This is a genomic window from Geobacillus sp. PK12 (assembly GCF_004123125.1).
GTDB lineage: Bacteria > Bacillota > Bacilli > Bacillales > Anoxybacillaceae > Geobacillus > Geobacillus zalihae.
Genome location: NZ_SDKL01000018.1, coordinates 1 through 50071, shown reverse-complemented (window position 1 = coordinate 50071; position 50071 = coordinate 1). Strand labels below are relative to the sequence as shown.

Here is a 50071-nt window from a genome sequence, read left to right as displayed (position 1 = left end):
TTTCTATACCCTTTGGATTTTATTGGATAATCAACACGCCTGTACTTTTTGGTGCTACACCAACAATTCCTTTTCCATTGTCCGTCGCTGCGATTATTCCTGCGACATGTGTTCCATGCCCTAAATAATCTGTGAAAATTGTTTTGTCTCCGCCATCATCATTGGTGAAGTTCAATCCGCCGATAATATTTTCTTTTAAATCGGGATGGCTAATATCGCAACCTGAATCCAACACAGCAACAACAATACCTTGCCCTTTTCGGCTTTTTTCCCAAACTTTTTGAGCCCCGATTATTTCTATACCTCTTGGAATGGTTTGCAAGTCATTGAATACGGACTTTATATTAGTTGTCTCTAATAACAATTCCTTCATTTCTCTTACCCCCTTTTCTCATTATTTAAAGTGAAATATATAAGCTGAAAACAAATAGAACAAACGAAACGCTTAAAATACAAACTACCGCTTTATCCGTATAGCTCTTACATCTCGATCATCTTTTTGCTTGGTGTCGTCGGGGTGATGGCGTATTTCCCGGATACGCGCATCGCGTTAATCGTCGGCCCGGCTTGGTTGTTGCTGCTGACGGCCGTATACTTCGCGAGAGGCATGCACCGCCGCCACCGACACGAACAAGAGAAAAGACAAGCCGGATAATGGCGAAGCAAAACGGGGCTGACCCAAAAGAGCGGTAATGCTCCTATCTGGGGCGACATAGAAAAATAGACCAACACGAAAAACCCGGTAAAACCGAGGATTTCAGAGGTGGTCTCTTTCACATACTTCGGTTACATTTCATCAAAAAGGGACTTTTGAGTCAGCTCCGTTTCCTTTTCATTTGTTGGCAACTGCACAACCCGTCCCTCATCTTTCTTTGACGCCGATGTACGCCTGGCGCGGGTGGTTCGGCTGATCCGGATATTTCAATCGGATTTTCCCTTCGTCGACCAGCTTCCCTAAGTAGTTGGTGCGCAGCCCATCCGGCGTCCGTTCCAACAGCGTCGCCAACTCTTTCAGCCGCAACGGTCGCTCGCAGCACAGGCGGACGATCATCTCTTCCATAACCGCCGGAGCCAACCGCTTTTTTCGACGTGCTAGTTCTGCCATCTCCCACAGCCGCTCATCGATCGACTCGTTTCTCTCTTCTTCCTCCCTTTCATCAACAGATATAGCATTATTTACGGAGTTTGGTGTTTTATTAACGGAGTTTTCACCTTTATTAACGGAGCATGACGGGATATTTACGGAGTCAACCTCGTTTTTTACGGAGTTCGCCTCCCTATTCAAGGAGTTTGTCGAGTTGTTTACGGAGTTTTGTTCGATAATAACGGAGTTGAGCTCCTTATTTACGTAGTTGGCCTCGTTACTTCCGAAGTCCACGTCATGTTGATCCGCACCGTGTTCTATCCATGCTTGTTCTTGCTGTTGCAATGATTCATTGATTTCTGTTTCAATTGTCGCCCCCGCCTCAGCTGGAAACAACAATGGGCATAACGTCACGATCGTGCGGTCTGGATTCATTTGCTGCAAAATATCGACCGGCTGGACAAGCGCCCGTTCCTGCCAATCATGCATGCGCTTCAAACCGGATCCTGCGCGTTTGCATACATCGATCAACAAAAACATTTTAAAGATGTTCGGATTGCGCAGATTGCTCATTTGTCCAGCCATAGCGGCTTCAATTGGCAGGCGGAACCGGCCCGGGTTGGCAAATCGAAACGCCCCGTCCTCTTTTTCAACGGTAATGCCGCCTTCTTCCCCGTAATCGGCATGAACGATGGCATTAGCGAGCGCCTCGGCGAGCAGAGCACGCCCTTCCTCAAGCCAAACGTGGCGCTCCAACTCCGCCAACACGCGGAAATAAAAATCATAGGCGTTGCCGGACCACGTTCCATCCTGCGATGTGAACCGCTTCGCCCATCCTGCCGCCTTTGCACCGTCATATTCCCGGTATTCTAAAAAATATTGCGGCAGCACCTCGGTAATGATCCGCTCTTCGCTGAACATCACGAGTCCGGCGAGCGTCAGTCCTTCTTTGCTGCTGTCGCGCAGCTTGCCCCAAGCGCCGATTTTGTATAAAAACTCTTTCGTCTCAAGACTGTTCCATGGATGCCCCGGTTTGGCGCGGGCAAACTGCTCCCGGTAATGGCTGACGGTCTCAAAATTGAGCTCGCTCAAGCTGTAATGCTCTAAAATGAAGCTGTCTGCCAACCCATTGGCGCGTTCATGAAACGAATGTGTATATTTATTCACTCTTGATCTTCCTTTAACATTATTTTTGCAAAACAGTCTTGACCTCTTTTTTTCTATTGTACCATCTTTTATTCTCCTTGCGGACGATTGCCAAAAAAAGAAAAGGGTTGTGGATATGTGGAATAACGGTCCATGGCAAAGAGCAAACTATGGAAAACCACTATTGACAGGCAAGGAGGCATCCGTATGTCATCCCTCCCTTCGGTCATAGAGCCGTATTGGCGTGATTCCGTGCCGCTTCCGTCCTTCCCGAAGCTCGAAGAAGACGTTTCGGTCGACGTCGTGGTTGTAGGCGGCGGCATTTCCGGCATTACAACCGCTTATTTACTGGCGACGCAAGGTGTGCGCGTCGCCCTTCTCGAAGCGGACCGGCTGTTGAACGGAACGACCGGCCATACAACGGCGAAGCTGACTGCCCAGCACGATTTGGTGTACGATGAATTCCTAAACCACTTTGGGGCGGAAAAGGCGCGCCTATATTATGACGCTTGCATGGACGCACTTGGCTTCGTCCGCCGCACGATCGAGCAGCACGGGATCGACTGCGATTTTTGCGAACAAGACGCCTACATATATACGACGTCTTCTTCATCATTACAAAAATTAGTAAAAGAATGGCAAGCGTACGAGCGTCTAGGAATTGACGGCGCTTTTGTCGAATCGATTCCGCTCCCGCTGCCGGTCACAGCGGCCGTCGTGATGAGGAAGCAAGCGCAGTTTCATCCGCTCAAATATTTGGTCAGACTGGTCGAAGCCATCAAACAGGCCGGCAGCATCATTTACGAGCACACGCCGGTCGCCGACATTGAACAAGGAGAGCGGCTGTCCGTCGTGACGCGCAGCAAACGGCGGGTCACATGCGACCACGTCGCCGTCTGTTCCCACTTTCCGTTTTATGACGGCGGATTTTATGTTTCCCGCATGTATGCTGAGCGCTCGTATGTCATTGCCATCACAGCTGCAGAGCCATACCCGGGAGGCATGTACTTGAGCGCCGACAACCCGAAGCGATCGGTCCGTTCCGCAGCGGCAAATGGCGAGACGCTTATTCTCATCGGCGGGGAAAACCATAAGACCGGCCAAGGGGTGCCGACAATGCGCCATTATGAGGCGTTGTCCTCGTTCGCCTCGCAGTTGTTTACGGTAAAAGACATTCGTTACCGTTGGTCGGCCCAAGACTTGACGACGCTTGATAAAGTGCCATATATCGGCCCGATGACGGCAGGGACGCCAAACATTTATGTCGCGACAGGGTACCGGAAGTGGGGGATGACAAACGGCACAGCGGCGGGGATGATGTTGTCCGACCTCATTCTCGGCCGCGACAACCTGTATCGCGACTTGTACTCTCCGTCGCGCTTTTACGCCGACCCGAGCGTGCGGCAATTTTTCACGACAAACCTCGATGTCGCCAAACACTTGATCGTTGGAAAAATCGAACTAGCTGTTCGCCAGCCGCAAGATTTGGCGCGCGGAGAAGGGGCGGTCGTCTCGGTCAACGGGAAACGGGCGGGCGCCTATAAGGACGAAGCGGGAACGCTTCATGTCGTTGATACGACGTGCACCCATATGGGCTGCGAGCTGGAGTGGAACAGCGGCGACAAGACGTGGGACTGTCCATGCCATGGCTCGCGCTTCTCGATCGATGGCGATGTGATCGAAGGACCGGCGAAACAGCCGCTCGCGTGCATTGAACTTGATGACGCGAAGTGAGGCGCTGACGCAGGACGGCGGCGCGTGCAGAACATCGTCGCAATCGGCATGTCGACCTTGAGTTCCAATGGGGGTTGGGAGCGTATGTTCCTAACCCCCTTATCGTTTTCATTTGCCGATGGCGCATTTCGTGATAAGATGAAAATGAGAGTGGACTGCATGTTGTATGATGTTTTCGGGAGGGATGACGCATGGACCTTGAACCGATTTTTCTCACCCCTGTCTTCCAAGAACGGATTTGGGGCGGCACGAAGCTCGCCGAACGATTCGGCTACGACATTCCGTCTTCGCAAACCGGGGAATGCTGGGCGGTGTCCGCCCATCCGCACGGGCAGACGGTCGTCGCCCGCGGACCGTTTGCCGGGATGACGCTCGGACAATTATGGGAGGAACGCCGCGATTTGTTCGGCCACTTCCCGTCTGACCGCTTCCCGCTGTTGACGAAAATTTTGGACGCCAACGCCGACTTGTCCGTCCAAGTCCACCCGGACGATGAATACGCCAAAACGCATGAAGGCGGAGAGCTCGGCAAAACGGAATGTTGGTACATCATCGATTGCAAGCCGGGCGCCCAGTTGATTTACGGCCATTATGCAGAAACGAAAGGAGAGCTGCGCGCGATGATGGAAGCGGGGGAATGGGATCGTTTACTTCGGAAAGTGCCGATCCGCCCCGGCGACTTCTTCTATGTCCCGAGCGGCACGATCCACGCCCTTTGCGAAGGGACGCTCGTCCTTGAGACGCAGCAAAGCTCAGATACAACCTACCGCGTCTACGATTATGATCGCGTCGACAGCCAAGGGCGGAAGCGCGAGCTTCATCTCGAGAAAGCGATTGACGTCACGACCGTCCCGCATCGCGACATCGATGTCCACCCCCATGTCGCCGAATTTCCCGGCGCGACGGTGACGACCTTCGTGGAAGGAGACTACTTCGGCGTCCAAAAATGGGACGTCCATGACGCGTTCGCGTCAGAACAGACGAAACCGTTTCTCATCGTCAGCATCCTAAAAGGCGAAGGTGAGCTCGTCCGCGAAGGACAGACATACCCGCTTCGCCGGGGCGACCATTTCATTTTGCCGCATCAATTCGGCCGTTTCACCATTCGCGGCTCCCTCCAAGCGATCGCGTCGTGGCCACGGAAAGGCAAATAAACGCGGGTGTCCCAAAGGTTCGGGACACTCGTTCTCATTGCCATAAGCAGCAAAATGACCAAATTGTGTTCGATTTAAGGGGCGTCGCCTTTTTGGGTCAGCCCCTTCTTTTTGTCGAAAATATTAACGGGGGGATTGTTTTCCTAGTTGGCCAAGACGGTATACGTACGCAATATGCCGCGCCGTTTGCGTCACATACTGTTCCGCCTGCTCCAACGCTTTCTCGAGCGGAATGACGCCGGGAACAATTGTAAAGAGGGCGTCAATGCCATGGTCTAAGACGACCGCGCTGTCGTCGCCCAACGACCCGGCGATGCCGATGACGGGGACGCCGAACTGTTTCGCTGTCTTGGCAACGCCGATCGGCGTTTTGCCGAACACCGTCTGTCCGTCAATCCGCCCTTCGCCGGTGATGACCAAGTCAGCGTCTTTGACGCGCTCTGCGAGCTGAACCGTCTCGATCACAATCTCCACGCCGCGCTTTAGCTCGGCCGGGAGAAACGCGAGCAGTCCCGCCCCCAACCCGCCGGCCGCACCCGCTCCCGGGATGTCGCCGACTTGTTTGCCGAGATCACGTCGGATGACGTCGGCATAGTGCGCCAAGTTCTGGTCGAGAACCGCGACCATATCCGGTGTCGCCCCCTTTTGCGGGCCGAAAATGGCGGACGCTCCGTTCGGACCGGTAAGCGGGTTGTCGACGTCGCACGCCACGTCAATGCGGACTCCCCCAAGACGCGGGTCGAGACCGGAAAGGTCAATCGCATGCAAATCGGCCAGCGCGCCGCCGCCCGGACCGATGTCGCAGCCGTCTTCATCCAAAAGCCTTCCCCCGAGCGCCTGCACCATGCCGGCCCCACCGTCGTTCGTCGCGCTGCCGCCAATGCCGATGATGAGGTGGGTGGCACCGGCATCCAGCGCTGCAAGGATCAACTCCCCTGTCCCTCGCGTCGTCGTCACCAATGGATTGCGCCGGTCGCGCGGGACAAGGTGCAGCCCTGAGGCGGCGGCCATCTCAATCACCGCCGTCTTCCCATCGCCAAGCAAACCAAAAAACGCCCGCACCGGCTCGCCGAGCGGCCCGGTCACGTTCACTTCCACGATGCGGCCGCCGGTCGCATCAACGAGCGACCGCACCGTCCCTTCCCCGCCGTCGGCCATCGGCACCTTAACGTATTCCGCCTCCGGAAACACCGTGCGAAACCCACGCTCGACCGCCTCGGCGACTTCGAGCGCAGAAAGGCTTTCTTTAAATGAATCAGGAGCAATAACGATTTTCATTCTTTTTCCCTCCTCATGTGTCAAATTTTGTGGAAAAAAAGCGAAAAACAATGCCATTTTGTCTATTTTCACAATTATGTATATAGTACTATAATAGATATAACCATATGTTCGTTTGTTCCAATTGGGAACATGTTGATTCTATAAAAAAGACGGTTTCCAAATTCACCGTTCGCCATCGTCTGCTATAATCCGTATTTTTGCTGAAAGCCACTGGCATGTGAGCGGTCTTCCTCTTTTTGGAATCACTTCATCAACGACGAAGTTGTCAGAGGTCAGATTTATAGGAGAGAGAGCCGAGATGTTACTCCGAGCACGACCGATTATTTTTGCTGTTTTTTCCGCGTCCATTGCTGTTGTGTTTGTGTCAAAGCCGCCTTTCTTCGATCGCACCTATGTCATCGCTTTGCTGTTTTATTGGCTGTTTTCCAGCTTGTATTCACACTTGCGCGTCATAGACAAAACGAAAAACAATATTCCCGTTGATTACGGCATTAACTACAGTTTATCCTTCTGCTTATTTGCCGGCCCGTTCGGGCTGTTTATCTTTGAAGCGTTGTTTCGCTTGACTGAACATATAGCCAAAAAATATTTGAAAACAGCGGAACCCGATGAATGGCTGCACACATTGTACAACATTGGTTCGTTTGTGACGTTCAATTCGCTCGCGTTTGCCTTATACGATCTCCTTGGTCCGCTGTTTCAGTCTATTCCGTTCATTGGCTTCTGGCTGCTTTTATTCCTGCTCGTCATCGTCGTTTCCTTTTTGACTGACTGTTGCCTGATCATCATTTTTTATATAACCGGCGACATTCAGACACAGCGCGAGGCGTTGGATTTTATTAAGACGAGAAGCTGGATGGACATGGGAAAAACGGCGCTGACAAACGGTCTGTTATTTCTCTTTTTGCAAGAACAGCGGTGGGATATGCTTTTGAGCTTATTTTTGCTGAATTACTTCGTCAGCCGCTCGTTTTTTTCCAAATCGCAAAGCATCCAGCATAAACTAGAACGCGACCACTTCGAAAAAATGGCCTACACCGACTTTTTGACCGGCATCCATAACCGCGCCTACATGGATCAAACGATCGCCAAGCTAAACGGATCCGGTGAATGGATTGGCGTCGTCGTCGCCGATATCGACAATTTTAAAACGATCAACGACACGTATAACCATGCCGTCGGCGACGAGGTGATCCGCCATTTCGCCTCAACCTTGAAACAGTTTCTCAAAGAGGGCGATTTTTTGTTCCGCAGCGGCGGTGAAGAATTTACGATGTTTTTGCGTAATCGCACGTTTGAAGAGAGCGTCCGGCTTGTCGAGGAGATTCGAGAAGCAGTGCGCCGCAGCACCGTGTTGGTCGATTATATGGCGGCGAAACGTCCCATTGCCTATACGTCGTCGTTCGGTCTTTACTTTTGTCAAGCAGAAGGAACGATGTCAATTGAAAAAGCGTACATTTATGCCGACCATTTATTGCTCCGTTCGAAAGAAAGCGGCAAAAATAAAGTATCAGCCCAATGCGGGGGAGTTGCATAAATTAGGCGGCTCTCCCCTGACTTTTCCTTAGCGCAACCCTCTTTTCCTGCTATATTTCCCTAAACGTCATTTGGCATAACACCTTAATCAAGATTCGCGATCTGTCAAACCAATGCGGCCCCCTTGAGTTGATAACCTAAAAATTTCTAAATAGAAAATAATTTCCATAAAATAATGAGACCGCTTCATCATTACACAAACGGTGATTGATGAAGGATAGCCGTTGTGCTGCATTGGCGGCAACGGCTATTTGAATCAAATGTCTCATACTTTATCCCCCATATTCAACCGTAATGGATAAATCTGCGATAGAACGTCTTCATCCCATCATGAAACTAAGAAATGGAAAAACCCCATTTACTTATGATACGGTTCCCCGCGGTTAATGCGAAATGCGCGGTAAATTTGCTCGAGCAAAATGAGGCGCATCAGCTGGTGTGGAAACGTCATTTTCGAAAACGACAGCGTCTCATCGGCGCGCGCCATCACTTGTTTGCTTAAGCCAAGCGAGCCGCCGATGACGAACACCACTTTGCTTTTGCCGTAGGTGGCGAGCTCATCGAGACGGGCGGCGAATTGCTCGGACGATTTCATCTTCCCTTCAATCGCGAGCGCGATGACGTGGGCGTCATGCGGAATTTTCGCCAGCAGCCGTCCTCCCTCGCGCTCTTTGATTTGTTCCTCCTCAAGTTCGCTCGCCCGCTCCGGCGTTTTTTCATCAGCGACTTCGATGATGTCGATTTTGGCGTATGCGGACAGACGCTTTGTATATTCATTAATTCCAGCGATTAAATATTTTTCCTTCAATTTACCCACAGCGACAATGGAAATATGCACAAACAACCCCTGCCTTATAAACAGCTTATCAACAAGATTTATCCACATATACACAACACATATCCACATGTTGTGAAAAAACTGTTATCCTCCTACGACATATACAGCTTGTTTCGAGCAAAAACAGCACTGTTTTTCGCTGTTGTCCACAGGCAGGAGATCCGGCGCCTGTTCCGTTTCATCTACATATTGATCAATGGCGATGTCGACATGTTCTTCACATGTGAATATCATCATTCTCGCCCCTTTCCTTGTGGAAAAAAGAAGGAGCGTTTCCGCTCCCTCCATCCGCTTTCGTTTAATACGACTCGCGCGCCAGCTTCATCGTGACCGTGCGTTTTTTCCCATCACGATAAAACGTGACTTCCATCCGGTCACCGATCGATTTTTTCGTATACAAATATTTGCGCAAATCAAGCACGTTGCGGATTTTTTGGCCGTCAAGCGCCACGATGACATCAAACTGTTTTAAGCCCGCCTGTGCGGCCGGCGACATCGGCACGACTTGAATGACCGCCGCTCCTTCCGTTACGTTCGGCGGCAAATGGAGCGTCGCCTGCAAATGGTACGATGGGATGTCGCTCAGCGAGCGAAGTTCAACGCCCATATACGGACGGCGCACTTGTCCGTATTTTTCCAAGTCCGAAATGATCGGAATGGCCGTGTTGATCGGGATCGCGAACCCGATGCCTTCAACCGCCTCTTGGGCGATTTTCATCGAGTTGATGCCGATGACTTGCCCTTTGATATTGACGAGAGCGCCGCCGCTGTTGCCCGGGTTGATCGCCGCATCTGTCTGCAATACTTCTGCATTCCAGTCTGGAGCGCCGTCTTGGTCCAAATCGACTTCAACCGTCCGGTTCGTTCCGGAAATAATGCCTTGTGTCACCGAGCCGGCAAACTGCAAGCCGAGCGGGTTGCCGATGGCAATGACCGGCTCGCCTGGCTTCACTGTATCGGAGTTGCCGAACTGGGCGACTTTTTTCACATGCTTCGCGTCAATTTCCAAGACGGCTAAATCCATAAGCACATCGCTGCCCAGCAACTTCGCCGGCACTCTCGTCCCATCTTTGAGGCTCACTTCGAGCTGACTGGCGTTTTCAACAACATGATGGTTCGTGACGATAAACGCCCGGCCTCCCGCTTTCTTGTAAATGACGCCCGATCCGACGCCAGCCTCGCCTCCTTGCGACCAGAAGCTGGCTTCTTGAATGTTGACAACGCCGACAACCGCATCCGACACTTGGTCGATCGCCTTTGTCACCGCCGTCGTCACATCTACGGAAACACTCTGCCGAATCGGTGGAGTTCCATTTTCCTCTGTTTTTGGCTCTTCCTCTGCTCTTTGATTCGGCACAACATCATACGGGAGGATATCCCAACGGGAAAGCGCCGGAATGGACATGAGGACGAGCAGCCCTCCTAACACGGCGCCGACAAGCGCGGAAACAAACGATCCGCTGCGCCGCTTCCTCCTCGTTTGTTCGTACGGCTCATAATGGTCGTCGTAGTATCCCATGCTCACCCTCCTTTCCACATTCGTCTCCATCCCTCATTATAATCATGAACAGGAGAAAAAATCCAACAAATGTGTCTCCCTCAGTTTCGGCAAAACGGGCTTTATACATACGCTAGTGCCGTCGCCCGACGCGGATCGGTATCATACAAACGAAAGCGGGCGCCGACCGCTAAGCCTTTCTGTTCCAACACTTGCGTCACGGTCATGCGCGCCAGCTCTTTCATATTGTTATCTTGGCTCAAATGGGCCAAATAAATTTGCTTTGTCCGGTCGCCGATCACGTCAGCAAGCGCCAAACCCGCTTCCTCATTCGAAATATGGCCGACATCGCTTAAAATGCGGCGCTTGACGCTCCATGGATATCTCCCCATCCGCAGCATGCCGACGTCATGATTGCTTTCAAACACGAACACATCCGCGTTTTCAATCGTCTTTTTGATCCGCTCGCTCACATAGCCGGTATCGGTGAGCAACGCAAGCTTTTTCCCTTCATAGTGGAAAACGTAAAACATCGGCTCGGCGGCGTCGTGAGAGACGCCGAACGATTCGACGTCAACATCGCCGAACGTCCTTACCGCGCCGAGCGGAAAGACAAATTTTTGCTCGGGCGGAATGTCGCCGACCGCTTGTTCCATCGCCCGCCACGTTTTTTCATTGGCATACACCGGCAGCCGATACTTGCGGGCAAGCACCCCGAGCCCTTTAATATGGTCGCTATGTTCATGGGTGACAAGCAGCGCATCAAGCTGCTTTGGATGGCGGCCGATCTCAGCAAACAACTCCTCAAGCTGCTTGCCGCTCAAACCGGCGTCAACAAGCAGGCGCTGGCGGTCTGTCTCAATGTAAAAGGCGTTGCCGGTGCTGCCGCTGGCCAGCACACTAAATCGCATCGTCATGTTCTTTCACTCCAGCACATTTCCTTGATCATTGATCACTTGCCCTTCAAACGCATTGACGAAATAGTCTTCCTTCCGATTGACAACAATATGCCAAGTTGGAGTCAACACTTGGGATGCAGTAAATTGAACAAGCCCGTAATAGCCAAGCTCCACTTTCGTGACGCGGTCGCCCGGCTGCAAATGCCCTTTTCGGTACAACGTCTCAATGGCTTTAATCGCCGGGACGATATCTTGCTTTCGCTCGTACTTTTCCAAGTCGCTGAGCATCGTCTGTTCATACGACAGCGCTTCCCGTCTCCCGTTGACATGGATGACGAGCTTGCTGTTTTCATTGCCGTAAATCATCTTACCGTCATACACTTGGTAGCAGGTCAAGATTCCTTGTTTTTCATCAAACGACCAAAAGGCATATTGCCCGCCGCCGATGATGTAGCGCTGCAAAAACTCACGCAACTGGTATGGATCGTCAATCGGCAGCGCAACCGGATCGATGAACGTCCCTTTGACTTTCGTTTCTCCTTCGATTTTCACTTTTTGCCCGGGCAGCTTTTTTACATCCGCCATGGTGAATGAGCGGCTTTTGCCGCTGACATACGCCGCTTTCGTCACTTCTTTCGGCAGATCCACATACGTAATGCCGTTCGCCTCAAGCTGCTCTTCAATCGTCGTTTCCAAAATGACATCGAGCTGGCTGCTGTTTCGTTTTTCCATAAACTGATAGCCTAAAAAGCAGTCGAGGATGAGGAACACGATAATAAAAATCGTCTTCGTTTTACTCCAGTCCATTTGTTCCCCCTCCTCCCGCCTCATCGCTCGTGTCCACCTTTTTCCACGTTTGTCCGTACAAGTAGAACCATGCCGGTTCAAGGCGGATGACTTTTTCCCGCTCGGGATCTTTGATGAGCTCATAGCCGATGGCGATATCTTTGATGAGCGATTTGCGAACGCCTTTCGTCTGTTCGAACCAGTTGACGACCTCATGGCCGGACGGCAGCGTTTTTGGTGTGCGGTTGCGATCCGCGATTTCAAGGCGGAAGAGCGGACGCTGGTATTTCATCAAATCGGACGCTCCCCACGTCTCCACGATTTCTGACATGCCGTATTCATTAAAGACTGGATAGCCGTTGACGACAAGCCGGAACGTGACTTTTCGATCCTCCTCGCTCCAGCGGGCGAAATGATACAGATCCGTCCAACCGCCATGCTCATTGACGAAATCAATGCTTTTTTGGATGATATGGGTTTCTTGCTCTGTTTGTCCCATATTCGAGACGCGCGCCGCTGGATTCACATACAGCAGCATCCGTTGAAGAAAATCGACGTCCATCAGCCGCGAACCGTCTGTATATTCTTCGCCAAACGGAATCAAATCTTTTTTGACAAAGCTTGGATCGCTAAAGAGCGCTTCTTTAAACTTGTCTGCGTCCAGCTCGTCGGTATAATATTGCAGACTGCTGAGCACCACTTCTTTTTCCGGCAAATACAACTGCTTCGTTTCGCTGACCGGATAAGCGAAATAACGCGGAAAATGGCTCGTTTCTTTCGCCAGCCGGCCGATCGCCGATAAGGAGGCATCGCTGGCAATCGCTTTGTAAATTTTGCGCTTGTCGGTCGCGATGAAGTAGATGGGGAACTCGTCCTTCCCGCCGAGCGGGACGAGCAGGCGGTCAAACGCCAAGCCGTCGAGCCCCCTGTCATCGATCGTGAAAATCAATCGGTATATGTCGATCGGCACCTCATCGGGGTAAATGATCTCAAGCCGCTCTTTGCCATTTAAAAACGATAAAAACTTCCCTTGCGGAACAGAAGACGAAACATCTTCGAAATCGTCAAGCGTCCATCTTCTCATTTCTTTCAGCACTTCATTTTTCTCTTCGTCTTTCGTCACAGCATAGGGGACGCCGTTTTTATGAATGAGAATCTGCTTTGGCTGCACGACCATCGCTGTATCCACTTGCGTATTGCTCACGGAGACGTGTTGAATGTATTCGTCGTTTTGCAACACGTCGTATTTCGGATGATATGTCCATAAGGCAAACGTTAAGGTAATGCTGATGAGCACAAGCAACGTCAACACGATGGTTTTGATCGTTTCATACATCGCACCAGTCATCCTTTTGCTCGCGTTCTAGCGGCAGCGTAAAATAAATCGTCGTCCCTTTATGTTCTTTGCTTTCCGCCCAAATCGTTCCGCCATGGGCGAGCACGACTTCTTTGGCAATGGCCAGCCCAAGCCCCGTACCGCCCAATTTGCGCGACCTGGCCTTGTCGACCCGGTAAAACCGCTCAAAAATTTTCGCCAAATCGGCCTTCGGGATGCCGACCCCTTCGTCGCTGACGCTGACAATCATTTCATCAGAAAGTTTGCGGACGCGAAATGTAATCGTCCCGCCTTGCGGAGAGTATTTCAAAGCGTTCGAAATAATGTTATCTAACACTTGCGTAATTTTATCTTCATCAACTTCAATAAAAATCGCCTCGCGCGGAATTTTGCGAACGAACCGGATGTTGTCGCTTTTCGTCAACTCAAATCGGTCAATGACTTTATGGAAATAGGCTGAAAAATTGATCCACGTTTTCTTCAGCTTGTAGTCTTTGCTGTCGAGCTTGGACAGATGGAGCAAGTCGTTGACGAGCCGAATCATCCGTTCCGTTTCATTTTGCACGACTTGAATGAACCTCGGCGCGATGTCTTTATCTTGCCAAGCGCCGTCAGCGAGCGCTTCTAGGTAGCTTTTCATCGTGGTGAGCGGCGTGCGCAATTCATGCGACACATTGGCGACAAACTGCCGCCGCTCGCGGTCGATTTTTTCCTGTTCGGTAATGTCGTGCAAAACGACGATCAACCCGTTGACAAATCCGCCCTCTTTTTGAATCACCGACAACGACGCGCGCAAAATATATAGTTCCTCATCCGTGCTGAAATCTAAAATGAGCGAATCGCGCTCCTCAAGCAGCGTTTCAAACGTATACTGGTCGGCAATGCCAAGCACGTCGACGATCGAACTCGACAGCACTGTTTCACGTGAAACATTCAAAATGTTTAACGCTGCATCGTTAATGAGAATGACGCGCCCGCGACGGTCGGTCGCAATGACGCCATCCGTCATATGCGTCAAGACGGACTCGAGCTTGCGCCGTTCCCCTTCCGTCGTCGCCTGCGCTTCCTGCAGTTTTTTGGTCAGGTTATTGAACGTCATCGCCAATTGGCCGATTTCATCATAGCCGTACACTTTGACCTTGCGTGAGAAATCTCCCCTCGTCATCGCCAGCGCTTGCCGGCGCATATCGGAAATCGGCCGGGTGATCGTGCGCGACAAAAAAATGCCGAGCACGGCGGTAATGGCGAGAGCGATCCCCGTCCCGGTCGCCAAAATCATATTGATTTGCCGCATTTGCGAAAAGACGTTTTCCATCGAGGCGATGACGTAAATGACACCTTTGATTTCGCCGCTCGTTTTGATCGGAGTCGACGAAATGTACATGCGATGACCTGTTTTCGAATCGAGCAGCATCCGGTCGACGATTTCGCCGGTGACGAGGGAACGTTTTACATAAATCTCGGTCGTCCGCTTTCCGACGATGTTTTGCATATACGGATTGGATGTCGCAAGCACTTTCCCTTTCTCATCGATGACGCGCACTTCGGAAATGTCTTGGGAAACGAAATCATGAAGAAGCGAACGGATGTCTTCTTCCAATGTCGGGCTTTTTTCATCGCGCTCCCGATTCATCGCCTGCTCGACGTTATAGGCGAGCAAGGTCACCCGTTCGTTTAATGAGTTTTTAAAGTTCTGCACAAGCTCCGTTTCCAGCTTGCGAACGAAGTACACGCCGATGATTTGCATGGCAACGAGAATCAGTAATACATAAATGATGACAAACTTAAAATGAATCGAACGGAATGGACCTACTTTTTTCATGCTGGCTCATGACTCCTGTTCCGGATTGCGCAAGTAATAGCCGACTCCCCGTCTTGTGACGATCCAATTCGGGTGGGAAGGGTTGTCCTCAATTTTTTCACGCAGACGTCTTACCGTCACGTCCACGGTGCGCACATCGCCATAGTAATCGTAGCCCCAGACGGTTTGCAGCAAATGCTCGCGCGTCATCACTTGGCCGATATGTTTCGCTAAGTAATGAAGCAGTTCAAATTCGCGGTGGGTCAGTTCAATGGTTTCCCCCCGCTTTTGCACGACATACGCGTCCGGACGGATGACGAGCGGGCCAATGACGATTTCATTTGTTTCGTTTTCTCCTTCTTCTTGGTTGGCCGTTTGCGCATGGCGGCGCAAGTTTGCCTTCACCCGCGCCAGGAGCTCGCGCGTGCTGAACGGCTTTGTCACATAATCGTCCGCACCAAGCTCCAACCCAAGCACTTTATCAATCTCGGAATCTTTCGCTGTCAGCATAATGATCGGCATATCATACTTTTTCCGCACTTCACGGCATACTTCCATGCCATCTTTTAACGGCAACATAATATCCAATAAAATCAAGTCCGGCATCGTTTCTTCAACTTTTTGCAGCGCTTCTTCGCCGTCGTAGGCGCAAATGACTTCATATCCTTCTTTTTGCAAATTAAATTGCAAAATATCGGCAATCGGTTTTTCATCATCAACGACTAAAATGCGTTTTTCCATCTCGCTCACATCCTTCCTTTTGCGATGGAATCCTATCATTACTAATTTACCATGTTATGAACATGAAATCATCCTTTGCCGATTGCCATTTTGAGGAGCCGATCAAAGAAAAAAGCATAGACGCGCGCGCATCTATGCCTGTCGTTTGCATTGTTTATACGCTGCCTGCCACCGTCCACTGTTGCCGCTTACGCGTAGACGCTGCGGACGACGTTCGTTTGCGAACGGTCCGGTCCGACGGAGAAAATCGAAAGAGGGATGCCGGTGAGCTGGGAAATGCGCTCGACGTAATGGCGGGCGTTCGCCGGTAGCTCGTCTAGACTTTTCACCCCGGTGATATCTTCCGTCCAGCCAGGAAGTTCTTCATAGATCGGCTCGCATTCGGCCAACACTTTTAAGCTGGCTGGAAATTCTTCGAGCACTTGGCCGCGGTAGCGATAGGCGACGCAAATTTTCAACGTTTCAATGCCGGTCAACACGTCGATCGAGTTAAGCGACAAGTCCGTAATGCCGCTCACCCGGCGGGCATGACGGACAACAACACTGTCAAACCAACCGACGCGGCGCGGACGGCCGGTCGTCGTCCCATACTCGCGGCCGACTTCGCGAATGCGGTCGCCGATTTCATCGTGCAGCTCTGTCGGGAACGGCCCGTCGCCGACGCGCGTCGTATAGGCTTTCGCCACCCCGACGACATGCTTGATTTTCGTCGGCCCGACACCGGCGCCGATCGTGACCCCGCCAGCGACTGGATTCGACGACGTGACAAACGGATACGTTCCTTGGTCAATGTCAAGCATGACGCCTTGCGCTCCTTCGAACAAGACGCGGCGCCCTTCATCGAGCGCATTGTTCAATACGACCGATGTGTCGCAGACGTATCTGGCGATTTGCTGGCCGTACTCGTAATACTCCTCAAAAATGTCCTCGAAGCGGAACCCTTCGGTACCGTACACTTTTTCGAACAACATGTTTTTCTCTTCCAAGTTGCGGGCCAGCTTTTCCGCGAACACATCGCGGTCAAGCAAATCAACAATGCGGATGCCGATGCGCGCCGCCTTGTCCATGTACGCCGGCCCGATTCCTTTTTTCGTCGTGCCGATTTTATTGGCGCCTTTCCGCTCTTCCTCGAGTCCGTCCAATTTCAAATGATACGGCAAAATGACATGGGCGCGGTTGCTGATGCGCAAATTATCGGTCGAAACGCCGCGCTCATGCAAATAGGAAAGCTCGGCGACAAGCGCTTTCGGATCAATGACCATGCCGTTGCCGATGACGCAAATTTTATCTTTATAAAAAATGCCCGACGGGATCAAGTGCAGCTTATACTTTTCCCCGTTGAACACGATCGTGTGTCCGGCGTTGTTTCCCCCTTGATACCGGGCAATCACTTCCGCATTTTCCGATAAAAAGTCCGTAATTTTCCCTTTCCCTTCATCGCCCCATTGCGTGCCGACAACAACGACTGACGACATGGCGAGCACCTCCAGTTTCCTCGGTCTAAACATTGTCAGTGTACCAGTTTTCAGCCATAAAGTCAATGAAACACGAACATTAAAAGAAAATATCGTCTTTTTTATTCGTTTATTAATGATCAGGAAGGCTCCCTCTTCAACGCCGCGGGTGTAAACGGGGAAATAGTCAAAGACCAAAAGAACAAAAAGGCGCTCGACGCCGGCAGCGCGGTCCGTCTTACGCCCCCGGTGGAATTTGCGCCTCATCGAAACGGCGCTCTAAGTTGACGAATTTATTGTACTCTTTAATAAAGGCGAGCTGCACCGTCCCGACCGGGCCGTTCCGCTGTTTGGCGATAATGATTTCGATGATGTTTTTGTTCTCGGAATCTTTGTTGTAGTAGTCGTCGCGATACAAAAAGGCGACGATATCAGCGTCTTGCTCAATGCTCCCCGATTCGCGAAGATCGGACATCATCGGCCGCTTGTCCTGGCGCTGCTCAACGCTGCGCGACAGCTGTGACAAAGCAATGACCGGCACTTCGAGCTCGCGGGCGAGCGCCTTTAACGAACGGGAGATTTCCGACACTTCCTGCTGGCGGTTTTCCCGGTTGCGCCCACTTCCTTGAATGAGCTGCAAATAATCGATCACCACCATGCCGAGGCCGCTTTCCTGTTTCAAGCGGCGGCATTTGGCGCGAATGTCGCTGACGCGGATGCTCGGCGTATCGTCAATATAAATGCCGGCGTTTGACAAACTGCCCATCGCCATCGTCAGCTTGCCCCAATCTTCCGGCGTCAGCTTGCCAGTGCGCAAGTTTTGGGCGTTGATGTTGCCTTCGGCGCAAAGCATCCGCATCACAAGCTGCTGGGCGCTCATTTCCAAGCTGAAAATCGCGACATTTTCGTTCGTCTTCGTCGCCACATTTTGGGCGATGTTTAATGCGAATGCCGTCTTCCCGACCGATGGCCGGGCGGCGACGATAATCAAGTCGCTGCGCTGAAATCCGGACGTCATCCGGTCGAGTTCCGTGAATCCGGTCGGGATGCCGGTGATGTCCCCGTTCCGGTTATGGAGCATTTCAATGTTGTCATACGTCTGTACGAGAACATCTTTAATATTTTTAAAGGCGCCTGAATGTTTCCGTTGGGAAACCTCCATAATTTTCCGTTCCGCTTCATCGAGCAAAACGTCAATTTCATCTTCCCTTGTATAGCCATCTTGGGCAATCGATGTCGCCGTGCGAATGAGGCGGCGAAGCAATGATTTTTCTTCCACAATGCGGGCGTAGTATTCGACGTTGGCCGCTGTCGGCACAGAATCAGCAAGCTCGCTTAAGTAGGAGACACCGCCCACTTCCTCCAGCTGCTCCAAAGCGGCCAGTTCCGCCGTCACCGTCACTAAATCGACCGGCTCGCCTTTATCAGCGACGCGAAGCATGGCGTGGAAAATTTTTTGATGGGCCGCGCGGTAGAAGTCTTCGGGAATTAATCGTTCCGAGGCGAGCGTCAGCGCAGTGGGATCCAAAAACACAGCGCCAAGCACGGCCTGCTCGGCTTCAATGCTTTGCGGAGGAATTCGTTCTGAAAAAAGTTCGCTCATCGTCTCACCGCCTTTTCCCCCGTTTCATTTCCGTCGATAATGCCCCCGCCATAGCGGGCGGGGGCATCGTCGCTACCGTTATTTTTGTTCCTTGACGTGCACTTTTAAGGTCGCTGTCACTTCCGGATGGAGCTTCACCGGCACATTCGTATATCCGAGGGAGCGAATGGCATCAGCAAGCTCGATTTTCCGTTTGTCAAGCTTTAAGCCATGCTGGGTCTGAAGCGCCTCAGCGATTTGCTTGCTCGTGATCGAGCCAAACAAACGGCCTCCCTCGCCCGCTTTCGCCGGGATTTCCACCGTCAGCTTCTCGAGCTCTTCTTTCAGTTTTCTCGCATTGGCCAATTCTTCCGCCGCTTGGCGCTGCTCTTTTTGTTTTTGCGCCTCGAGCGCTTTGATGTTCGCCGGCGTCGCTTCAATGGCGAGCCCTTGTTTGAACAAAAAGTTGTTTGCGTAACCGTCGGCGACGTCTTTGATTTCCCCTTTTTTCCCTTTTCCTTTCACATCTTTTAAAAAAATGACTTTCATGATGGCTTCCCCCCCTCGAAATAGTCATGAATGGCTTCACGCAGCTGCCGCTCCGCCTCTTCCACCGTCACTTCGGACAATTGGGCGGCGGCGTTTGTCAAATGTCCGCCTCCACCAAGCCGTTCCATAATGACTTGCACGTTGACATCGCCGAGCGAGCGGGCGCTGATGCCGACCGTCCCGTCGGACCGCTTGGAAATGACGAACGAGGCAACGACGCCGCTTAAAGTGAGAAGCGTATCGGCCGTTTGCGCAATCAACACTTGGTCGTGCACCTCGTTTTCGCCGCCTTTGGCGATGGCGATGCCATGCTCATCGATCACCGCCCGTTCGATCAATTTCGCCCGTTTGACGTAGTTGGCGATGCTTTCCCGCAGCAATTTTTGCACAAGCACCGTATCCGCTCCTTGGGCGCGCAAGTATGACGCGGCGTCGAACGTCCGCGAGCCGGTGCGGAGCGTAAAGCTTTTCGTGTCGACGACGATGCCGGCAAGCAGGGCGGTCGCTTCGAGCATCGTCAGCTTCATCCGTTTCGGTTGGTACTCTAACAGCTCGGTGACGAGTTCCGATGTCGAAGAAGCATAAGGCTCCATATAGACGAGAATCGGCGCCTCAATGAACTCTTCGCCGCGGCGATGGTGATCAATGACGACGATATGGTCGGTGCGATACAATAGCCGCTCTTCAATGACGAGCGACGGACGATGCGTATCGACGACGATCAAAAGCGTATCCTCGGTGACGAGCTCAAGCGCCTGCTCCGGTTTTAGGCATCTTGACCATAATTCAGCATGTTTTTTCATTTCCTCAAGCAACCGTTGCGCCCCGGCATCCGTTTTGGCCGGATCGACGACGATAAACCCTTCCTTTTGGTTCGATTGGACGACTTTTAAAACGCCGATCGCCGCTCCCATGGCGTCCATATCGGGATATTTATGGCCCATGATGAGCACTTTGTCGCTTCCTGCAATCAGTTCGCGAAGCGCATGGGAAATAACGCGGGCGCGGACGCGCGTCCGCTTTTCCATCGGGTTCGTTTTGCCGCCGTAAAACTTCACTTTTCCATTTCCTTGCTTAATCGCGACTTGATCGCCCCCGCGCCCCAACGCTAAGTCCAAGCTTGATTGGGCGAGCGCCCCGAGCTCCGGGAGCTGGGACACGCCGGCGCCGATGCCGATGCTCAGCGTCAGCTGGGCATGATGTTTTGCCGTCTGCTCTCGCACTTCGTCGAGAATGGAAAATTTGCTTTTCTCGAGCCGCCCAAGAATATGTTCGTTCAATACGGCAATAAATCGGTCGGATGACGTCCGCTTTAAAAAAATGCCATAGTCGTTCGCCCACCGGTTCAACACGGACGTGACGAGGCTGTTTAGTTGGCTTTTTGCCTGATCGTCCATCCCTTGCGTAATTTCATCATAATTGTCAAGAAAAATAATGGCGAGCACCAGCCGTTCCGCTTCATACTGCCGCTTCAATTCCAAATGCTCAGTAACATCAAAAAAGTAAAGAAGCCGTTCCGAGCGGCGAATGACCACTTTCAGTTGCTTTCCGTTCAATTCGACGATCTCTTCGTCCGTTTTTCCCCTTTTCACAAAAGCGGCCAACGATTCGGAAAGCTCGGCGAGAGAGCGGCCGACAAGCGTCTGTTCCTTAAAGCAGGCGGCCAAAAAACGGTTCGACCACTCGATTTCTCCCCCTTCATCGATGAGCATAATGCCGATCGGCATTTGCATCAACGCTTCCTCGCCTACTTTTTTCACCCGGTGCGACAAATTGGAAATATAGTGCTCCAACTCTTTATGCAAGGAGCGTTGCGCCCCAATGACATAATAAAGCACAAACCCGACGCCAAGAAGGGCGACGAGGCCAAGCAGCCATTGGAAGTAAAACAAGCCGATCGCCATAAGCACCGCCAAGGCGGCTAACGCATATAACGGATAGCGATACGCTTTCCTTTCATAAAAATGGGACATTCAAGTCAGCTCCTACACTGAAGAAATGACTCGCCTGATCCAATTATCATATGCGGCGGCGCAAATCAAATCCTAAATCAATTATACCGAATATCGCCACAAGATAAAGTAGAAAAGGCAGGAATAAGCAAACAACCGTCCCTGCCGCCACCACACCTTTGCCAACCCCTTTTTTGTAAGCGGCGTAGTAAAGAAACGAAAATCCTTGCACGATCATCGCCAGCTGCAACACATACGATAAGTTCAACACGGCGATATAGGCAAACGATCCTTCTTTGAACGGGAACAAGGAGAGAAGGAGCACGAAGACATACAACCACAATACAGTTTTCGGCCACATAAGCTCGCGAAACGGCGGCCATGAACCGACCGGCAGCTTCAGCCTCTTCATCACCGGCAGCGAGACGATGATCGTCGCGTACGCCAGCGCAAACGAAGCGATGACAAACAGCGTCGGAACCATATAGCCGATCAGCTTCAGCCCTTGTTCGAACTGCCTTTGCATCTCCAAAGGCGGCGCTTGTCCCATTCCCTTCATTAGATTCATTGCCGTGTCAAACGATTCTCGCACGAGCGCAAGCGTATCTTGGATCATATCGACGTGCAAAAATTGAATCGAGATGATGTAATCAAGCACGATATTCGCCAAAAATACAAGCGCGCCGACAAGAAGAACAAGATAACGGTTTTTCTGTTTCGAAAGCATCGCGCCGACGGCCATGCCGACGGTGCCAAACATAAGCGCCATCGGCAGCGACAAAAGCGAGCCGATCAAACCGGAGATGACAAGGGCCGCCGCCAGCAGCAACATAGCTGGAATCCACCCATGGCGCATCGTAAACACCATAAACGGAAGCGCTAAAAACAAAGCGGCGACAATCCCAATGACCGGCGCGTACAGCGCAAGCAAAAACAAAACAGCAAACAGCGCGAGCTCAATCGCCGCTTCGGTGAGGGCGTGCGTTTTTCGCAATGGACGTTCCCCTTTCTTTGTTTTTTTAGTGATTTGACCTCCTTCCCCACTTTCACTCTGCTTGGGAGTGGGAGTCCGCTCAGTCAGAGGAGATAAAAAAAGCAGTAAGGATCCCCCCTTACTGCTTGCTTTCGGCTCACTCATCCGCAACGTACGGCAGAAGCGCCATTTGGCGCGCGCGTTTGATCGCGACCGTCAATTTGCGCTGATATTTCGCGCTCGTTCCCGTTACACGGCGCGGCAAAATTTTGCCGCGTTCAGAAATGAACTTTTTCAGCAAATCGACATCTTTGTAGTCGATATGCGTAATGTTGTTCGCCGTGAAGTAACATACTTTGCGGCGTTTGCCGCGGCCGCCTTTCCGTCCTGCCATGCTGTTTCCTCCTTTCCGTTGCCATCGTTTCCTCATCGGTGGAATGGCCCGCTGCCTGCGCTTTGCTTCAAGACAGGGGCTTCAAGCGACTTGTTTATTAAAACGGCAAATCATCATCAGAAATATCGATCGGCTGGCCGTCATTGGCGAAAGGATCGTCATCGATGCGGCCAAACCCTTTTTCATCGGGATGTCGGTGGTTCTGATCTTGTCCGAATGGGAATGGATCCCCGTAGTAGCCGCCTGCTGTTGCCCCTCGCTGCTCGCTCGTTCCTTTCGGCTCAAGAAATTGGACGCTATCAGCCACCACTTCCGTCACGTACACGCGCCGACCTTCTTGATTTTCATAGCTGCGGGTTTGCAGTCGGCCATCGACACCAGCCAAGCTCCCCTTTTTCAAAAAGTTGGCGACGTTTTCCGCCTGGCGGCGCCAAACGACACATTGAATAAAATCCGTTTCCCGCTCGCCCTGCTGATTTGTAAACGGACGGTTGACCGCGAGCGTAAACGTGGCAACAGCCACTCCGCTTGGAGTGTAACGCAACTCCGGATCTCTCGTTAACCTGCCGACCAAAATGACGCGGTTAATCATCAGAACCACCTCTTCATCATGTCGAAAAGATTATTCTTCTTCTTTGACGACGATATGACGGATGATGTCTTCGCTGATGCGCGCTAAGCGGTCGAATTCTTGCACCGCTTTCGGCTCCGATACGACATTGACGATCATGTAATAGCCGTCGCGGTATTTTTGAATTTCATAGGCTAAGCGGCGCTTGCCCCAATCCGTCACGTTCGTAATCTCCGCGCCGTTTTCTTTCAACACGTTGTTGAACCGTTCCACGAGAGCTTGTCTCGCTTCATCGTCCATGTTCGGGCGGATGATGTACATGATTTCGTACTTTCTCACGCTCGTCACCTCCTTTTGGTCTAAGCGGCCCTTCCATTCGAAGAGCAAGGAGCAATCACCATTACTCACATTTGTTGATTATACCATGACCGACAACGATAAGCAAGGCAGTTTGCCGCATTCCGTCGGCGCAAACATCTTCCATCCGTATGACCAAGCCAAAAACGGCCCCATGCCGTGACCTGCTGCATCCGCCCTGCCCTCGAACCAATGGTTACACGTTGAACCGGAAATGCATAATGTCGCCGTCTTGCACTTCGTAGTCTTTTCCCTCCAAGCGCACTTTTCCGGCTTCGCGCGCCGCCGCCATCGATCCAGCCGCGACAAGGTCATCGTACGACACCGTTTCCGCGCGAATAAACCCTCGCTCAAAGTCGGAATGGATGATGCCGGCGCATTGCGGCGCTTTCATCCCTTTGCGGAACGTCCACGCCCGCACCTCCTGCTCGCCGGCGGTGAAAAACGTCGCCAATCCGAGCAAGCTGTAAGCGGCGCGGATAAGTTGGTCAAGGCCGGACTGCTCGATGCCGAGCTCCTGTAAAAATTGCCGTTTTTCCTCATCGCTGAACTCAGCGATTTCCTCTTCGATTTTGGCGCAGACAACAATGACTTCAGCGTTGTCGCGCTTGGCAAACTCGCGCACGTCCTTGACAAACGGATTGCCGCTAGAGTCAGCGATATCTTCCTCGCCGACATTGGCGACGTAAAGCATCGGCTTTATCGTCAACAAATGCAGCTGCTTGACGACTTTCATCTCTTCATCAGTGAACTCGAGTGTGCGCGCCGGCTTGCCGGCTTCGAGCGTCTCCTTCAACCGCCGCAAAATGTCGTATTCAAACGCCGCCTCTTTATCCTTTTGCTTGGCGATTTTGCCGACCCGCTCGATTCGTTTGTCAATCGTTTCCAAATCAGCCAACACGAGCTCCAAATTGATCGTTTCGATATCGGCGAGCGGGTCGACTTTGCCCGCCACGTGGGTGATGTTTTCATCACTGAAGCAGCGGACGACTTGGCAAATTGCATCGACTTGGCGGATGTGAGACAAAAACTTGTTGCCAAGCCCCTCTCCTTTGCTCGCCCCTTTGACGATGCCCGCGATATCGGTAAATTCAAAAACAGTCGGCACCGTCCGCTTCGGCCGAAACATTTCCGTCAATACATCGAGCCGCTCATCGGGCACTTCGACGACACCGACGTTCGGCTCAATTGTGCAAAACGGATAGTTGGCTGACTCAGCACCTGCTTTTGTAATGGCGTTAAACAGCGTCGATTTGCCGACGTTCGGCAATCCGACGATTCCTGCTGTCAATCCCATTCGTTCCACTCCTCTTTCCCGTTCACATCTTTCCTCATTATATGGGCTGGCCAAGAAAATGACAAGCGCGCCGCAAGCGGGGAATGTTTCCTCTCCCACCCGCTTCAAAAAAGGCGGAAGTTTGCGCCCTTTTCCCAACACTTGGATGACAAAATCATCTTTTCGGATCAACAGCCTCAAACCGCATTTTGTCGTCGACAATATCTTTTTTCTACTGATCCGAAGCAACTGTGAACCGCTTACTTTGCTTCCGACGTGACTTTTTCAATATTGACCAAACAGTCATACAGCGTGCTGCCGCAGCCGTTATCCGACTCCAAATCGGACGTGAGGACGTTGACCGGCCCGCCGAACACTCCCCATTGTCCTTCGTCAATGTTGATCGTGCCTGGGTAGGCGCCATCAAGCATCTTGACCGTTCCCACGAGCGATCCACGGTCGTTGTAAACAAGCGCCCGGTCGCCATCGGCAAGACCTTTTGCCGCAGCAACATCAGCCGCTACCTCAATGCGGACTGTCTGAAGCGCTGGGATGAGCGGATAATGTTGCGAATGATTCGAACGGAGCGGATGGATCGTCAACAGCCGATACGGGTATTTGGCGGCTAGTGCCGGATTGGACTCCTCCGATTCGGCCGGATACATGATTTGCAGCCGGCCGTCCATCCCTTTTTGCTTGGCGATGGTTGACGTAAATTCGTATTTTCCGCTTGGCGTTTGAAACCGGCGGTCGCGCCATGGCACCGGTTCGACAGGCAAAAGGACGCGGTGTTCTGTTTTCAATCGCTTCAGCGTAATGCCGTGATGCTCCAACGGCCGGAGCGCCATCGCAAGAAACTGCTCACGCGTATAGGCAAAATCATCCCCAAACCCGAGCCTTTTTGCCAGCTCCGTCCAAATCCACAAGTCCGGCTTCGCCTCACCCGGCGGGTCGACAAGCTTCGGCCCGTAGTTCAAATACGCATGGTACATCGATGAACAATAGACGTCTTCCTCTTCAAACGAAGCCGCTACTGGCAAAACATAATCAGCCATGGCAGCCGTATCGGTCATGAACTGCTCAAACACAACCACCGTTTCAACGGAAGCGAACGCTTTTTTCATCAAGTTCGTGTTCGGCACTTGAGCGAGCGGGTTGCCGCACGTGACGATCACCATGCCGATCGGTGGATCATTCGCCCGCAATATCTCTTCTCCCTGCTTCATCATCGTCCATGTGCGCGATGCCGTTTTCCGCTCTGGGAGCGTCAATGCGGCTTTATCAAAACACTCGCCCACCTGCAAGTTGCCAAAATTCGCCCCTCCACCCGGAATGCCAACGTTGCCGCTTGCGGCGACAAGGGCATCGATCCATCGGATTGTATTGCCGCCGTTCGCATAGCGTTGCATGCCAAGGCCAAGATACGTTGCGGTCGGCCGGTCCCCGTAAAGCCGGGCCAGCTCCGTCATTTGATCGCGGCTAACACCGGTATGCCGCTCAATCTCCGCCAACGAAATTGTCTGCAATAGTTGTTTGACATCATCAAACCCAATTGTATGTTGCTTGATAAAGGCCCGGTCCTCCAACCCGAGTCGAAGCAGCTCTTTCATAATGCCCATCGCCAAAAAAGCGTCCATTCCCGGCTTGATGCATACGTACTGATCGGCGATGCGCGCCGTCGGGCCAAACAGCGGATCGATGACCACAATGGTCGCCCCGCGTTTTTTCGCGGCAAGCAACCGCTCGAATAAATGCATGTTCGTGCGGGCGACGTTTCGCCCCCAAATGACGATGTGGCGGCTGTTGTCGATATCTTCTGGCGCATGGCTGTAGGCGTTGCCAAAATCCCATGTCTGCGCCTCAATGCCCGCGCCCCAGCAAAGGCTGCCGATAAGCTCTGTTGCCCCACCATAACAATTAAAAAAACGGCGGTCCAGGTTTTTCAGCAGCCCGTTGTTGGCGTAATCATGGCTGTGAAGCACGGCTGTCGGCCCAAATTGTTCTTTCAACTTCCGCATTTTCCCGGCGATGTCATCAAGCGCCTCTTCCCAAGAAATGCGAACGAACTGCCCGTTTACTTTTTTCAACGGATAGAGAAGGCGTTCTTTGGCGTTTACCCGCTCTTTCAACATCCGCCCGCGTCCGCAAATGTTCCCTTTCGTGATGGGATGGTGTTCGTCGCCGTCAACCCGTACGACTTTCCCCTCGTTCACCGTCACCTTCAGCCCGCATACGTCCCAGCAGTTGAGCGGACATGATGTTACATGCGTCGTTCCCGTCATTTTCTCCCTCCCCTTCGCAACAAAAGAGCATGGCCTCGCCACCATGCTTCATTTGCTTATTCTTCATGCTTGACGAGCACTTTTTTCATTTTGCGGATAAACTCTTTGCGCGGCAACAAAACGCTATGGGCGCACCCTTCGCATTTAATGCGGATGTCAGCGCCCAAGCGGATCACTTTCCAACGATTCGTTCCACATGGGTGCGGCTTTTTCATTTCGACGATATCGTATAGGCCGAACTGTTTCTCCTCCATCGATCCACCTCCCTATGACAACGATTGCTCCCGTTGCGGCTTTGCCTCCGGCTGCTCTTGTCCGTCGCGGCGATGCAGCACAAGCCGCGGGTATGGGGTTTCGATTCCCCGTTCGTCCAACAGCAACTTCACTTCCTTGCGGATCGCCCGAGCGACCGCCAGATGGCGCATCGGCTTCGTTTCGCACGTGATGCGCAATACGACTTCTGAGCTGGCTAAATTTTGCACGCCAAGCAATTCCGGCGGGGCGACCATGTCTTCATACTTCGCCGGCAGCTGCGGAAGAAGCTCGCGGATGGCTTTCTCCGCCTCTTCAATGTCTTCTTCATAGGCGATGCTGACGTCAACGACAGCGAGGCTGTTGTGCAGTGAATAGTTCGTCACTTGAGTGATGCTGCCGTTTGGCAAAATGTGCACTTCCCCGGTCCAACTTTTAATTTTCGTCACCCGAAGCCCAATCGTTTCAACATACCCTTCAAAATTGCCGATGCGCACATAATCGCCGACCGCAAACTGGTCTTCAAAAATGATGAAAAATCCAGTGATGATGTCTTTCACTAAGCTTTGTGCGCCAAAACCCACGGCCAGCCCGACGACCCCAGCCCCGGCGAGCAGCGCTTTGACGGGAACGCCAAACGTATCTAAAATCATCAAGAGCGCAATAAAATATAGTACGTACGTAATGACGTTGTCGAGCAGCCGAACGAGCGTCGCCTCCCGCCGTTCGGAAATGCGGATCGGCGCCTTCTGTCGCACTTTGAACATGTTATGAACGGCAATTTTCAACACTTTCACCGCAATGGCGCATATGAGTAGGATGAGAACAATCTTCAGCGTCCCTTTTCCGATCTGGAGCCACAATTTCTCATCTATCAAAAATGCGAACAATCGGCTCATCGTTTTTTCCATCGTGTTCAACGTTGGCGACACCTCAATCTTTTTTCTTGTTCTGCGCTTTTATTTTAACAAGACCGGCCGCTGATTTGTAGCCCGATATCCCGTTATCGCGAAGAAAAGGCAAGAAAACGAACAATGAAATGTATATCATTCTTTTATTTTCCGTATACTGTTAATACTTTTGAAACGAAAGTAGGAGTGAAGCGAATGAGTATACCATCGATATTTTTCTCGTCCAAGGAGGAAAGGGACCGCGTGTTTTACGATGAGCAAGGGGCGGTGTCGTCGATCGCTTGGCGGGTCGCCTCACTGCTTCCCGACCCGCTCGTTCAGCCGGTCGCTATCGTTTGCATCGGCACAGACCGCTCGACCGGCGATTCGCTTGGACCGCTCGTCGGCACGATGCTCAAAGAGAAGCCGTTGGCTCGCTTCCACGTGTACGGAACACTCGAAGAACCCATCCATGCCGTTAATTTGGAAGAAAAGGTAGAAGCCATTCGACTCATTCATCACGATCCGTTCATGATCGCGGTCGATGCCTGCCTCGGGCGGCTGAAAAGCGTCGGCGCCATCACGATTGCCAAAGGACCGGTCCGCCCTGGGGCTGGGGTCAACAAACAGCTCCTTCCCGTCGGCGACGCCCATATTACTGGGGTTGTCAATGTCAGCGGGTTTATGGAGTTTTTCGTCCTGCAAAATACGCGCCTCCATCTTGTCATGAATATGGCGAAAACGATCGCCAATGGCATTTACGAAGCAGAGCGGTTCATCCTCCGAAAAGAGCGGCTCGCTGCCCCTCCGCTCTCAACAGACCGGCATTCATTATGGTAGGCAGCAAATCCCCCTCTTGGTCAGCTGTTCAAGGAGGGGATTTCTTTTCTGTCCGGCCAAAACAACCGGTCGTTAAACGAGTGAAAGAATGAAAACGGCGGCTGCCGTAATGAGAATGCTCGGCAGCAAATTGGCCACGCGAATGTTCGTCAAACCGAGCATATTGAGTCCAATGGCCATAATTAAAATACCTCCGGTCGCCGTTGATTCGGCGATGAACGAATCGAGCACTTCCTTCGGCACAAACCGTTCGATTTGCGTCGCCAACAGCGCGATGCTCCCCTCATAAACAACGACCGGCAAGGCGGAGAAGATGACGCCGATGCCGAGCGTCGTCGTCAAAATGACACTGGCAAAGCCGTCTAAAATCGATTTCGTATACAAGACGCTATGGTCGCCGCGCAGCCCGCTGTCAAGCGCTCCGACGATGGCCATCGCCCCGATGACAAACAACAACGTCGCGCTGACAAACCCTTTCGCGATGCTTCCTTGCCCGTTTCCGCTCACTTTCGCCTCGAGCCATTGACCGAGCTGGTTCAGCTTTTCCTCCCAGTTCCACCACTCCCCGAGAATGCCGCCGAAAACAAGGCTGAAAATAACAACGAGAAACTGTTCGCTTTTCATTCCCATTTGTATGCCAAGCAGCGCCACCGCAAGCCCAATCCCCCCCATCACCGTTTCCTTTACTCGCTCGGGGATGCGATGAAGCCATTTTCCAATCAACGCCCCGGCGATAATGCTCACTCCGTTGACAATCGTCCCTAACAACACCATGATGTCCAACCCTCTCTTGCAAAAAAATAAACCGGCCTTGATCAAAGGGCCGACTTACTCGTCGAACCGCACATCGAGCAGTTCTAATATTCTCTCTAAATCTTCCGGAGAAAAAAACTCAATTTCAATTTTTCCTCTTTTCCTCGTTTGTTTAATCGTGACGTTCGTCCCGAATTTTTCGCGCAGCAACGATTCGCTTTCCCGAATAAACACGCTTTTTTCCGGCGGTTTCCGCTTCGATGTTTCACGTGAAACATTTTCGTTCGCTTGTTGGATCAGTTTTTCAAGCTGGCGGACGTTCAACCCTTCGCGAATCGTCCGTTCCACGATCGATTTCATTTTGCTTTTTTGTTTCAGCCCTAAAAGCGCGCGGCCATGCCCCATCGAAAGTGTGCCGTCAATGAGCAGCTTTTGCACATCTAGAGGGAGGGACAACAAACGCAAATGATTAGCGATGTGCGGACGGCTCTTCCCAACACGGCTCGCGACTTCCTCCTGGGTTAAGTGCAGCTTGTCCATCAACATTTTGTACGCCATCGCTTCCTCGATCGGGTTCAAATCCTCGCGCTGCAAGTTTTCAAGAAGGGCGAATTCCATCATTTGCTCATCAGTCAACTCGCGCACCACGACCGGCACTGACGGCAAATTCGCCTCTTTGGCCGCCCGGTAGCGCCGTTCGCCAACGACGATTTCAAATCCGTTCGGTACACGGCGGACGATGAGCGGCTGCAAAATGCCGTACTGCAAAATCGATTGCTTCAACTCCTCAATCGCCTCAGGCTGAAACGTTTTCCGCGGCTGGTACGGGTTGGGATGAAGGTCGTGAATGCTTACTTCCCGCACCGTTTCCTCTTTCCCATTCAATTCATTGAGAGAAAGGTTGTCAAACAGCGCACTGATGCCTTTGCCGAGACCTTTAGCCACGTTCAAGCACCTCCTTCGCCAGTTCCAAATACACTTCCGCCCCCCGCGATTTCACATCGTACAAAATGATCGGCTTGCCATGGCTTGGCGCCTCGCTCAGCCGCACGTTTCGCGGGATGATCGTCTGGTACACCTTTTCGCGGAAATACTTTTTGACTTCTTGAATGACCTGCAAGCCTAGATTCGTCCTTGCATCAAGCATCGTCAACAGAACGCCTTCGAGGCGCAAATCATAGTTTAAGTGCCGCTGCACAAGCCGGATCGTGTTAAGCAGCTGGCTGAGCCCTTCTAACGCATAATATTCGCATTGGACAGGGATGAGCACGGAATTGGCCGCTGTCAACGCGTTGAGCGTCAGCAAGCCGAGCGAAGGAGGACAGTCGATAATAATGAAGTCGTATTTGTCTTTCAGCGGCTCGATCGCGTTTCTCAGCCGGATTTCGCGGGAAATGACCGAGACGAGCTCAATTTCTGCGCCGGCGAGCTGGATCGTCGCTGGAATGACGTATAAATTTTCGATGTCCGTCGGTCGAATGACATCTTTTGCTTTCATGTCGCCAATGATGACATTGTAAATGCATTCGTCGACATCGCCTCGCTCAATGCCGATGCCGCTCGTCGCATTTCCTTGCGGATCGGCGTCAACAAGCAGCACTTTTTTTCCAAGATGCGCCAAACAGGCCGATAAATTGACCGCCGTCGTCGTTTTTCCAACTCCGCCTTTTTGGTTTGCAATAGCAATGACTTTTCCCACGATGCCACCTACCTCTATCTCTTCCTCAATCCATTTTATTTTAGCACGAAAACAGGAAAATGACTTTGTTTTCTGAAAGAAAAAACCCCATCAGCAGTGCTTGATGAGGCAAAAGGTGACTTTCGTTATTTTTTCGCGATTCGAATCGTAATTTGATAGTAGTCATCGAATTCTTCTTCTTCAGATTGGACGGACACCCCGCTGCTTTCGACCATGGAAAGCGACTGGCGGATCGTGTTGACGGCGATGCGCATATCGCGGCTGAACGCCTTTCGCTTCGGTTTTGGCTTCCGTTCCCCCGCCTCGAGCAGCTTTAACACCCGATCTTCCGTCTGCTTGACATTCAACTGTTTGTCGATGATTTCTTGCAGCAGTTTCAGCTGTTTTTCTTTATCTTTCAAGGCAATCAACGCGCGCGCATGACGTTCCGTAATCGCCCGTTGCAAGAGCGCCTCTTGCACCTCTTGCGGGAGTTTCAGCAGACGCAGCTTATTGGCGATCGTCGACTGTCCTTTGCCGAGCCGCTGAGCGAGCGCTTCTTGCGTCAAATCATGGAGCTCGATCAATTTGGCGTACGCCATCGCCTCTTCAATCGGCGTCAACTCTTCGCGCTGTAAGTTTTCAATGAGGGCGACGGAGGCGGTTTCTTTGTCATTTAAGTTTTTGATGATCGCGGGGATTTCCGTCCAGCCAAGCTTTTGCACCGCTCTCCATCTCCGCTCGCCGGCGATGATTTCAAACCGTCCGTTCCCGCATTCGCGGACGACGATCGGCTGGATGATGCCGTGCGTGCGGATCGTCAGCGCCAACTCGTCGATCTTCTCTTCATCAAACATCGTGCGCGGCTGAAAGCGGTTCGGAATAATGCTTTTGACCGGAATGTGGCAAACTTCCTCCCGCTCTTGCTTTTCCTCCATTTCTTCCTGTTCTTTTTCTCCAAAGCTGAACAAGCGCGAAAATGGATGTTTCATCCCCCTACACCACCTTTGGACATACTTGGCCAAAATGTCTCTGTCTCGCCCGGCATACGCCGCCTTACAGTCGGTTTTTTGGCGCGGGACGAAGGCGGGGAGCGAAACAGCTTGTTTCTCTCTTTCAGCCGGCAAAGCCCTCCCCCGCCCGCAAAGACGCTACTGAATCGGTTGTTTGTTCGGCGTTCCCGGTTTGCGCGGGTATTGGTTCGGCGTTTTTCTCATTTTTTGGATGAAAATGATCGTTCGTTCGCCTTCGTCAAACGGCAACGTGAACGTTTCCGTCGCCGTCACTTCTCCGCCAAGCACAGAAATCGCCTTGTTTCCCTCTTTCAGCTCCTCGAGCGCCGAAGCAGCTTTCATCGCAATGAATGTCCCGCCCATTTTCACGAGCGGAAGGCAAAGTTCGACAAGCACTGGCATGCGCGCCACCGCTCTGGCCGTGACGACGTCAAATGATTCGCGCATCCCCTTTTGACGGGCGAACGTCTCAGCGCGTTCGTGGTAAAGCGCCACGTCCGCAAGCCCGAGCTCGGTGATCAGATGCTCTAAAAAACGGATGCGTTTTTGCAGCGAATCAACGATGGAAACGCGCAAATGCGGAAAACAAATTTTGAGCGGAAGGCTCGGAAATCCCGCCCCGGATCCGACGTCGCAAAGCGCAAGCGGCGCTGAAAAGTCGTAGTAAAAAGCCGGGGACACCGAGTCGAAAAAGTGCTTCACATAGACGCCGGGCTTGTCCGTAATAGCGGTCAAATTCATTTTCTCGTTCCACTCAACGAGCAGTTCGTAATAGCGCTCAAACTGCGCAAGCGCCCGGGAAGAGAGGAGAATTCCCCTCTCTTCGAGCATGGTTTGAAATTGTGTCGCCTCCATAAGCCAATCCTTTCCCTCATTGTTTATTCATTCGACACGCGCGCGATTCTTCCTTGTTCCAAATACACTAATAATATCGAAATATCGGCCGGATTGACGCCGGAAATGCGCGACGCCTGGGCGATCGAAAGCGGGCGCACTTGTTTGAGCTTTTGCCGCGCCTCGGTTGCAAGCCCTTGGATGGCGTCGTAATCGATATCTTCCGGGATTTTTTTGTTTTCCATTTTTTTGAGCCGTTCGACTTCTTGCAACGATTTTTGGATGTAGCCCTCGTACTTGATTTGAATTTCGACTTGCTCAGCCACTTCCGGAGCGATCTCCTCGTCAGCCGGCGCCAGTTTTCGGATGTGCTCGTACGTCATCTCCGGGCGTCGGAGCAAATCGGCGGCGCGAATGCCGTCTTTCAGCTCGCTTCCACCCGCTTCACGGATGACTTCCTGCACTTTTGGCGTCGGTTTGATGATCACCGTTTGCAGCCGCTTTTTCTCTCGTTCGATCGCCTCTTTTTTCGCCAAAAATTTTTGATACCGCTCTTCGGAAATGAGACCGATCCGATAGCCGAGCTCGGTCAGGCGCAAATCGGCGTTGTCATGGCGAAGCAAAAGCCGGTACTCGGCACGCGACGTCAGCAGGCGGTACGGCTCATTCGTCCCTTTCGTCACCAAGTCGTCGATTAAAACGCCGATATAGGCATCAGAACGGCTTAAAATGATTTCTTCGCGGCCGAGCGCACGGTGGGCGGCGTTAATGCCGGCCATAATGCCTTGGCCTGCCGCTTCTTCATAGCCGGACGTGCCGTTGATTTGCCCTGCGGTATACAAGTTTTTCACAAGCTTCGTCTCGAGCGTCGGCCATAGCTGCGTCGGCACGATGGCATCATACTCGATCGCATAGCCAGCCCGCATGAGCTGCGCCTTCTCAAGTCCCGGGATCGTCTCGAGCAGCTTGCGCTGGATATGTTCCGGCAAACTTGTTGACAACCCTTGCACGTACACTTCTTCTGTTTCCCGCCCTTCCGGCTCGAGGAAAATTTGATGGCGCGGCTTATCGTGGAACCGGACGACTTTATCCTCGATCGATGGGCAATAGCGCGGCCCGGTTCCTTTGATCATGCCGGAGTACATCGGCGACAAGTGCAAGTTTTCATCGATGATGCGGTGTGTTTCCTCCGTCGTGTACGTCAGCCAGCACGGCAGCTGATCAGTGATGTATTTTGTCGTCTCGTACGAAAACGCGCGCGGCTCCTTGTCTCCCGGCTGAATTTCCGTTTTGCTGTAGTCGATCGTCCGGCTGTTGACGCGCGGCGGCGTGCCCGTTTTGAAGCGAACAAGCTCAAACCCAAGCTCTTCTAAATGCTCGGACAGCTTAATCGACGGTTGCTGGTTGTTCGGGCCGCTCGAATATTTAATGTCTCCGATGATGATTTCCCCGCGCAAAAACGTCCCGGTCGTAATGACGACCGCCTTGGCGTAATAATGCGCCCCCGTGTGAGTGATGACACCTTTGCAAACGCCGTCTTCGACGATCAGCCGCTCGACTTTTCCTTGCAGAAGCGTCAAATTCTCTTGATTTTCGAGTGTTTTTTTCATTTCCCGCTGGTACAGCACTTTATCGGCTTGCGCCCGAAGCGCGCGGACGGCTGGCCCTTTGCCGGTGTTTAGCATCCGCATTTGAATGTATGTTTTGTCAATGTTTTTTGCCATTTCCCCGCCGAGAGCGTCGATTTCGCGCACGACGATTCCTTTCGCCGGGCCGCCGATCGACGGGTTGCACGGCATGAACGCGATCATATCGAGGTTGAGCGTAATGACAAGCGTCTTCGCCCCGATGCGCGCCGAAGCTAATGCCGCTTCGCAGCCGGCATGGCCAGCGCCAACGACAATGACGTCATACGTTCCTCCATGGTAATCCATATGGCATTTCCTCCTCGCTTATTTTCCTAAACAAAACTGAGCAAACAGCTGATCAATCAAGCTTTCATGGACCGTATCACCAATGATTTCGCCAAGCAACTCCCATGCCCGGCGCAAATCGATTTGGACGAGATCAACCGGCATGCCGGCGTCAATGCCGGCCAAGGCATCCTCGATCGCTGTTTTCGCCTGCTCGAGCAAGGCGATATGGCGAGAGTTTGAAACGTACGTCAAATCGCCGGCTTCCAGCTCACCCCCAAAAAACAGGTCAGCAATCGCCTTCTCCAGTTCATCAATTCCTTGTTCATGCAACAGGGATGTCCCCACGACCGGCCGGCCGGCCGCCAGCTCCTTGACCCGCTCCATATCGATCCGCCGGGGCAAATCGGTTTTATTCACAATGACGATGGCGTCCATTCCCTCGATCATGGCAAACAGCCGCTCGTCCTCTTCCGTCAGCGGTTCATGATAATTCAAAACGAGCAAAATTAAGTCGGCCCGCTTCAACATTTGCTGCGAGCGCTCGACGCCGATCCGTTCGACGACATCTTCGGTTTCGCGGATGCCAGCCGTATCGATCAAGCGAAGCGGTACGCCCCGGACGTTGACATATTCCTCGATGACGTCGCGCGTCGTCCCCGGAATATCGGTGACGATCGCCCGATTTTCATGGGCGAGCGCATTCAAAAGCGACGATTTGCCGACGTTCGGCCTCCCGATGATGACCGTTGCCAGCCCTTCGCGCAATATTTTTCCTTGTGCGGCGGTCGACAGCAGCTTTTCAATTTGCCCGCGCACATATTCCGCCTTTTCCCGCAAAAGGCGCGGCGTCATTTCTTCGACATCATCGTATTCCGGATAATCGATATTGACTTCAACATGTGCCAGCGTCTCCAAAATCGTCTGCCGCAACTCGCGAATCAATTTTGACAGGCGCCCTTCCATTTGCTGTAGGGCGACGTTCATCGCTCTGTCGGTTTTGGCGCGGATCAGGTCGATGACTGCCTCAGCTTGAGATAAATCGATGCGCCCATTTAAAAACGCCCGCTTCGTAAACTCCCCCGGCTCGGCGAGCCGCGCCCCGTTTGCCAGCACGAGCTGCAGCACCCGATTGACGGAAACAAACCCGCCATGGCAGTTGATCTCGACCACGTCCTCGCGCGTAAACGTCTTCGGTGCGCGCATAACTGATACCATTACTTCTTCAACGACCCGTCCGCTTTTCGGATCGATGATATGCCCGTAGTGGATCGTGTGCGATGGAACGTCTTTGAGCCGCTTTCCGCTCGGGCTGCGGAAAAGCCGGTCAGCGATCTCAACCGCTTGATCTCCGCTCAACCGAACGATGGCAATCGCCCCTTCGCCCATCGGCGTCGAAATGGCGGCGATCGTATCAAATTCCGTCAAAGCTGTTCACCTCTCTTTACTCCGCTTTCTCTATATCCACAGCCCGTTTTGGCCGCTTTTTTTCCTTGTGCATATTCACTTAGTTCAATTTTAACTTATCCACATGTGAATAACAATACGGCGCGCTCAACGCGGTTGTTGAAAAATATAAGCGGCGGCCGTCAAAAAAGTTGGTGGAAACTAGTGATTGCTTCACAATCATCTGGACGGATAGGCAAAAAAGAGCGTTGCTGCGCTGTTTCCCCATTTGAAGAAGCTCTTGCTGGAGCGTTTCCCCCCATTTCCATCGCCAATCTTCCAGGCGGCGCCAATCCCGTAAAAAAAGAGGCCGCCTCTCTACAGTTTAGCGAGGCGCCTCTTTTTTCGGCGACATTTTGCCTGTTTTCGGAGCGACGACAATCGAACGGTGCGGATCAACGCCAACGGAATAGGTCAAGACGTGCTTGTTGTCAGCCAGCGCTGCATGGATGATCTTCCGTTCATGCGCCGGCAACGGCTCCAACCTTACTTCTTTTCCCGTCTTCACCGCCCGGGCGGCCAGCTTGTGCGCCAGTTCGATCAGCGCCTTTTCCCTTCGTTCGCGGTAATTTTCGACATCGACGGCAATCGACACGTATTCGTCAGCATGGCGGTTGGCGACGAGCTGCGCCAAAAACTGAAGAGCGTTTAACGTTTGCCCGTGCTTGCCGATCAATAGACCGACCGGCCCCCCGTGCACATGAAGCGTCACCTGCTTGCCGCGGCGGACGGCTTCGATGCTTGCCCCTTCCGCCCCCATTTGCGCGATGACTTGCTGCAAAAAGCGAACCGTCTCCTCAACCGGGTCGATTTTCAGCACGGCTTTCACAACCGCCGGCCGGCCGCCAAACAAGCCAAACCAACCTCTTTTCCCTTCATCGAGCACAACAATAACCGCACGCTCTCGAGGAACGCCAAGCTGCGCGAGCGCCAACTGCACCGCCTCTTCGACTGTCCGGGCAGTCGCGGTCACTTCTTTCACTTTTTCGCTCCTCCTGAATGGGCGGCAATCTCCGGCCCTTTAATGAGATACGTTTGCACAATGGAGAAAATATTTCCGACGACCCAGTAAAGCGACAAAGCAGCTGGGAAGTTGATCGCGAAAATGACGATCATAATCGGCATCATCCAAAGCATCATCGCCATTTGCGGGTTTTGCTGAGCGGAGCCGGCCATCATGATTTTCTGCTGGATGAACGTCGTCACGCCGGCAATGACCGGCAAAATGTAGTACGGGTCTTTTTCGCCAAGGTCAAACCATAAAAAATTATGTTGGGCAATTTCTCTCGTCCGCATGATGGCATGGTAAAATCCAATTAAAATCGGCATCTGGATCAAAATCGGGAAGCAGCCGGCCATTGGGTTGACGCCGTGCTTTTGGAATAAGAGCATCATCTCTTGCTGGAGCTTTTGTTGAGTTTGCGCGTCTTTTGAGCTGTATTTTTTGCGGAGCGCTTCAATTTCCGGCTGAAGCGCTTGCATCGCCTTCGCGTTGCGCGTCTGTTGAATCATCAGCGGCAAAATCAATAAGCGGATCAAAATGGTGACGACAATGATGGACAACCCAAAGCTTCCGCCGAGCAGCCCGGCGACATATTTGATCAGCCAAGAAAGCGGATAAACGATATACTCGTTCCAAAACCCCTTGCTTTCCGGGGTGATCGGTTTGTGAATTTCCGTGCATCCGGCCAGCACAGCCGCTAACGCACCGAACAAAATGATGAATCTGATTCGCCTTTTCACCTTCTTTTTCCTCCCACATATACAAGTTCACGTATGTATTTTACCATCTTTTTTTGCCGCGTGGAGCATTTTTTCAAGCCGAATGCGACGGTTGGCCTCCTTTTTTCAGCCCTCCGGATTTCCGGAGCACATGGATTAAACTTTTTTTTACTTCCGCATAATTCATCTCCGCCACCGGCTGCCTAGCGATCACGACATAATCTTTGCCAGGGGCAATCTCCTCTTTCAATTCGAGGAAGCATTGGCGGATGTAGCGCTTGATTCGATTTCGGACGACAGCCTTGCCGAGTTTTTTGCTGACAGACAGCCCGATGCGAAAATAAGGCTGCTCCGGGCGGTCAAGCGTGTAGATGACAAACTGGCGGTTGGCCGTTGAAGCGCCCCTCTGAAACACTTCCTGGAACTCTTCGTTTTTCTTGATCCGATACTTTTTTTTCATTCTCCCCAAACACTCCATTTCCCGGCGGCAAAATATTGAGAAAAAAGACCACTGAAACTTCAGTGGCCTATTATGCAGACAAAACTTTTCTTCCTTTGCGGCGGCGGCGCGCCAACACTTTTCTGCCGTTTCTCGTGCTCATGCGCGCGCGGAATCCGTGCACTTTGCTTCGTTTCCGTCTATTCGGTTGATACGTCCGTTTCATCTATGACACCTCCCTAGGGAATAACAGTTACGGGCAGTCTTTCTCATTATATTGAACAATCTTAGCAAATGTCAACCGCCTCTTCGTTTTTCCAACTTTGATCAGCGCTGTGGATAAATTTTTTCTCCCTATCAACAATCCACAACATTTATCGACATTTTTTTCACATGTTCAATGGTGTGGATAATGATTTTTTCACACCCTGTCCATTTTGTGGATAATCAAAAAAATCCCGTTGCAACAAGCCGCTTTATTTGCTATTATTATTGTGTTTTCACTATGGATAATTATGTGGATAAGATGAGTCTATCCACATTTTGTGGATAGATTGTGGATAGTTTTTTCACAACGCGTTAATAATGTTACCCACAGATGGTGGATTTTGTCGAAAAGCTTCTTTATTTCCTTAATATGCTTTTTCCACAAACTTATTTTTTTAAACAAACGATCATCCTCTGACTTAAGGGAGGGGCAACGGGTGGAAAATATCCATGACTTATGGGATCGCGTGCTCGCGGAGATTGAACAAAAAATCAGCAAGCCGAGCTTTGAAACTTGGCTCAAGTCAACAAAAGCCCACTCTTTACGAGGTGACACGCTCGTCATCGTAGCCCCGAACGAGTTTGCTAGAGATTGGCTTGATTCTCGCTACTCTCATTTGATTGCGGAAACGATCTACACCATCACGGGCGAAGAATTGGCCGTCAAGTTTATCATTCCGCCAAATCAGGATGATGAAGAACTAGAGTTCCAGTCATCTAAGAAAAAGCAACGGAAACCGTATGAAGAGACAAACGATTTCCCACAAAGCATGTTAAATCCGAAATACACGTTCGATACGTTTGTCATCGGCTCCGGCAACCGGTTCGCCCATGCCGCTTCATTGGCGGTCGCTGAGGCTCCGGCCAAAGCATACAACCCCTTGTTTATCTATGGCGGCGTCGGACTTGGAAAAACACACTTAATGCACGCGATCGGCCATTACGTGATTGAACATAACCCATCGGCGAAAGTGGTCTATTTATCTTCAGAGAAGTTTACGAATGAGTTTATTAACGCCATCCGAGACAACCGCCCTGACGACTTTCGCAACAAGTACCGGAACGTTGACGTCCTACTGATCGATGATATTCAGTTTTTGGCCGGAAAAGAACAAACGCAAGAAGAATTTTTCCATACGTTTAATACGCTGCACGAGGAGAGCAAGCAAATCGTCATCTCAAGCGATCGACCGCCGAAAGAAATCCCAACACTCGAAGACCGCTTGCGTTCGCGCTTTGAGTGGGGGCTCATCACCGACATTACGCCGCCTGATTTGGAGACGCGGATCGCTATCCTCCGCAAAAAGGCGAAGGCGGAGGGGTTTGACATTCCAAACGAGGTAATGCTTTATATCGCCAATCAAATTGACTCGAACATCCGCGAGCTTGAGGGCGCTCTCATTCGCGTCGTCGCTTATTCGTCGCTCATCAACAAAGAGATCACCGCTGACTTGGCAGCAGAGGCATTGAAAGACATCATCCCGAGCGCAAAGCCGAAGGTAATCACGATTCAAGACATTCAGCGCGTTGTTGGACAGCATTTCAACATCAAGATGGAAGATTTTAAAGCGAAAAAGCGAACAAAATCGGTCGCGTTCCCTCGGCAAATTGCCATGTATCTCTCCCGCGAACTGACCGACTGTTCGTTGCCGAAAATCGGCGATGAATTTGGGGGACGCGATCATACAACCGTCATCCACGCCCATGAAAAAATATCAAAGCTTTTGCAAACCGATACGCAGCTGCAAAGGCATATACAAGAGATTCAAGAAAAGCTGAAGCAACTGTGAACAACTGTCTCAGTTTTATGCACAGCTTATCCACATGTGGACAGGCTGTGCTTGCTTCGCTTTTTTTGTTTATCCACATACTAACAAGCCATACGACTAGTACTACGGTTTTTGTTTTTATATTTTCATAATTTATTTCCGACGATCTAAAGAAACAGGGAGGAACAGCAACGTGAACATTTCCATTGACCGCGAAGCGTTGGCCAAGAGCGTCCAAGACGTGATGAAAGCCGTATCGACAAGAACGACGATTCCGATTTTGACCGGAATCAAACTAACAGCAACCGCCTCGGGAGTAACGCTGACCGGAAGCGATTCCGACATTTCAATTGAATCGTTTATTCCGCTTGAAAAAGAAGGCAAGTTGCTCGTTGATGTGAAAAGACCGGGGAGCATCGTACTGCAGGCGCGCTTTTTCTCTGAAATCGTGAAAAAACTGCCGCAACAAACGGTGGAAATCGAAACGGAAGACAACTTTTTGACGATCATCCGCTCGGGGCACTCAGAATTCCGCCTTAATGGGCTAAACGCCGACGAATATCCGCGCCTGCCGCAAATTGAAGAAGAAAACGTGTTTCAAATCCCGGCTGATTTATTGAAAACCGTGATTCGGCAAACGGTATTCGCCGTTTCTACATCGGAAACGCGCCCAATCTTGACAGGTGTCAACTGGAAAGTTGAACATGGCGAGCTTGTCTGCACAGCGACCGACAGTCATCGCTTAGCCATGCGCAAAGTGAAAATTGAGTCGGAAAATGAAGTATCATACAACGTCGTCATCCCTGGAAAAAGTCTTAATGAGCTCAGCAAAATTTTGGATGACGGCAACCACCCGGTGGACATCGTCATGACAGCCAATCAAGTGCTATTTAAGGCCGAGCACCTTCTCTTCTTTTCCCGGCTGCTTGACGGCAACTATCCGGAGACGGCCCGCTTGATTCCAACAGAAAGCAAAACGACCATGATCGTCAATGCAAAAGAGTTTCTGCAGGCAATCGACCGAGCGTCCTTGCTTGCTCGAGAAGGAAGGAACAACGTTGTGAAACTGACGACGCTTCCTGGAGGAATGCTCGAAATTTCTTCGATTTCTCCGGAGATCGGGAAAGTGACGGAGCAGCTGCAAACGGAGTCTCTTGAAGGGGAAGAGTTGAACATTTCGTTCAGCGCGAAATATATGATGGACGCGTTGCGGGCGCTTGATGGAACAGACATTCAAATCAGCTTCACTGGGGCCATGCGGCCGTTCCTGTTGCGCCCGCTTCATACCGATTCGATGCTTCAGCTCATTTTGCCGGTGAGAACATATTGACCCACCGCCCTCCTATTGGCGAAAACCATTCAGCTTCAAGGGCAAAAGCCGCCCGACAACGCTGCTTTTTCTCAAGTCCGATGAGAAGGCGGGCAACATCTATGCCCATCCTTCTCATCGGCTTTCTTTGCGAGTGGGCGGATTTTCCGGTAAAATAAAAGAATAGGCAGTTTGAAGGAAAGCGAGCGATGACACGGATGGAACAACGGGTGACGATTACAACGGAAACGATTACGCTGGGGCAGCTTTTGAAACTTGTGCGATTGATCGATACTGGCGGTGCGGCCAAATGGTTTTTGCAGGAACATCACGTGCTTGTCAATGGAGAACGGGAAAACCGGCGCGGGCGAAAGCTGAGAGACGGCGACCGGATCGACATTGAACCGTTTGGCACGTTCGTCGTCGTAAAAGCGGAGTAGGTGAAGGTTCGGTGTTTTTGACCAACTTAACGTTGACGAATTACCGGAATTATGAGTATGAAACGCTGAATTTCGGCGAGGGCGTGAACGTCATCTTAGGAGAAAATGCCCAAGGAAAGACGAACATGATGGAGGCCATTTATGTTTTGGCTATGGCGAAGTCGCACCGCACGTCCAACGATAAAGACCTTATCCGTTGGAATGAAGAGTATGCTAAAATAGAAGGAAGAGCGGAAAAACGAAGCGGGTCGTTAACGCTTGAGTTGCTTATTTCAAAAAAAGGAAAAAAAGCAAGATGCAACCATATTGAACAGCAACGGCTCAGCCAATACGTCGGCCATTTGAATGTCGTCATGTTCGCTCCCGAAGACTTGAATTTAGTCAAGGGAAGTCCGCAAGTGCGGCGCCGATTTGTCGATATGGAAATCGGGCAAGTGTCGCCTGTGTATATACATGATTTGAGCCAATACCAAAAGCTGCTGCAACAACGCAATCATTACTTAAAAATGATGCAGGCGCGCGAGCGGAGCGATGAGGCGGTTCTTGATGTGTTAACTGAGCAGCTTGTATTGCTGGCGGCCAAAATTACGCTGCGGCGCCGCCAGTTTTTGTCGCTGCTTGAGCAATGGGCGATGCCAATCCACTATGAAATCAGCCGCGGCGCCGAACAGCTTTGCATCCGATACGAACCGTCGGTCGACGTATCAGAAAAGGCGGAATTGTCGAGAATAGTAGAAGCATACAGTGAAACGTTCGCCGCCATGAGGGAACGGGAAGTTCTGCGGGGAACAACGTTGGTCGGCCCGCATCGCGATGACATCGCGTTTTTCGTGAATGGAAAAAACGTGCAAACTTTCGGTTCCCAGGGGCAACAACGTACAACCGCGCTAGCGGTCAAGCTGGCAGAACTTGAGCTCATCTTTTCCGAGTTAGGCGATTACCCCATTTTATTGCTGGATGATGTGTTGTCAGAACTTGATGACTTTCGGCAAACCCACCTCCTTGATGCCATCCGGAAAAAAGTGCAAACTTTTGTCACAACAACAAGCATTGACGGCATTAAGCACGATATCATTCAAGAAGCGGCTATTTATCGAGTCCATTCTGGTTCGGTAACCGCTCCTTCTTGACCGCGAGACCGTTGAACGTTTGCAAAGAAAGCGTAGGTGATCAGGCATGACAATGGAACAACGGGTTGAGCAGACGTACGATGCAAGCCAAATCCAAGTGCTTGAAGGCCTTGAAGCGGTCCGCAAGCGCCCGGGGATGTACATCGGCTCGACGGGGCCGAAAGGACTGCACCATCTCGTTTGGGAAATCGTCGACAACAGCATCGACGAGGCGTTGGCGGGCTATTGCACAAACATCGATGTGACGATCGGCAAAGACAACAGCATCACCGTCGCCGACAACGGGCGTGGCATTCCGGTTGACATTCACGAGGCGACCGGGCGTCCCGCCGTCGAAGTCATTATGACCGTCCTTCATGCCGGTGGGAAATTTGGCGGAGGGGGCTATAAAGTGTCCGGCGGCTTGCACGGCGTTGGCGCTTCGGTCGTCAACGCCTTATCGGAATGGCTCGAAGTTTACGTCTATCGGGATGGAAAAATCCATTACCAGCGGTACGAGCGCGGAGAACCGTGCACCGACTTGCAAGTCATCGGCGAGACAGACCGGACCGGAACGACGACCCGTTTTAAGCCGGACCCGGAAATTTTCACTGAGACGACCGAATTTGACTATGAAACGCTGGCCACTCGGTTGCGTGAGCTCGCCTTTCTAAATCGCGGCTTAAAAATCACGCTGACGGACGAACGGGTTGACAGCCGAAAAAACGAATATGTTTACGAAGGCGGCATTCGTTCATACGTCCGTCATTTGAACCGAACACGAGAAGTGCTGCACGAAGAGCCAATTTATATCGCTGGCGAGCGTGACGGCATTGCCGTAGAAATCGCCTTGCAGTACAACGACGGCTATACGAGCAATATTTATTCGTTTGTCAACAACATTCATACGCATGAAGGCGGCACACATGAATCTGGCTTTAAAATGGCGCTGACGCGCATTATCAATGATTACGCTCGCAAGCAGCAAATTTTTAAAGAAAACGACACGAATTTGACTGGCGAAGATGTGCGCGAAGGGCTGACGGCCATCGTGTCGATCAAGCATCCATCGCCGCAGTTTGAAGGGCAAACGAAAACGAAGCTCGGCAACAGCGATGCGCGCACGGTGACCGACGCTGTCTTTTCCGAACAATTTGAAACGTTTTTGCTTGAAAATCCGACGATTGCCCGAAAAATCGTCGAAAAAGGCATGATGGCGGCGCGGGCGCGGCTGGCGGCGAAAAAAGCGCGCGAACTGACGCGGCGCAAAAGTGCGCTTGAAATTTCCAATTTGCCGGGCAAACTGGCTGACTGTTCGTCAAGAGACCCGTCGATCAGCGAGCTGTACGTCGTCGAGGGCGATTCGGCCGGCGGCTCCGCGAAACAAGGGCGCGACCGCCATTTCCAAGCGATTTTGCCGCTGCGCGGGAAAATCCTTAACGTGGAAAAAGCGCGCTTGGACAAAATTTTGTCGAACAATGAGGTGCGGGCGATTATTACCGCCCTTGGCACGGGCATTGGCGAAGAGTTTGACATCTCAAAGGCGCGTTACCATAAGGTCATCATCATGACCGACGCCGATGTTGACGGGGCCCATATTCGCACGCTTCTTTTAACATTTTTTTACCGTTATATGCGGGAATTGATTGAACACGGCTACATTTATATCGCTCAGCCGCCGCTGTATAAAATCGAGCAGGGAAAACAGGTGCGTTATGCTTACAACGACCGCCAGCTTGAGAAAATCCTTGCCGAGCTGCCGGACCAGCCAAAACCGACGATTCAACGCTATAAAGGACTGGGCGAAATGAATCCGGAGCAACTTTGGGAAACGACGATGAATCCGGAAACGAGAACGTTGCTGCAAGTGAGCTTGCAAGACGCCATTGACGCAGATGAAACGTTTGAAATTTTAATGGGCGATAAAGTTGAGCCGCGCCGCCAGTTCATCGAAGAAAATGCCCGTTATGTGAAAAACTTGGACATTTAGGATAAAAAAAGAGGGAATCAGCCGCCCTCCTCGCTTCACCTTGCCGACGGGGACACCCGGCGCGCGAGCGAAGCGGCGCCCGCCGTCCGTCCGCGTCCGCCTGGCCGGGCGGTCCGGACTGGAGGAGGTTTCAAAGGGAGGTTTGAACGAATGGCAGAACACGAACAACCGCGCATCCGCGAAGTGAACATCAGCCAGGAAATGCGTTCTTCGTTTCTTGACTATGCGATGAGCGTCATCGTTTCGCGCGCCCTGCCGGACGTGCGCGACGGGCTGAAGCCGGTGCATCGCCGCATTTTATATGCCATGCACGACCTCGGCATGACTGCCGATAAACCGTATAAAAAGTCGGCTCGCATCGTCGGCGAAGTGATCGGGAAATATCATCCGCACGGGGATGCCGCCGTGTATGACACGATGGTGCGCATGGCGCAAGATTTCAACTACCGCTACATGCTTGTCGACGGACATGGCAACTTCGGATCGATTGACGGCGACGCGGCAGCAGCGATGCGCTACACGGAAGCGCGCATGTCGAAAATCGCCATGGAGCTTTTGCGCGATATCAACAAAGACACGATTGACTATCAAGACAACTATGACGGTTCGGAAAAAGAACCGGTCGTGCTGCCGTCCCGGTTTCCTAATTTGCTTGTCAACGGTTCATCCGGCATCGCTGTCGGAATGGCGACGAACATTCCGCCGCACCAGCTTGGCGAAGTGATTGATGCCTTGTTGGCATTAAGCCAAAATCCGGAGATGACGGTTGCCGATTTGATGGAATACATCCCAGGACCTGACTTTCCAACCGCTGGACAAATTATCGGCCGCAGCGGCATCCGCAAGGCGTACGAAACGGGTCGCGGCTCCATTACATTGCGCGCCAAGGCCGAAATCGAGCAGCAGCCAAACGGCAAGGAAACGATCATTGTGACCGAGCTCCCTTACCAAGTAAACAAGGCGAAACTGATCGAGCGGATCGCCGAACTTGTGCGCGACAAAAAAATTGACGGCATCACCGACTTGCGCGACGAGTCGGATCGGAGCGGCATGCGCATCGTTATCGAAGTGCGGCGCGATGCCAACGCGAAGGTTGTGTTGAACAATTTGTACAAACATACGGCATTGCAAACGAGTTTTGGCATCAACATGCTTGCTTTGGTAAACGGCGAGCCGAAAGTGCTGAACTTAAAAGAGTGTTTGGAGCATTATTTAAACCATCAAAAAACCGTCATCCGCCGGCGGACGGCGTTTGAGCTGAAAAAAGCCGAGGCGCGTGCTCACATTCTGGAAGGGTTGCGCATCGCCCTTGACCATTTGGATGAAGTGATCGACCTCATCCGCCGCTCACAGACAACGGAGGCGGCGCGCGAAGGGCTGATGGCGCGGTTCTCACTCAGTGAACGGCAAGCGCAGGCGATTTTGGATATGCGCCTGCAACGGTTAACCGGCCTTGAGCGGGAAAAAATCGAACAAGAATACCAAGACCTTGTCCGTCTGATCGCAGAACTGAGAGGCGTATTGGCCGACGAAGAGAAAGTATTGCAAATCATTCGCGATGAACTGAGCGAAATTAAGGAGCGGTTCAACGATGAGCGGCGCACGGAAATCGTTTCAGGAGCCGTTGAGCAGTTCGATGACGAGGATTTAATTCCACAAGAGCATGTCGTCATCACGCTTACTCATAAAGGCTACATCAAGCGCTTGCCTTTATCGACGTACCGGAGCCAAAAACGCGGCGGACGGGGCGTGCAAGGCATGCATACGGCGGAAGACGATTTTGTCGAACATTTGCTCATTACGTCGACTCATGACACCGTGCTGTTTTTCACGAATAAAGGGAAAGTATATCAGGCAAAAGGCTACGAGATTCCGGAATTCGGCCGCACAGCCAAAGGGCTGCCCATCATCAACTTGCTTGAGCTCGATAAAGATGAGTGGATCAACGCCATGATTCCGATTGAAAGCGAGTTTAGCGATGAACGCTACCTCGTGTTTGCGACAAAGCAAGGAATTGCCAAACGTTCCCCGCTTTCAGCGTTCGCCCATATTCGCAACAACGGGCTTATCGCCATCCATTTGCGCGAAGGGGATGAACTGATTTCTGTCCGGCTGACGGATGGCAAAAAGCATTTGATCATCGGTACGAAAAACGGCATGCTCATCCGTTTTCCGGAAACCGACGTGCGGGCGATGGGCCGCAGCGCGACTGGAGTCAAAGCGATCACGCTTGATGACGGGGATGAAGTAGTTGGCATGGAAATTTTAGAAGACCATCATGATGTGCTTGTCGTCACGAAAAAAGGGTTCGGCAAGCGCACTCCGGCCTCGGAATACCGCGTGCAAAGCCGCGGGGGCAAAGGATTGAAAACGTGCAACGTCACGGATAAAAACGGTCCTGTCGTTGCGGTGACAACCGTCGTCGGCAATGAAGACGTCATGGTGATCACGACCGGCGGCGTGCTCATTCGCATTGCCGTCAGCGATATTTCTCGGACGGGAAGAATCGCCCAAGGCGTTAAGCTCATTCGCCTCTCTGGCGAAGATGGGCATGAGTGCGTCGCTACGGTGGCGAAAGTGCCTGAGGAAGAAAGGGACGAGGAATAAAGAAGAAGATCATTCAGCCTAACGGAAACGGCGCTTCGCCTATAGGCGCGGGGCGTCGTTTTTCTGTTTCAAAAGCCTGCCATCGCGGCCAAAATCATGTTACGATAGAAATACAGAGAAAAAAAGACAAAGGGGGCACTAATCGATGGTCCGTGTGAAACGCTCCCAGCTTCGCGAAGGATGCGTGCTCGCTGAAGATGTGCTCGGCAAGACGAAACGTCCAATTATACCGAAAAACACCGTGATCACGAAACCGTTGCTACTCGTACTTGAAAAATTCCTCGTTGAGGAAGTGGACGTTGAACCATTGCTTGCTAACGGTGAACCATTTCCCAACGTCGATTCCGCATCAACGGCGGTTGCCAAACAGCCGATGGCTTTCTACTTAGAGGCGGTCCAACGATACAAAACATGGTTTCAATCGTGGCAAGCCGGTTTGCCGGTTGATATCGGCGAAATCAGAGGGGTCATCATTTCGCTTTTTGAACGAATGGCGGGCCAAAAACGGGAGTTGCTTATGTTGCATCATTACGCAACAAAGGACGAATATTTGCACCATCATGCCGTCAGCGTCGGGCTGCTCGCGGGCTTTTTGGCCATGCAGCTTGGATACAGCGAAGGGGAATGCCACCAAATCGCCCTTGCCGGTGTGCTAGCAGACTGTGGCATGGCGAAAGTAAGTAAGAGAATTTTGACAAATCCGTCGGCGCTCACTGAAGCCGAGTTCAATGAAGTAAAGCAGCACCCTGTCTTCAGCTACCGCATGGTGCAAAAAATCCCTGCGCTAAACCATGGGGCAAAACTTGCTGTGTTGCAACATCATGAACGAAATGACGGCAGCGGCTACCCGCTCGGAGTAAAAGCAGAAAGAATTCACCCTTACAGCCAGATCGTTGCCGTCGCTGATGTCTACCATGCCATGACTTCAGAACGGTTATACCGTCGCAAACAGTCGCCGTTTCGGGCCATTGAAACGATGCAAAGGGAGCAGTTCGGCAAACTGAGTACAGAAGCTGTCGCCGCGCTGGTGAACAATCTCATCGGCCTACAAACAGGAGCCGTCGTCAAACTCTCCAACGGCGAAATGGCTGAAGTGATGTTTATTCCTTCGGACGAGCCAGCCCGGCCGATCGTCAAGATCATCGAAACCGGACAGTTGCTGTCACTAAGCGTTCAGCGGGACATATATATCGAGGAAATGGTGCAAGGTTGATCAGTGTCAGTTCCAAAAAATACTATTGCCTAAACAACATCCACATGATACAATCAACATTGCTTGTGACGGTAAAGAAATAAAAAAGTTGTTGACTTTTCGTTGTCCATGGGTTATTATTTAATAGCTGTCATCATTAAGGGACAGCGAAAAAGCTCCTTGAAAACTAAACAAAACGCAAGCGTCATAAGAAAAGCGGAGGCGCCGTAATTTCGCCTAAAGGCAGCCCGCGTCCTGCGGGCAACGGCGAAATATCGCCATCCTGGCGATCTCGAAGCCAAATGTTCTTCACCCTTAGTGGTGCTTGCACCCCGAGGGGGAAGGTGATTTGGCAGAAGAGAGCGAGGCGCCGAAGCTGGACAA

Annotated in this window: 46 protein-coding genes; 11 read left to right on the top strand and 35 right to left on the bottom strand. The window is 51.8% G+C overall.

Annotation, left to right across the window (positions count from 1 at the left end; genetic code table 11):
* Positions 1-19: 19 nt before the first annotated feature.
* The 3 genes from ETR37_RS08075 to ETR37_RS08065 all read right to left on the bottom strand — a co-directional run bounded on the left by ETR37_RS08075 (position 20) and on the right by ETR37_RS08065 (position 2251).
* On the bottom strand, positions 20-373 hold the full coding sequence (locus tag ETR37_RS08075) for a S8 family serine peptidase (protein WP_060788907.1): 354 nt from the start codon (positions 371-373) through the stop codon (positions 20-22).
* A 107-nt stretch (positions 374-480) separates the two neighbouring features.
* A complete protein-coding gene (locus ETR37_RS20005) occupies positions 481-609 on the bottom strand; it encodes a hypothetical protein (RefSeq protein WP_255211316.1) in 129 nt (42 codons plus the stop codon).
* 253 nt (positions 610-862) lie between these two features.
* A complete protein-coding gene (locus ETR37_RS08065; protein WP_129447135.1) occupies positions 863-2251 on the bottom strand; it encodes an ATP-binding protein in 1389 nt (462 codons plus the stop codon).
* Positions 2252-2437: 186 nt separating this feature from the next.
* On the opposite strand from ETR37_RS08065, the gene ETR37_RS08060 reads away from it, so the two are divergent.
* Entirely contained in the window at positions 2438-3964 is a 1527-nt protein-coding gene (locus ETR37_RS08060; RefSeq protein ID WP_129447134.1) for an FAD-dependent oxidoreductase, read from the top strand.
* A 191-nt stretch (positions 3965-4155) separates the two neighbouring features.
* Positions 4156-5118, top strand: a complete 963-nt coding sequence (gene manA / locus ETR37_RS08055) for a mannose-6-phosphate isomerase, class I (protein WP_015376118.1) — start codon at positions 4156-4158, stop codon at positions 5116-5118.
* A 123-nt stretch (positions 5119-5241) separates the two neighbouring features.
* Here manA and ETR37_RS08050 read toward each other — a convergent pair whose 3' ends face one another.
* Positions 5242-6396, bottom strand: coding sequence for a glycerate kinase (locus ETR37_RS08050; RefSeq protein WP_129447133.1), 1155 nt, complete (start codon positions 6394-6396; stop codon positions 5242-5244).
* 301 nt (positions 6397-6697) lie between these two features.
* Between ETR37_RS08050 and ETR37_RS08045 the strand changes: the two genes are divergently transcribed.
* The gene (locus ETR37_RS08045) at positions 6698-7936 is read left to right on the top strand and encodes a GGDEF domain-containing protein (RefSeq protein WP_013146692.1); all 1239 of its coding nucleotides are present in this window, start codon (positions 6698-6700) and stop codon (positions 7934-7936) included.
* 357 nt (positions 7937-8293) lie between these two features.
* Here the strand turns inward: ETR37_RS08045 and rlmH are convergent, their stop codons facing one another.
* From rlmH to ETR37_RS07945, 20 genes are all read right to left on the bottom strand, one after another.
* Positions 8294-8773 carry a 23S rRNA (pseudouridine(1915)-N(3))-methyltransferase RlmH gene (gene rlmH / locus ETR37_RS08040; protein ID WP_041468625.1) on the bottom strand — a complete coding sequence of 160 codons (480 nt, stop codon included), beginning with the start codon at positions 8771-8773 and terminating at the stop codon, positions 8294-8296.
* Between the two features lie 84 nt (positions 8774-8857).
* A complete protein-coding gene (locus tag ETR37_RS08035; protein WP_083509335.1) occupies positions 8858-9010 on the bottom strand; it encodes a CxxH/CxxC protein in 153 nt (50 codons plus the stop codon).
* 61 nt (positions 9011-9071) lie between these two features.
* Positions 9072-10292 (bottom strand): S1C family serine protease, encoded by a 1221-nt coding sequence (locus tag ETR37_RS08030; RefSeq protein ID WP_060788975.1) that lies wholly within the window; start codon positions 10290-10292, stop codon positions 9072-9074.
* Positions 10293-10393: 101 nt separating this feature from the next.
* Complete coding sequence (locus ETR37_RS08025; protein WP_013146695.1) at positions 10394-11188, bottom strand: MBL fold metallo-hydrolase; 795 nt, start codon at positions 11186-11188, stop codon at positions 10394-10396.
* A gap of 6 nt (positions 11189-11194) precedes the next feature.
* On the bottom strand, positions 11195-11977 hold the full coding sequence (locus tag ETR37_RS08020; RefSeq protein ID WP_013146696.1) for a two-component system regulatory protein YycI: 783 nt from the start codon (positions 11975-11977) through the stop codon (positions 11195-11197).
* Complete coding sequence (locus ETR37_RS08015) at positions 11964-13292, bottom strand: YycH family regulatory protein (RefSeq protein WP_015376121.1); 1329 nt, start codon at positions 13290-13292, stop codon at positions 11964-11966. Before ETR37_RS08015 ends, ETR37_RS08020 begins: the two co-directional genes overlap by 14 nt.
* Positions 13285-15114: a cell wall metabolism sensor histidine kinase WalK gene (gene walK / locus ETR37_RS08010; RefSeq protein WP_020754214.1), complete on the bottom strand. Its 1830-nt coding sequence runs from the start codon at positions 15112-15114 to the stop codon at positions 13285-13287. Before walK ends, ETR37_RS08015 begins: the two co-directional genes overlap by 8 nt.
* Positions 15115-15120: 6 nt before the next feature.
* Positions 15121-15834: a response regulator YycF gene (yycF, locus tag ETR37_RS08005; RefSeq protein WP_011232938.1), complete on the bottom strand. Its 714-nt coding sequence runs from the start codon at positions 15832-15834 to the stop codon at positions 15121-15123.
* 188 nt (positions 15835-16022) lie between these two features.
* Positions 16023-17309: an adenylosuccinate synthase gene (locus tag ETR37_RS08000; protein WP_129447132.1), complete on the bottom strand. Its 1287-nt coding sequence runs from the start codon at positions 17307-17309 to the stop codon at positions 16023-16025.
* 217 nt (positions 17310-17526) lie between these two features.
* Positions 17527-18891, bottom strand: a complete 1365-nt coding sequence (gene dnaB / locus ETR37_RS07995; protein ID WP_011232940.1) for a replicative DNA helicase — start codon at positions 18889-18891, stop codon at positions 17527-17529.
* A 78-nt stretch (positions 18892-18969) separates the two neighbouring features.
* Positions 18970-19419: a 50S ribosomal protein L9 gene (gene rplI / locus ETR37_RS07990; RefSeq protein WP_020754217.1), complete on the bottom strand. Its 450-nt coding sequence runs from the start codon at positions 19417-19419 to the stop codon at positions 18970-18972.
* Positions 19416-21392 carry a DHH family phosphoesterase gene (locus ETR37_RS07985; RefSeq protein WP_020754218.1) on the bottom strand — a complete coding sequence of 659 codons (1977 nt, stop codon included), beginning with the start codon at positions 21390-21392 and terminating at the stop codon, positions 19416-19418. The genes rplI and ETR37_RS07985 overlap by 4 nt, the downstream gene beginning before the upstream one ends.
* A gap of 46 nt (positions 21393-21438) precedes the next feature.
* Positions 21439-22365 (bottom strand): YybS family protein, encoded by a 927-nt coding sequence (locus tag ETR37_RS07980; protein ID WP_011232943.1) that lies wholly within the window; start codon positions 22363-22365, stop codon positions 21439-21441.
* Positions 22366-22501: 136 nt separating this feature from the next.
* Positions 22502-22738 (bottom strand): 30S ribosomal protein S18, encoded by a 237-nt coding sequence (gene rpsR / locus ETR37_RS07975; protein WP_008880812.1) that lies wholly within the window; start codon positions 22736-22738, stop codon positions 22502-22504.
* A gap of 97 nt (positions 22739-22835) precedes the next feature.
* Positions 22836-23330, bottom strand: coding sequence for a single-stranded DNA-binding protein (gene ssb / locus ETR37_RS07970; protein ID WP_015376126.1), 495 nt, complete (start codon positions 23328-23330; stop codon positions 22836-22838).
* Between the two features lie 30 nt (positions 23331-23360).
* Complete coding sequence (rpsF, locus tag ETR37_RS07965) at positions 23361-23648, bottom strand: 30S ribosomal protein S6 (protein ID WP_011232945.1); 288 nt, start codon at positions 23646-23648, stop codon at positions 23361-23363.
* A gap of 214 nt (positions 23649-23862) precedes the next feature.
* Positions 23863-24963, bottom strand: a complete 1101-nt coding sequence (ychF, locus tag ETR37_RS07960; protein ID WP_013524881.1) for a redox-regulated ATPase YchF — start codon at positions 24961-24963, stop codon at positions 23863-23865.
* Positions 24964-25202: 239 nt separating this feature from the next.
* Positions 25203-27224, bottom strand: a complete 2022-nt coding sequence (locus tag ETR37_RS07955) for a molybdopterin-dependent oxidoreductase (RefSeq protein ID WP_013524882.1) — start codon at positions 27222-27224, stop codon at positions 25203-25205.
* Between the two features lie 56 nt (positions 27225-27280).
* A complete protein-coding gene (locus ETR37_RS07950; protein WP_011232948.1) occupies positions 27281-27478 on the bottom strand; it encodes a DUF951 domain-containing protein in 198 nt (65 codons plus the stop codon).
* Between the two features lie 12 nt (positions 27479-27490).
* Positions 27491-28396 carry a mechanosensitive ion channel family protein gene (locus ETR37_RS07945; RefSeq protein ID WP_013524883.1) on the bottom strand — a complete coding sequence of 302 codons (906 nt, stop codon included), beginning with the start codon at positions 28394-28396 and terminating at the stop codon, positions 27491-27493.
* A gap of 186 nt (positions 28397-28582) precedes the next feature.
* Here ETR37_RS07945 and yyaC point away from each other — a divergent pair, with 186 nt between their 5' ends.
* Positions 28583-29206 (top strand): spore protease YyaC, encoded by a 624-nt coding sequence (gene yyaC, locus ETR37_RS07940; RefSeq protein ID WP_015376128.1) that lies wholly within the window; start codon positions 28583-28585, stop codon positions 29204-29206.
* Positions 29207-29278: 72 nt separating this feature from the next.
* On the opposite strand, the gene ETR37_RS07935 is transcribed toward yyaC, so the two are convergent.
* The 11 genes from ETR37_RS07935 to rpmH form a co-directional block, all read right to left on the bottom strand.
* A complete protein-coding gene (locus ETR37_RS07935; RefSeq protein ID WP_033005544.1) occupies positions 29279-29980 on the bottom strand; it encodes a DUF554 domain-containing protein in 702 nt (233 codons plus the stop codon).
* A 54-nt stretch (positions 29981-30034) separates the two neighbouring features.
* Entirely contained in the window at positions 30035-30904 is an 870-nt protein-coding gene (locus tag ETR37_RS07930; RefSeq protein ID WP_033005541.1) for a ParB/RepB/Spo0J family partition protein, read from the bottom strand.
* Positions 30897-31658 (bottom strand): ParA family protein, encoded by a 762-nt coding sequence (locus ETR37_RS07925; protein ID WP_011232953.1) that lies wholly within the window; start codon positions 31656-31658, stop codon positions 30897-30899. Before ETR37_RS07925 ends, ETR37_RS07930 begins: the two co-directional genes overlap by 8 nt.
* 125 nt (positions 31659-31783) lie before the next feature.
* Positions 31784-32629, bottom strand: coding sequence for a nucleoid occlusion protein (gene noc / locus ETR37_RS07920; protein ID WP_033005539.1), 846 nt, complete (start codon positions 32627-32629; stop codon positions 31784-31786).
* A 159-nt stretch (positions 32630-32788) separates the two neighbouring features.
* The gene (gene rsmG, locus ETR37_RS07915) at positions 32789-33505 is read right to left on the bottom strand and encodes a 16S rRNA (guanine(527)-N(7))-methyltransferase RsmG (RefSeq protein ID WP_011232955.1); all 717 of its coding nucleotides are present in this window, start codon (positions 33503-33505) and stop codon (positions 32789-32791) included.
* A gap of 23 nt (positions 33506-33528) precedes the next feature.
* Complete coding sequence (mnmG, locus tag ETR37_RS07910) at positions 33529-35418, bottom strand: tRNA uridine-5-carboxymethylaminomethyl(34) synthesis enzyme MnmG (protein WP_011232956.1); 1890 nt, start codon at positions 35416-35418, stop codon at positions 33529-33531.
* 18 nt (positions 35419-35436) lie between these two features.
* Positions 35437-36825, bottom strand: coding sequence for a tRNA uridine-5-carboxymethylaminomethyl(34) synthesis GTPase MnmE (mnmE, locus tag ETR37_RS07905; RefSeq protein WP_011232957.1), 1389 nt, complete (start codon positions 36823-36825; stop codon positions 35437-35439).
* A gap of 343 nt (positions 36826-37168) precedes the next feature.
* Complete coding sequence (jag, locus tag ETR37_RS07900) at positions 37169-37825, bottom strand: RNA-binding cell elongation regulator Jag/EloR (protein ID WP_011232958.1); 657 nt, start codon at positions 37823-37825, stop codon at positions 37169-37171.
* Positions 37822-38586, bottom strand: coding sequence for a YidC family membrane integrase SpoIIIJ (gene spoIIIJ, locus ETR37_RS07895; RefSeq protein WP_011232959.1), 765 nt, complete (start codon positions 38584-38586; stop codon positions 37822-37824). The genes jag and spoIIIJ overlap by 4 nt, the downstream gene beginning before the upstream one ends.
* A 73-nt stretch (positions 38587-38659) precedes the next feature.
* On the bottom strand, positions 38660-39025 hold the full coding sequence (rnpA, locus tag ETR37_RS07890; RefSeq protein WP_011232960.1) for a ribonuclease P protein component: 366 nt from the start codon (positions 39023-39025) through the stop codon (positions 38660-38662).
* 70 nt (positions 39026-39095) lie between these two features.
* The gene (gene rpmH / locus ETR37_RS07885) at positions 39096-39230 is read right to left on the bottom strand and encodes a 50S ribosomal protein L34 (protein ID WP_003253900.1); all 135 of its coding nucleotides are present in this window, start codon (positions 39228-39230) and stop codon (positions 39096-39098) included.
* Positions 39231-39708: 478 nt separating this feature from the next.
* On the opposite strand from rpmH, the gene dnaA reads away from it, so the two are divergent.
* The 7 genes from dnaA (at position 39709) to ETR37_RS07850 (ending at position 49708) form a co-directional block, all read left to right on the top strand.
* Positions 39709-41061, top strand: coding sequence for a chromosomal replication initiator protein DnaA (dnaA, locus tag ETR37_RS07880; RefSeq protein ID WP_011229517.1), 1353 nt, complete (start codon positions 39709-39711; stop codon positions 41059-41061).
* 172 nt (positions 41062-41233) lie between these two features.
* Complete coding sequence (gene dnaN, locus ETR37_RS07875) at positions 41234-42370, top strand: DNA polymerase III subunit beta (protein ID WP_015373695.1); 1137 nt, start codon at positions 41234-41236, stop codon at positions 42368-42370.
* A gap of 188 nt (positions 42371-42558) precedes the next feature.
* On the top strand, positions 42559-42789 hold the full coding sequence (gene yaaA, locus ETR37_RS07870; RefSeq protein WP_012820418.1) for a S4 domain-containing protein YaaA: 231 nt from the start codon (positions 42559-42561) through the stop codon (positions 42787-42789).
* 11 nt (positions 42790-42800) lie between these two features.
* Positions 42801-43919 carry a DNA replication/repair protein RecF gene (gene recF / locus ETR37_RS07865; protein WP_012820419.1) on the top strand — a complete coding sequence of 373 codons (1119 nt, stop codon included), beginning with the start codon at positions 42801-42803 and terminating at the stop codon, positions 43917-43919.
* Between the two features lie 46 nt (positions 43920-43965).
* A complete protein-coding gene (gene gyrB, locus ETR37_RS07860) occupies positions 43966-45888 on the top strand; it encodes a DNA topoisomerase (ATP-hydrolyzing) subunit B (RefSeq protein ID WP_014194553.1) in 1923 nt (640 codons plus the stop codon).
* A gap of 150 nt (positions 45889-46038) precedes the next feature.
* Positions 46039-48495 carry a DNA gyrase subunit A gene (gene gyrA / locus ETR37_RS07855; RefSeq protein ID WP_011229522.1) on the top strand — a complete coding sequence of 819 codons (2457 nt, stop codon included), beginning with the start codon at positions 46039-46041 and terminating at the stop codon, positions 48493-48495.
* A 145-nt stretch (positions 48496-48640) separates the two neighbouring features.
* Positions 48641-49708: an HD-GYP domain-containing protein gene (locus ETR37_RS07850; protein ID WP_014194554.1), complete on the top strand. Its 1068-nt coding sequence runs from the start codon at positions 48641-48643 to the stop codon at positions 49706-49708.
* Positions 49709-50071 lie beyond the last annotated feature (363 nt).

Coding starts and splice junctions, on each gene's coding strand:
- ETR37_RS08075 (WP_060788907.1), bottom strand. CDS start 373: ATGAAGGAATTGTTATTAGAGACAACTAATATAAAGTCCGTATTCAAT.
- ETR37_RS20005 (WP_255211316.1), bottom strand. CDS start 609: ATGCCTCTCGCGAAGTATACGGCCGTCAGCAGCAACAACCAAGCCGGG.
- ETR37_RS08060 (WP_129447134.1), top strand. CDS start 2,438: ATGTCATCCCTCCCTTCGGTCATAGAGCCGTATTGGCGTGATTCCGTG.
- manA (WP_015376118.1), top strand. CDS start 4,156: ATGGACCTTGAACCGATTTTTCTCACCCCTGTCTTCCAAGAACGGATT.
- ETR37_RS08050 (WP_129447133.1), bottom strand. CDS start 6,396: ATGAAAATCGTTATTGCTCCTGATTCATTTAAAGAAAGCCTTTCTGCG.
- ETR37_RS08045 (WP_013146692.1), top strand. CDS start 6,698: ATGTTACTCCGAGCACGACCGATTATTTTTGCTGTTTTTTCCGCGTCC.
- ETR37_RS08035 (WP_083509335.1), bottom strand. CDS start 9,010: ATGATGATATTCACATGTGAAGAACATGTCGACATCGCCATTGATCAA.
- ETR37_RS08030 (WP_060788975.1), bottom strand. CDS start 10,292: ATGGGATACTACGACGACCATTATGAGCCGTACGAACAAACGAGGAGG.
- ETR37_RS08025 (WP_013146695.1), bottom strand. CDS start 11,188: ATGACGATGCGATTTAGTGTGCTGGCCAGCGGCAGCACCGGCAACGCC.
- ETR37_RS08020 (WP_013146696.1), bottom strand. CDS start 11,977: ATGGACTGGAGTAAAACGAAGACGATTTTTATTATCGTGTTCCTCATC.
- ETR37_RS08015 (WP_015376121.1), bottom strand. CDS start 13,292: ATGTATGAAACGATCAAAACCATCGTGTTGACGTTGCTTGTGCTCATC.
- walK (WP_020754214.1), bottom strand. CDS start 15,114: ATGAAAAAAGTAGGTCCATTCCGTTCGATTCATTTTAAGTTTGTCATC.
- yycF (WP_011232938.1), bottom strand. CDS start 15,834: ATGGAAAAACGCATTTTAGTCGTTGATGATGAAAAACCGATTGCCGAT.
- ETR37_RS08000 (WP_129447132.1), bottom strand. CDS start 17,309: ATGTCGTCAGTCGTTGTTGTCGGCACGCAATGGGGCGATGAAGGGAAA.
- dnaB (WP_011232940.1), bottom strand. CDS start 18,891: ATGAGCGAACTTTTTTCAGAACGAATTCCTCCGCAAAGCATTGAAGCC.
- rplI (WP_020754217.1), bottom strand. CDS start 19,419: ATGAAAGTCATTTTTTTAAAAGATGTGAAAGGAAAAGGGAAAAAAGGG.
- ETR37_RS07985 (WP_020754218.1), bottom strand. CDS start 21,392: ATGTCCCATTTTTATGAAAGGAAAGCGTATCGCTATCCGTTATATGCG.
- rpsR (WP_008880812.1), bottom strand. CDS start 22,738: ATGGCAGGACGGAAAGGCGGCCGCGGCAAACGCCGCAAAGTATGTTAC.
- ssb (WP_015376126.1), bottom strand. CDS start 23,330: ATGATTAACCGCGTCATTTTGGTCGGCAGGTTAACGAGAGATCCGGAG.
- ychF (WP_013524881.1), bottom strand. CDS start 24,963: ATGGGATTGACAGCAGGAATCGTCGGATTGCCGAACGTCGGCAAATCG.
- ETR37_RS07955 (WP_013524882.1), bottom strand. CDS start 27,224: ATGACGGGAACGACGCATGTAACATCATGTCCGCTCAACTGCTGGGAC.
- ETR37_RS07950 (WP_011232948.1), bottom strand. CDS start 27,478: ATGGAGGAGAAACAGTTCGGCCTATACGATATCGTCGAAATGAAAAAG.
- yyaC (WP_015376128.1), top strand. CDS start 28,583: ATGAGTATACCATCGATATTTTTCTCGTCCAAGGAGGAAAGGGACCGC.
- ETR37_RS07935 (WP_033005544.1), bottom strand. CDS start 29,980: ATGGTGTTGTTAGGGACGATTGTCAACGGAGTGAGCATTATCGCCGGG.
- noc (WP_033005539.1), bottom strand. CDS start 32,629: ATGAAACATCCATTTTCGCGCTTGTTCAGCTTTGGAGAAAAAGAACAG.
- rsmG (WP_011232955.1), bottom strand. CDS start 33,505: ATGGAGGCGACACAATTTCAAACCATGCTCGAAGAGAGGGGAATTCTC.
- mnmG (WP_011232956.1), bottom strand. CDS start 35,418: ATGGATTACCATGGAGGAACGTATGACGTCATTGTCGTTGGCGCTGGC.
- rnpA (WP_011232960.1), bottom strand. CDS start 39,025: ATGAAAAAAAAGTATCGGATCAAGAAAAACGAAGAGTTCCAGGAAGTG.
- rpmH (WP_003253900.1), bottom strand. CDS start 39,230: ATGAAACGGACGTATCAACCGAATAGACGGAAACGAAGCAAAGTGCAC.
- yaaA (WP_012820418.1), top strand. CDS start 42,559: ATGACACGGATGGAACAACGGGTGACGATTACAACGGAAACGATTACG.
- gyrB (WP_014194553.1), top strand. CDS start 43,966: ATGACAATGGAACAACGGGTTGAGCAGACGTACGATGCAAGCCAAATC.
- gyrA (WP_011229522.1), top strand. CDS start 46,039: ATGGCAGAACACGAACAACCGCGCATCCGCGAAGTGAACATCAGCCAG.
- ETR37_RS07850 (WP_014194554.1), top strand. CDS start 48,641: ATGGTCCGTGTGAAACGCTCCCAGCTTCGCGAAGGATGCGTGCTCGCT.